General features: G+C 43.4%; 60 protein-coding genes and 2 riboswitches (2 of these 62 cut by a window edge). Of the genes, 21 read left to right on the plus strand and 39 right to left on the minus strand.

What is annotated here, in order from left to right:
• Both AC3WJJ_RS15290 and AC3WJJ_RS15295 read left to right on the plus strand, forming a co-directional pair.
• Positions 1 to 945 carry the 3' portion of an aminotransferase class I/II-fold pyridoxal phosphate-dependent enzyme gene (locus AC3WJJ_RS15290; RefSeq protein WP_492541864.1) on the plus strand. 354 nt of this gene lie to the left of the window's left edge, so the window shows 945 of its 1299 coding nt (coding positions 355–1299); its start codon lies beyond the left edge, outside the window; its stop codon occupies positions 943 to 945.
• 141 nt (positions 946 to 1086) lie between these two features.
• Complete coding sequence (locus AC3WJJ_RS15295) at positions 1087 to 1224, plus strand: YjcZ family sporulation protein (protein WP_492541866.1); 138 nt, start codon at positions 1087 to 1089, stop codon at positions 1222 to 1224.
• A gap of 117 nt (positions 1225 to 1341) precedes the next feature.
• Here AC3WJJ_RS15295 and AC3WJJ_RS15300 read toward each other — a convergent pair whose 3' ends face one another.
• The 5 genes from AC3WJJ_RS15300 to AC3WJJ_RS15320 form a co-directional block, all read right to left on the minus strand.
• A complete protein-coding gene (locus tag AC3WJJ_RS15300) occupies positions 1342 to 2568 on the minus strand; it encodes an ABC transporter permease (RefSeq protein ID WP_492541868.1) in 1227 nt (408 codons plus the stop codon).
• Positions 2565 to 3317: an ABC transporter ATP-binding protein gene (locus AC3WJJ_RS15305; RefSeq protein ID WP_492541870.1), complete on the minus strand. Its 753-nt coding sequence runs from the start codon at positions 3315 to 3317 to the stop codon at positions 2565 to 2567. Before AC3WJJ_RS15305 ends, AC3WJJ_RS15300 begins: the two co-directional genes overlap by 4 nt.
• A 128-nt stretch (positions 3318 to 3445) precedes the next feature.
• Positions 3446 to 4810, minus strand: coding sequence for a DEAD/DEAH box helicase (locus AC3WJJ_RS15310; protein ID WP_492541872.1), 1365 nt, complete (start codon positions 4808 to 4810; stop codon positions 3446 to 3448).
• Positions 4811 to 4982: 172 nt separating this feature from the next.
• Positions 4983 to 5756: an SDR family NAD(P)-dependent oxidoreductase gene (locus AC3WJJ_RS15315; RefSeq protein ID WP_492541874.1), complete on the minus strand. Its 774-nt coding sequence runs from the start codon at positions 5754 to 5756 to the stop codon at positions 4983 to 4985.
• An 81-nt stretch (positions 5757 to 5837) separates the two neighbouring features.
• Entirely contained in the window at positions 5838 to 6296 is a 459-nt protein-coding gene (locus AC3WJJ_RS15320; RefSeq protein WP_422658227.1) for a chemotaxis protein CheX, read from the minus strand.
• Positions 6297 to 6693: 397 nt separating this feature from the next.
• Between AC3WJJ_RS15320 and AC3WJJ_RS15325 the strand changes: the two genes are divergently transcribed.
• Complete coding sequence (locus tag AC3WJJ_RS15325; protein ID WP_492541876.1) at positions 6694 to 7596, plus strand: LysR family transcriptional regulator; 903 nt, start codon at positions 6694 to 6696, stop codon at positions 7594 to 7596.
• A 38-nt stretch (positions 7597 to 7634) separates the two neighbouring features.
• Positions 7635 to 8444: a histidinol-phosphatase gene (locus tag AC3WJJ_RS15330; protein ID WP_492541878.1), complete on the plus strand. Its 810-nt coding sequence runs from the start codon at positions 7635 to 7637 to the stop codon at positions 8442 to 8444.
• Positions 8445 to 8631: 187 nt separating this feature from the next.
• Here the strand turns inward: AC3WJJ_RS15330 and AC3WJJ_RS15335 are convergent, their stop codons facing one another.
• A complete protein-coding gene (locus AC3WJJ_RS15335; protein WP_492541880.1) occupies positions 8632 to 9534 on the minus strand; it encodes a metallophosphoesterase in 903 nt (300 codons plus the stop codon).
• Between the two features lie 79 nt (positions 9535 to 9613).
• On the opposite strand from AC3WJJ_RS15335, the gene AC3WJJ_RS15340 reads away from it, so the two are divergent.
• Positions 9614 to 10993: an aldehyde dehydrogenase gene (locus AC3WJJ_RS15340; protein WP_492541882.1), complete on the plus strand. Its 1380-nt coding sequence runs from the start codon at positions 9614 to 9616 to the stop codon at positions 10991 to 10993.
• A gap of 108 nt (positions 10994 to 11101) precedes the next feature.
• On the opposite strand, the gene AC3WJJ_RS15345 is transcribed toward AC3WJJ_RS15340, so the two are convergent.
• The 4 genes from AC3WJJ_RS15345 to AC3WJJ_RS15360 all read right to left on the minus strand — a co-directional run bounded on the left by AC3WJJ_RS15345 (position 11102) and on the right by AC3WJJ_RS15360 (position 15206).
• Positions 11102 to 11908 (minus strand): AAC(3) family N-acetyltransferase, encoded by an 807-nt coding sequence (locus AC3WJJ_RS15345; RefSeq protein WP_492541884.1) that lies wholly within the window; start codon positions 11906 to 11908, stop codon positions 11102 to 11104.
• 93 nt (positions 11909 to 12001) lie between these two features.
• Positions 12002 to 12766 (minus strand): succinate dehydrogenase iron-sulfur subunit, encoded by a 765-nt coding sequence (gene sdhB, locus AC3WJJ_RS15350; RefSeq protein ID WP_422658233.1) that lies wholly within the window; start codon positions 12764 to 12766, stop codon positions 12002 to 12004.
• 15 nt (positions 12767 to 12781) lie between these two features.
• The gene (gene sdhA / locus AC3WJJ_RS15355; RefSeq protein WP_422658234.1) at positions 12782 to 14524 is read right to left on the minus strand and encodes a succinate dehydrogenase flavoprotein subunit; all 1743 of its coding nucleotides are present in this window, start codon (positions 14522 to 14524) and stop codon (positions 12782 to 12784) included.
• Positions 14525 to 14540: 16 nt separating this feature from the next.
• The gene (locus tag AC3WJJ_RS15360; RefSeq protein WP_422661537.1) at positions 14541 to 15206 is read right to left on the minus strand and encodes a succinate dehydrogenase cytochrome b558 subunit; all 666 of its coding nucleotides are present in this window, start codon (positions 15204 to 15206) and stop codon (positions 14541 to 14543) included.
• Between the two features lie 241 nt (positions 15207 to 15447).
• Between AC3WJJ_RS15360 and AC3WJJ_RS15365 the strand changes: the two genes are divergently transcribed.
• The gene (locus tag AC3WJJ_RS15365; protein ID WP_492541887.1) at positions 15448 to 16365 is read left to right on the plus strand and encodes a LysR family transcriptional regulator; all 918 of its coding nucleotides are present in this window, start codon (positions 15448 to 15450) and stop codon (positions 16363 to 16365) included.
• A 66-nt stretch (positions 16366 to 16431) separates the two neighbouring features.
• Here AC3WJJ_RS15365 and AC3WJJ_RS15370 read toward each other — a convergent pair whose 3' ends face one another.
• Complete coding sequence (locus AC3WJJ_RS15370; RefSeq protein ID WP_422658236.1) at positions 16432 to 17097, minus strand: potassium channel family protein; 666 nt, start codon at positions 17095 to 17097, stop codon at positions 16432 to 16434.
• Positions 17098 to 17113: 16 nt separating this feature from the next.
• Positions 17114 to 18457 (minus strand): TrkH family potassium uptake protein, encoded by a 1344-nt coding sequence (locus tag AC3WJJ_RS15375; RefSeq protein ID WP_492541889.1) that lies wholly within the window; start codon positions 18455 to 18457, stop codon positions 17114 to 17116.
• A 62-nt stretch (positions 18458 to 18519) separates the two neighbouring features.
• Positions 18520 to 18662: riboswitch (cyclic di-AMP (ydaO/yuaA leader) on the minus strand.
• 320 nt (positions 18663 to 18982) lie between these two features.
• On the opposite strand from AC3WJJ_RS15375, the gene AC3WJJ_RS15380 reads away from it, so the two are divergent.
• On the plus strand, positions 18983 to 20644 hold the full coding sequence (locus tag AC3WJJ_RS15380; RefSeq protein WP_492541891.1) for a CPBP family intramembrane glutamic endopeptidase: 1662 nt from the start codon (positions 18983 to 18985) through the stop codon (positions 20642 to 20644).
• A gap of 111 nt (positions 20645 to 20755) precedes the next feature.
• Here AC3WJJ_RS15380 and uvrC read toward each other — a convergent pair whose 3' ends face one another.
• Entirely contained in the window at positions 20756 to 22750 is a 1995-nt protein-coding gene (uvrC, locus tag AC3WJJ_RS15385; RefSeq protein WP_492541893.1) for an excinuclease ABC subunit UvrC, read from the minus strand.
• A 111-nt stretch (positions 22751 to 22861) separates the two neighbouring features.
• Positions 22862 to 23179, minus strand: a complete 318-nt coding sequence (gene trxA, locus AC3WJJ_RS15390) for a thioredoxin (protein ID WP_208917865.1) — start codon at positions 23177 to 23179, stop codon at positions 22862 to 22864.
• 238 nt (positions 23180 to 23417) lie between these two features.
• Here trxA and AC3WJJ_RS15395 point away from each other — a divergent pair, with 238 nt between their 5' ends.
• On the plus strand, positions 23418 to 23573 hold the full coding sequence (locus AC3WJJ_RS15395; RefSeq protein ID WP_422658240.1) for a YqzM family protein: 156 nt from the start codon (positions 23418 to 23420) through the stop codon (positions 23571 to 23573).
• A gap of 101 nt (positions 23574 to 23674) precedes the next feature.
• Here AC3WJJ_RS15395 and dnaI read toward each other — a convergent pair whose 3' ends face one another.
• The 3 genes from dnaI to AC3WJJ_RS15410 all read right to left on the minus strand — a co-directional run bounded on the left by dnaI (position 23675) and on the right by AC3WJJ_RS15410 (position 26657).
• Entirely contained in the window at positions 23675 to 24628 is a 954-nt protein-coding gene (gene dnaI / locus AC3WJJ_RS15400) for a primosomal protein DnaI (protein WP_492541896.1), read from the minus strand.
• A 35-nt stretch (positions 24629 to 24663) separates the two neighbouring features.
• Positions 24664 to 26172, minus strand: coding sequence for a replication initiation and membrane attachment family protein (locus tag AC3WJJ_RS15405; protein WP_492541898.1), 1509 nt, complete (start codon positions 26170 to 26172; stop codon positions 24664 to 24666).
• Between the two features lie 185 nt (positions 26173 to 26357).
• Entirely contained in the window at positions 26358 to 26657 is a 300-nt protein-coding gene (locus tag AC3WJJ_RS15410; RefSeq protein ID WP_422658243.1) for a YuiB family protein, read from the minus strand.
• Between the two features lie 251 nt (positions 26658 to 26908).
• Between AC3WJJ_RS15410 and hemQ the strand changes: the two genes are divergently transcribed.
• Positions 26909 to 27658, plus strand: a complete 750-nt coding sequence (gene hemQ, locus AC3WJJ_RS15415) for a hydrogen peroxide-dependent heme synthase (RefSeq protein WP_492541900.1) — start codon at positions 26909 to 26911, stop codon at positions 27656 to 27658.
• 55 nt (positions 27659 to 27713) lie between these two features.
• Here hemQ and AC3WJJ_RS15420 read toward each other — a convergent pair whose 3' ends face one another.
• Both AC3WJJ_RS15420 and AC3WJJ_RS15425 read right to left on the minus strand, forming a co-directional pair.
• Complete coding sequence (locus AC3WJJ_RS15420) at positions 27714 to 27962, minus strand: hypothetical protein (RefSeq protein WP_422658245.1); 249 nt, start codon at positions 27960 to 27962, stop codon at positions 27714 to 27716.
• Positions 27963 to 29153, minus strand: coding sequence for an NAD(P)/FAD-dependent oxidoreductase (locus AC3WJJ_RS15425; RefSeq protein WP_492541902.1), 1191 nt, complete (start codon positions 29151 to 29153; stop codon positions 27963 to 27965).
• Positions 29154 to 29574: 421 nt separating this feature from the next.
• Between AC3WJJ_RS15425 and AC3WJJ_RS15430 the strand changes: the two genes are divergently transcribed.
• A complete protein-coding gene (locus AC3WJJ_RS15430) occupies positions 29575 to 30576 on the plus strand; it encodes an NAD(P)/FAD-dependent oxidoreductase (RefSeq protein WP_422658247.1) in 1002 nt (333 codons plus the stop codon).
• Positions 30577 to 30734: 158 nt separating this feature from the next.
• Here AC3WJJ_RS15430 and AC3WJJ_RS15435 read toward each other — a convergent pair whose 3' ends face one another.
• Entirely contained in the window at positions 30735 to 30878 is a 144-nt protein-coding gene (locus tag AC3WJJ_RS15435) for a sporulation histidine kinase inhibitor Sda (RefSeq protein ID WP_152669237.1), read from the minus strand.
• 294 nt (positions 30879 to 31172) lie between these two features.
• The gene (locus tag AC3WJJ_RS15440) at positions 31173 to 31835 is read right to left on the minus strand and encodes a YheC/YheD family protein (protein WP_492541905.1); all 663 of its coding nucleotides are present in this window, start codon (positions 31833 to 31835) and stop codon (positions 31173 to 31175) included.
• A 229-nt stretch (positions 31836 to 32064) separates the two neighbouring features.
• Here AC3WJJ_RS15440 and AC3WJJ_RS15445 point away from each other — a divergent pair, with 229 nt between their 5' ends.
• From AC3WJJ_RS15445 to AC3WJJ_RS15455, 3 genes are all read left to right on the plus strand, one after another.
• Positions 32065 to 32271, plus strand: a complete 207-nt coding sequence (locus AC3WJJ_RS15445; protein ID WP_492541907.1) for a hypothetical protein — start codon at positions 32065 to 32067, stop codon at positions 32269 to 32271.
• Positions 32272 to 32393: 122 nt separating this feature from the next.
• Positions 32394 to 32720, plus strand: a complete 327-nt coding sequence (locus AC3WJJ_RS15450; protein ID WP_492541908.1) for a hypothetical protein — start codon at positions 32394 to 32396, stop codon at positions 32718 to 32720.
• Positions 32721 to 32935: 215 nt separating this feature from the next.
• Positions 32936 to 33652, plus strand: coding sequence for a hypothetical protein (locus tag AC3WJJ_RS15455; protein ID WP_492541910.1), 717 nt, complete (start codon positions 32936 to 32938; stop codon positions 33650 to 33652).
• Positions 33653 to 33939: 287 nt separating this feature from the next.
• Here AC3WJJ_RS15455 and AC3WJJ_RS15460 read toward each other — a convergent pair whose 3' ends face one another.
• Positions 33940 to 34299, minus strand: coding sequence for a HesB/IscA family protein (locus AC3WJJ_RS15460; RefSeq protein ID WP_492541912.1), 360 nt, complete (start codon positions 34297 to 34299; stop codon positions 33940 to 33942).
• A 369-nt stretch (positions 34300 to 34668) separates the two neighbouring features.
• Here AC3WJJ_RS15460 and mqnE point away from each other — a divergent pair, with 369 nt between their 5' ends.
• The gene (mqnE, locus tag AC3WJJ_RS15465) at positions 34669 to 35775 is read left to right on the plus strand and encodes an aminofutalosine synthase MqnE (RefSeq protein ID WP_422658253.1); all 1107 of its coding nucleotides are present in this window, start codon (positions 34669 to 34671) and stop codon (positions 35773 to 35775) included.
• A gap of 84 nt (positions 35776 to 35859) precedes the next feature.
• The gene (locus tag AC3WJJ_RS15470; RefSeq protein WP_492541915.1) at positions 35860 to 36918 is read left to right on the plus strand and encodes an NAD(P)/FAD-dependent oxidoreductase; all 1059 of its coding nucleotides are present in this window, start codon (positions 35860 to 35862) and stop codon (positions 36916 to 36918) included.
• Positions 36919 to 36926: 8 nt separating this feature from the next.
• On the opposite strand, the gene AC3WJJ_RS15475 is transcribed toward AC3WJJ_RS15470, so the two are convergent.
• The gene (locus tag AC3WJJ_RS15475; protein ID WP_492541916.1) at positions 36927 to 37157 is read right to left on the minus strand and encodes a YuzB family protein; all 231 of its coding nucleotides are present in this window, start codon (positions 37155 to 37157) and stop codon (positions 36927 to 36929) included.
• 81 nt (positions 37158 to 37238) lie between these two features.
• Between AC3WJJ_RS15475 and AC3WJJ_RS15480 the strand changes: the two genes are divergently transcribed.
• A complete protein-coding gene (locus AC3WJJ_RS15480; RefSeq protein ID WP_208917847.1) occupies positions 37239 to 37484 on the plus strand; it encodes a NifU family protein in 246 nt (81 codons plus the stop codon).
• A gap of 88 nt (positions 37485 to 37572) precedes the next feature.
• Here AC3WJJ_RS15480 and AC3WJJ_RS15485 read toward each other — a convergent pair whose 3' ends face one another.
• The 7 genes from AC3WJJ_RS15485 to AC3WJJ_RS15515 form a co-directional block, all read right to left on the minus strand.
• Positions 37573 to 38346, minus strand: coding sequence for an SDR family oxidoreductase (locus AC3WJJ_RS15485; RefSeq protein ID WP_492541918.1), 774 nt, complete (start codon positions 38344 to 38346; stop codon positions 37573 to 37575).
• A gap of 144 nt (positions 38347 to 38490) precedes the next feature.
• Positions 38491 to 39303 (minus strand): MetQ/NlpA family ABC transporter substrate-binding protein, encoded by an 813-nt coding sequence (locus AC3WJJ_RS15490; RefSeq protein WP_492542075.1) that lies wholly within the window; start codon positions 39301 to 39303, stop codon positions 38491 to 38493.
• 53 nt (positions 39304 to 39356) lie between these two features.
• Complete coding sequence (locus AC3WJJ_RS15495; protein WP_492541920.1) at positions 39357 to 40025, minus strand: methionine ABC transporter permease; 669 nt, start codon at positions 40023 to 40025, stop codon at positions 39357 to 39359.
• Positions 40025 to 41041: a methionine ABC transporter ATP-binding protein gene (locus tag AC3WJJ_RS15500; RefSeq protein ID WP_492541922.1), complete on the minus strand. Its 1017-nt coding sequence runs from the start codon at positions 41039 to 41041 to the stop codon at positions 40025 to 40027. The genes AC3WJJ_RS15495 and AC3WJJ_RS15500 overlap by 1 nt, the downstream gene beginning before the upstream one ends.
• 102 nt (positions 41042 to 41143) lie before the next feature.
• A riboswitch (SAM riboswitch) is annotated at positions 41144 to 41291 on the minus strand.
• 118 nt (positions 41292 to 41409) lie between these two features.
• A complete protein-coding gene (locus AC3WJJ_RS15505; protein WP_492541924.1) occupies positions 41410 to 42129 on the minus strand; it encodes a Cthe_2314 family HEPN domain-containing protein in 720 nt (239 codons plus the stop codon).
• Positions 42130 to 42273: 144 nt separating this feature from the next.
• Positions 42274 to 43257, minus strand: coding sequence for a COX15/CtaA family protein (locus tag AC3WJJ_RS15510; protein ID WP_492541926.1), 984 nt, complete (start codon positions 43255 to 43257; stop codon positions 42274 to 42276).
• 180 nt (positions 43258 to 43437) lie between these two features.
• Positions 43438 to 43782 carry a thioredoxin family protein gene (locus AC3WJJ_RS15515; protein ID WP_422658261.1) on the minus strand — a complete coding sequence of 115 codons (345 nt, stop codon included), beginning with the start codon at positions 43780 to 43782 and terminating at the stop codon, positions 43438 to 43440.
• A gap of 120 nt (positions 43783 to 43902) precedes the next feature.
• On the opposite strand from AC3WJJ_RS15515, the gene AC3WJJ_RS15520 reads away from it, so the two are divergent.
• Positions 43903 to 45264: a DUF2515 family protein gene (locus tag AC3WJJ_RS15520; protein WP_492541929.1), complete on the plus strand. Its 1362-nt coding sequence runs from the start codon at positions 43903 to 43905 to the stop codon at positions 45262 to 45264.
• A 155-nt stretch (positions 45265 to 45419) separates the two neighbouring features.
• Here AC3WJJ_RS15520 and AC3WJJ_RS15525 read toward each other — a convergent pair whose 3' ends face one another.
• The 6 genes from AC3WJJ_RS15525 to AC3WJJ_RS15550 form a co-directional block, all read right to left on the minus strand.
• Positions 45420 to 47045 carry a putative polysaccharide biosynthesis protein gene (locus AC3WJJ_RS15525; RefSeq protein ID WP_492541931.1) on the minus strand — a complete coding sequence of 542 codons (1626 nt, stop codon included), beginning with the start codon at positions 47043 to 47045 and terminating at the stop codon, positions 45420 to 45422.
• 51 nt (positions 47046 to 47096) lie between these two features.
• On the minus strand, positions 47097 to 47576 hold the full coding sequence (locus tag AC3WJJ_RS15530; protein ID WP_492541933.1) for a DUF456 domain-containing protein: 480 nt from the start codon (positions 47574 to 47576) through the stop codon (positions 47097 to 47099).
• Positions 47577 to 47584: 8 nt separating this feature from the next.
• Positions 47585 to 48331, minus strand: a complete 747-nt coding sequence (locus tag AC3WJJ_RS15535; protein WP_492541935.1) for a Cof-type HAD-IIB family hydrolase — start codon at positions 48329 to 48331, stop codon at positions 47585 to 47587.
• A gap of 161 nt (positions 48332 to 48492) precedes the next feature.
• Positions 48493 to 50559: a peptidoglycan D,D-transpeptidase FtsI family protein gene (locus AC3WJJ_RS15540; protein ID WP_492541937.1), complete on the minus strand. Its 2067-nt coding sequence runs from the start codon at positions 50557 to 50559 to the stop codon at positions 48493 to 48495.
• A gap of 179 nt (positions 50560 to 50738) precedes the next feature.
• Positions 50739 to 51890, minus strand: a complete 1152-nt coding sequence (locus AC3WJJ_RS15545) for a transglutaminase domain-containing protein (protein WP_492541939.1) — start codon at positions 51888 to 51890, stop codon at positions 50739 to 50741.
• A 40-nt stretch (positions 51891 to 51930) separates the two neighbouring features.
• Positions 51931 to 52365, minus strand: a complete 435-nt coding sequence (locus tag AC3WJJ_RS15550) for a hypothetical protein (RefSeq protein WP_492541941.1) — start codon at positions 52363 to 52365, stop codon at positions 51931 to 51933.
• Between the two features lie 181 nt (positions 52366 to 52546).
• Here AC3WJJ_RS15550 and AC3WJJ_RS15555 point away from each other — a divergent pair, with 181 nt between their 5' ends.
• Together AC3WJJ_RS15555 and AC3WJJ_RS15560 are read left to right on the plus strand one after the other, a co-directional pair.
• Positions 52547 to 53698, plus strand: coding sequence for an MFS transporter (locus tag AC3WJJ_RS15555; protein ID WP_492541943.1), 1152 nt, complete (start codon positions 52547 to 52549; stop codon positions 53696 to 53698).
• 387 nt (positions 53699 to 54085) lie between these two features.
• Positions 54086 to 54433 carry a toprim domain-containing protein gene (locus AC3WJJ_RS15560; RefSeq protein ID WP_492541945.1) on the plus strand — a complete coding sequence of 116 codons (348 nt, stop codon included), beginning with the start codon at positions 54086 to 54088 and terminating at the stop codon, positions 54431 to 54433.
• Positions 54434 to 54498: 65 nt separating this feature from the next.
• Here the strand turns inward: AC3WJJ_RS15560 and AC3WJJ_RS15565 are convergent, their stop codons facing one another.
• The 3 genes from AC3WJJ_RS15565 to AC3WJJ_RS15575 all read right to left on the minus strand — a co-directional run bounded on the left by AC3WJJ_RS15565 (position 54499) and on the right by AC3WJJ_RS15575 (position 56612).
• Complete coding sequence (locus AC3WJJ_RS15565) at positions 54499 to 55116, minus strand: SCO family protein (RefSeq protein ID WP_492541947.1); 618 nt, start codon at positions 55114 to 55116, stop codon at positions 54499 to 54501.
• Positions 55117 to 55170: 54 nt separating this feature from the next.
• Entirely contained in the window at positions 55171 to 56109 is a 939-nt protein-coding gene (gene cyoE / locus AC3WJJ_RS15570; protein ID WP_422658272.1) for a heme o synthase, read from the minus strand.
• Positions 56110 to 56390: 281 nt separating this feature from the next.
• Complete coding sequence (locus AC3WJJ_RS15575; protein WP_422658273.1) at positions 56391 to 56612, minus strand: alpha/beta-type small acid-soluble spore protein; 222 nt, start codon at positions 56610 to 56612, stop codon at positions 56391 to 56393.
• Positions 56613 to 56730: 118 nt separating this feature from the next.
• Between AC3WJJ_RS15575 and AC3WJJ_RS15580 the strand changes: the two genes are divergently transcribed.
• On the plus strand, positions 56731 to 56898 hold the full coding sequence (locus AC3WJJ_RS15580) for a hypothetical protein (RefSeq protein ID WP_492541950.1): 168 nt from the start codon (positions 56731 to 56733) through the stop codon (positions 56896 to 56898).
• 87 nt (positions 56899 to 56985) lie between these two features.
• A protein-coding gene (locus AC3WJJ_RS15585; RefSeq protein ID WP_492541952.1) for an aldose 1-epimerase crosses the window boundary here: on the plus strand, positions 56986 to 57671 show its 5' portion. The gene runs 295 nt beyond the window's last position; only the first 686 of its 981 coding nucleotides appear in the window; the start codon lies at positions 56986 to 56988; its stop codon lies beyond the right edge, outside the window.

Below are 57671 nucleotides of genomic sequence, written 5' to 3' on the forward strand. Positions count from 1 at the left end.
GTTACCAATGCACTCACACATGGACTGAGCATTGTTGCCGATCTGTTTGTTGACGAAGGAGATGCGGTTGTCTATCCAGATAAGAACTGGGAGAACTATGAGCTCACTTTCGGTATCCGCCGTCATGGTGTTACCGTGAACTATCCACTATTTACAGATGATATGAAATTTAATGCCGCTGGCCTACGCGAAGCACTTCTAAGTCAGAAGGACAAGGGTAAAGCAGTCGTACTACTGAACTTCCCTAACAATCCGACGGGTTATACACCAGGTGTTGAGGAAGGCGAAGCCATCGTAGCTGCTATTCTGGAAGCTGCAGAAGCTGGCATTAATGTTGTTGCCGTAACGGATGATGCCTACTTCGGTCTGTTCTTCGAAAATTCACTTAAAGAATCCCTATTTGGACGCTTGGCGGATATCCATCCACGAGTATTAGCAGTCAAAATCGACGGAGCGACCAAAGAAGAATTCGTATGGGGCTTCCGTGTCGGATTCATTACTTATGCTTCGGAGAATAACGACGTACTTGCTGCACTCGAACAGAAGACTCTTGGTATTATTCGCGCTACGATTTCAAGTGGTTCTCATCCTTCTCAGACCTTTGTGCTGGATGCGCTGAAGTCTCCGGAATTCGAACAACAGAAGTTAGAGAAGTTCAACATCATGAAAGGCCGCGCGAACAAGGTTAAATCCCTTCTCGATAGCGGTAAGTATGGTGATGTATGGGAGTATTACCCGTTCAACTCCGGATACTTTATGTGCCTTAAGCTTAACGGTATCTCTGCCGAGGCGCTCCGTTCCCATCTCATTCATGAATACGGTGTTGGAACGATTGCCCTTGGGGAGTACGATCTCCGGATTGCCTTCTCCTGTATTGAAGAAGAACATCTAGAAGATCTATTTGATCTTATATATAAAGGAATTCAAGACTTACAACAGGCATAATTCCATACACAAACCACGAATAAGATCGGGCTAATCCCCGATCTTATTTCTTTATTCAGAATACACGCTCGCCCATACACTTGGCCATGTGGCTACATAGTATACTGTGTACTAACACAACGAACTGAAAGGGGAATGAACATGAGTGCAGTTGAAGAAAATAGATGTGGTGGATATGGTGGATATGGTGCATGCGGCGGAGGATACGGAAGCGGCGTAGGAGCCATTCTGGTACTTTTTATCCTTCTCGTTATCATCACTCGTGCTTTCTGGGTATAATGAAACAGCATTATAAATAATAATTTCTAATCCACGAATGCCTTTCATCTATTATAAAAAGGGTATCCTCACACGGTCCTTGACCCGTAGGGATACCCCTCTATTTGTTAACTATTTTTAGAAATCGTCCTCATCCTCATCTTCCTTGCGTCCCCGTTTCAGAGCAGCCATTCGGAATATAACGACAAGCGCCACACCACATGCCCCCGTACCGAGCACAAGTCCAGGCTCAGTACCTATGGAAGCAAGTAGTGGAAGCCACATGAGCACCGCCCATAACAATTGCACCTGAAACACAAGTTTTACTTCATTAACCCGCCGTGTTCCCTCAGGCAGAGGATAAACATGAAGCCAGAATGACTCATGGTGCAGCTTACGCAGCGATGTAAGCTGCAATCCAGCGATCATCAAGCTGACCAGATAAACTGCACTTGAGGCCATACCTCCGCGTGTCCACCAGACAAGCAGTGCACCAAGAATCCCAACTCGGATCAGAATGCCGAAGATATCACTTCGAACAAGACTTTTGATTAATAAATAACGATAAGCTGTATCTTTGCGCCAAGGGATTCCACTTCCCCAACGAGACAGCCATCTTCGTGCATACACCCTCTGTTCACGCTGTGGCACATTCACGAACCAGCTAAGGATCATCATCACCCGGCCGGCCTGCCTTTTCTCTACCTGAATCAACCGCTCCCAAGCAACAGGATGCTTAGCCGGAATGGATAAAGATGCAACATAAGTAGCCCCTACCAGCACGATAAACAACAGACTGCGAAGACTTGGATACCACAGCCATGAAGCGATAGCTAACGCAATAATCGTCCAGCGCAGTGCACGATACGCTGCTGCAGCCCCCCGTGAGGTCATACTAAGCTCTTTCCAGCTTCCGTAGCTGGACAGGAGTTTCAATCCAACCAAGACCACAATACTTGCTAATAAAGACTTTGGATCCTGATCGCTCCGTATGTATAACGGCCATAGGGTAAGTACCACCAGGATTAATCCCGCAATTTTGTAGACTGTACCGCCTACCCAGCCCTTGGCAAAGTATTGATTCATTCTTGATTCTTGAGGCATAAGAAACACCGTATCTGCCTGTTTAAGATAAGTGCGAACACCACTATTCACCGTTAGCGGTAATAATACGATTAGCATAATCCAGCGTATAGGCAAGTCGGGCGGGATATGCTGTACTAATGAGGTATACCAAGCCGAGAAAGCAATGAGCAGGAATAGAAATACAACCGCTACACCACTTTGAATAACATAACCAAGGTACGGTAGAACCTCACCCCAGAATTGACTCCGTCTTTTGGCATATAACTCCCGCAGATTCATTCGCCATTCCCGCCTTGAATAAGTGCATAGAACAGCTCCTCTAGCGGTAGACCTGGTTTCCCAGCCTGCTCTGCAACCTCTTGAAGGGTTCCCTGCGCAATGATCCTTCCTTGATGCAATACGATAAACCGATCACAGTAATTCTCAATCGTTGATAAAATATGTGAACTTAACAACACCGAGGAACCGGCAGCTTTAAGCTCAAGCATGAAATCAAGCAGTGAGCGAATGCCAAGTGGATCGAGCCCCAAAAAAGGTTCGTCTATAACATATAACGAGGGCCTTGCAACAAATGCACACATAATCATGACCTTCTGCCGCATTCCTTTTGAAAGATGTGCAGACAGGCTATCCATCTTATCCTCCATACGAAACATGCTGGATAATTGAGCTGAACGAGATTCATACTCTTCACGAGGCACGCCATAGGATCTTGCAGTGAATTCTAGATGCTCCCTTACCGTCATCTCCTCGTATAGAAGCGGGGATTCTGGGACAAATGCTAGTGCACCATGATACGCTTCCGAGTTCTCATCCCGAGTCTGGTTTTGAACACGAACTTCACCTTTCTGCGGCTTCATAAGCCCAAGAATATGCTTCATCGTGGTACTCTTACCTGCTCCATTAAGTCCGATCAGGCCCACCATTTCACCAGGCTGGACACTAAAGGTGACATCATGCAGAACAGGGCGGTTCAAGCTATACCCCCCGCTTAAGTTTTGTACGGATAATACTGGATTCTCCTTCATTCCTGTTCACCCCATTTTCAGCAGTGTCCTTTCACATACATAACGATACGCTAAAAAGGACACTGGATAATGACATTTCATTGTATTGCATTACACTTACATGAATCTAATGCTTGTTATTTCATTAATTACCCCTGTGGCGGCTTGTTCTTCAGCCACTTCGGAGCACCCTTGTTCTTCCGATCGCGTTCCCGTTCGCTCTGACGCTCCTGTGATACCTTGCCGGAAGTGCTGCGAGTACCCGTTTGTCCTGACACCTTAGCTGGCTTCCCTTGGTTCTGACGAGCTGGGGTGTTCTCTTTAGCTCGTGTGAATGAACCACTATGTGGAGTACGAGCAGTACCGGATGGAACTTCTCTTGGAGATCTTACCTTACCGCCGTATAACGCTTTTTCCTCAATCGTAATACCAAGCTCACGGTTGAATTTTCGCATAATAAAGGTTTGCCGATCCGTCACAATCGAGATAACCATCCCACTGCGTCCCATGCGTCCCGTTCTTCCTGCACGATGCGTATAAAATTCAGCATTCATCGGTGGATCGTAGTTAATAACCATCCCGAGTCCCTCAATATCCAGACCCCTTGCAGCGACATCACTCGCTACCAGAAGCTGTGTACGCCCTTCGCGGAACGCATTTAATACTTTACTGCGTGTCATTTTGTCCGCATCGCCATAAAGAGCTGCAGCACTTAAGCCTGCATAATTAAGTTTGGCCTCAACCTCAGCAAGATCCGCTGTCGCGTTGACAAATACAATCGCTCGATCTGTTTTATAGTGCCGGAAAATTCTCCGCACCATGTCTATCCGGTCCCGTTCCTCACTGACGAAATAGTAGTGCTCCAGAGCAGACGGTGTTCTTAACTCAGGATCAATGCCAATCTCTACAGGGCTGTCCATCTCCCGCTTAACCAATTCAGCTGTTTGCGGGCTCACCGTAGCTGATAAGAATACAAGCTGACGATCACGCATGGCGCTTCGCAGGATTCGTTCCACATCCCCTGCTGCCCCAAGATTAAACACTTGATCGACTTCATCCACAACGATTGTAGTAACCGCGTGCATCTTAAGTTTCTTAATTTCAATCAGCTCACGCACACGTCCTGGTGTACCCACAATCAATTGAGGATGTAATTTTAGCTTCTCTAGCTGCCGTTTGGCTGATGCGCCCCCGATCAATCCGAGCACACCGATTCCTCGAACTTCACCGTAACGCTCTCCCTCTCGCACAATCTGAATAGCGAGCTCCTGAGTAGGCGCTAGAATCACTTTCTGAACTGCTTTGCTCTCGGTATCTATGCTTTGAAGCACAGGCAGTAAATACGCTAAAGTTTTGCCGGTTCCTGTCTGGGAAGTTGCAAGCACATCCTTACCTTCCAGCACTTGTGGAATCGCTTCTGCCTGCACCGGAGAAGGCGTATGTATTCCAAACTCACCCAAGCGGGCTGCTAAATCCTCGGTAATGCCGAGTGTTGTAAATGTAGTAGAAGTCATAGGTTCGTCCATCCTTTATCTCTGAGTATTGTTCACTCATGTTTCATTATATGCTAAAACAGAAGATCTCACCAAATGAAGCTTATCTTATCGTAAAAAGTATGTCTCAGTAAACTTGAAAAAACCGGCTCCAAAAGAGCCGGCCCATTCGCTTTATACTAGAGCAATCTGTTTATTTCTTATTCATGAAGCGATAAGATAAACGATCCGCTAGACGGGGAAACAGGTTATAGAACCTTATTCCTGCACCTGCAAGTCGTGGCAAATCAATTTCTTCCTTGCGTTTTCGGATTAACTTAACAATTCGCCCCGCAACATATTCGGGTTTCATCATAAACCATCCAATATTCTTAACATATCCGCCTGTTGGATCTGCAAGTGAGAAGAAAGGCGTATCAATCGGCCCTGGATTCACCGCTGACACGGTAATTCCCGTTCCCCGCAGCTCTTGTCGAAGTGAATTTGTGAGACCCAGAACTGCATGCTTCGTGGCAGAGTACGCGGTAGACTTAGCAGAACCGATTTTCCCAGCCATCGATGCAACATTCACGATATGTCCAGACTTACGTTGAATCATTCCCGGAAGCACAGCCTGTGTGCAACGAACGATCCCCATATAATTGACATCCATCATGTCTTCAAATTGTTCCTGTGGCATATCGATAAACGTTTCAAATATTCCGTATCCAGCATTATTTACAAGCACATCAATTCTGCCATGTTTATGTTCGATCTGAGAGAACAATGCTTGCACTTGTGCTGTATCCCGTACATCGAGCAGTGCGAGCTCATATGAACCTTTCATCCGGCTTCCAACCTGCTTTAGACGCTCCTCTGAACGCCCTGCAAGTACTACATAAGCACCTTCATTCGATAGCATCTCAGCCGTTAATGCACCAATACCGCTAGACGCTCCTGTTACAACAATAACTTGGTTGTCAAGCATGATTTCTACTTCCTCTCTACAGTCTGGAGCCCTGTTAATAACAAATCTCCGTTTGTGAAGGACTGTTCTAATCTCTCTATTCTAAGAAATCATGACTTGAATATCCAGTTCTCCGATCCCATCCATTACGAGTGGAATGCTAAGTGCCTTCTTCTGAGTAAATTCAGTAATATTAACCGATCTAATTACTTTAGGAGGTGTGATATCAACACTAACTCCTTGATTGGACAATATCGTGCTTGCATTGCCACTAATCATATTTCCTAACTCAGAGATAGCACTTTGCCCCATCTCGTCCATCTCCGTCAGTACATAACCGCCCATCATAACAGACACCATGCGCAGTGCTACTTGTTCCTGCAAGCCGAATACAATATCACCACTCATTTGACCTGTCATACCAATCTGTATCCAAATATGGTTATCGATTAAAGAAATCTCCTTGACCCCAAGATTTCCCGTGGAAGGTGAGACCTGTATGACTTGCTCAATGACGAGTCTTGCGGATTCTAAAAAAGGATTGATAACTTCCGCTTTCATTACCGATTAATCCCCTTTCACTGGGTTTATGGTCAGGGTCCCAAAGTCCCGTTTATTAGTTAAAGTCATTATAATGTATACCCTGTAATAAATCATCATAAATTAACGCTCACGTATAGATTTACCGAATGAAAGGACAGACAAGCTACTTTAAAATCACTGTATCCTTTTAGGTCTTTCGTCGTAGTCCAAAAATAGCGACTTTATTATTATCGGTATTTCCTCTCCCGCAATGAATATAGAATTTCTGGAAAATGAAAATTAATCTCGATCACGTCACTTAAAGCTTTAAAATAGCTTCGCATTGCCCCGCTCAGTATAATAACCTATAATTTAATAAGAAAGTTACATCACTTGAAAGACACGGATCATATGAAATCATAATAGGAGGACGGCCATGAACATCAGCCAACTGGAGACGCTCATCACCATTTCCAAGACGATGAGCTTTCGTAAAGCGGGAGAATTACTGAATTTGACCCAGCCGGCCGTTTCGGCCCAAATCAAGAGCCTCGAAGATGAATTCAAAACCGTGCTTGTGGATCGAAGTCAGCCAGTCACATTGACTGACCGGGGTCAGGTGTTCGTTGAACATGCTGAGCATATCCTAAGAATTGTTGACGAACTGAAACAGAGATTGTCCGATTTGGACCAAACTCCTCAAGGACATATTCGGCTTGGGACTACCACATCCATTGCAATTCAGATCTTACCGCGTGTGCTATCTTACTTTCAGGATCAATTTCCACACATTAAAACAACGATCCAATCCATGGCCTCATCGCAAATTTATCACAGTGTTGAGAACAACCTCATCGATATCGGAATTGGATATCTGATTGAACGGAATCCTAATGTTAACTCCTCCATTCTGTTCTATGACTCTTTTGAACTCGTTGTGTCGCCACAGCATCCCTTAGCTAAAGCAAGTAAAGCCGACATTGAAGTACTTGGCCAAACCCCTCTGATCCTTCTGACACAGGATACAGTTGGACGAAGATTTGCCGATGAGGTCATGAGATCCCACGGTATTCAGCCTCAGGTTGTCATGGAACTGTCCAGTAGTGAGGAGATCAAACGTATGGTGGAGATCAATCTCGGGGCAGCCATTATATCCAAGCAATCTGTCTCTTCTGAACTTCGAAGCGGATCCATGAGGATCGTCCCTCTTACTGAATTAGAGGTAAGCCATCCTGTCGGAGTTATTTATAAAAGTGGACGATATGTCAGCTCAGCGATGCGCCAATTTATAAGTGACCTAAAGGGCATGCCAGAAACACAATTCATTAGCAGCGAATAAACAACACTCTGTAAATTCTTATTTTTAAGGAGGGCATCATGAAATTCGATCTGCACACACACCACTACCGCTGCGGACATGCAGACGGGAACATCAGAGAATATATTGAGGCAGGGATTAAAGCTGGTCTTAAAGTCATCGGCATTTCCGATCACACCCCTTACTTTGGGAGCCAAGAGGAGCAGCCATTTCCTTATATTGCGATGGGGAAGGCTGAACTAGCTAATTATGTAGAGGAAGTTCTTCAATTGAAACGTGAGTATGAAGGGAAAATAGATGTACTTCTCGGCATTGAATCTGATTTTTTTCCTGAACATACGGAGATCTATCGACAGACCCTATCCCTATACCCATTCGACTATATAATTGGTTCTGTCCATCAGGTGAGCGGAGTTAGTATTTTTAATAAGAACCGGTGGAGAGACTTAACCTTGGATCAGAAAATCACGGAGAAAGAGAATTACTTCGCCCTCATTCGTGACTCAGCTCGAAGTGGCATGTTCCAAATTCTCGGACATATCGATGCTATGAAGGGCAATTATCCTTCCTTCACTGACATCGTGACAGAGGAAGCACTCGATGAAACGCTTAAGGTGATCGCTGATTGTGGTGTTGCTATTGAGATTAATACTTCCGGAAAAACCAAATTGAGCGGGGGCTGGTACCCTTCCAATGCGATCTTAGAACGCGCTCGTTATCACGGGGTTGAGGTTACATTTGGCTCGGATGCTCATAAGCCCTCTCGAGTAGGTGATGAATTCGAAGAGGTAGCAGGAGTCCTTAAAGACATCGGCTTTACAGAATGGGTTTATTACAAACAGAAACGGAAGGTAACCGTGCCTCTTTAACCTGGGGGCAACGGTAACCTTCCGTTTTTCCTTGCATACACATAGACAAAAAAAAGAGGACCCAGAAATCTGGGTCCAAATAAAATATATATTCTCAAAAGGGGGTCATGAGATAAGTTTACCCTGCTGCTGTTAGAGTTTGATAACAGGTATATTTCATTTGTGTAACAAATTTAGAATATTCTTATTAAACACGATTACTCAGTGTCAAAATCGTCAATTCAGGTTTACATAGAAACCGAAACGGCAGTCGTGTGGTTCCTATCCCCCTGTTCACATATAGGCGCAAATCTCGGTCACCAATTTTGTATAAGCCTTTGATATACATTTTCGAACCCGGAGGTGTGATGACTTCCCCGACCCACGGCAAACGGATTTGTCCCCCATGACTGTGACCAGATAACTGCAGATCAAATGGATGCTCTGATGCGAGGCCCGCATAATCAGGCTCATGCATTAACAGCAAGGTATACATATTCTGCGGTATCCCTCTTCTCGCTCTATCCGGATTTGGTTTCCCCAGCAGCCAGTCATCTAGACCAACAACCGCCATACGCGATCCGTTTCGTTCCAATATGACATTCTCATTACGAAGAACGGTAAAGCCCGCCCTTTTTTGCAACGCAATCAGCCGCTTCATATTCTCAAAGTCATGATTACCCACAATCGATAACACACCTAGAGGCGCCTGCAGCTTTGAGAGTGGAGCAACGGCTTCAACCATATCTTCTGCTGGACCATCAACCATGTCTCCCGTAAAACAGATGAGGTCGGGGCGTTCCCGATTGATTACGCTGACCAGACGTTTGACATCTTCAGCATTCGTATGAAATCCAAGATGCAAATCACTGAAATGGGCAATCTTTATGCCATCAAAAGCATCAGGCAGCCTTTTCTGTTGAAGCGAAACTCTAGTCACCTCAAGCATCTTCGGCTCCAGTAACGAAGCATAGCCTCCCGCTGCAAGTCCCACTCCCACTAGAGCAGATGTACTAAGCTTTATAAACTGCCGCCGGGTCAAGGAAAATGGACGTTTCTCCCGAGCCTCCTTTTGTTCAGAGTTATGTATAAGGTCAGGATGATTTTTCATTTTGTAGCGGCCTCCTTTATAATCTATAGAAGAGCATCATTGTCCGTCATCTAGAAACGGGACAGGAAGGAGTTCACCTATGAGCATTAACGATTCCATTGAACAATTAGTTTTAGATCAGCGTCGATTTTTCAAATCTGGTGTGACAAGAGATATTCATTTCCGGATGGAGCAGCTGAATAAACTAAGGACTGCATTAATTGCAAAAGAAGATGAGATTATAAAGGCATTACAACAAGATTTAAACAAAAGTGAACAGGAATCCTTCTCAACTGAGATCGGAATTGTATATAAAGAGCTATCCTATGTAATGAAAAATCTTCATAAATGGGCTAAACCACGCCGTGTTAAAACTGCTCTGACACATATCGGAAGCCGTGGAGAGATTCATCCAGAACCCTATGGTACGGTTCTCATTATTTCCCCTTGGAATTATCCTTGGCAACTTGCCATCTCACCACTGATCGGTGCAATGGCAGCAGGAAATACAGTCATTATTAAACCATCCGAATTAACACCAAGCGTATCAGCTCTTATCACATCTATGATTAAAGATACATTTTCGGATCAATATGTAGCCGTTGTAGAAGGCGGACCGGACACAAGTACAAGTCTGCTTAAGCAACCTTTGGATTATATATTTTTCACAGGCAGTACGAATATCGGTAAAGTCGTTATGCAAGCAGCTGCCAAAAATCTTATTCCAGTCACCCTTGAACTTGGGGGAAAAAGCCCCTGCATCGTTCACAAGGATGCTCCACTGAAGTTGACCGCAAGGCGAATCGTTTTTGGTAAGTTCACCAATGCGGGTCAGACCTGTGTTGCACCGGACTATCTACTCGTCCACGAAAGTATAAAGGAGCCACTCCTTAAACACATGAAAGAAGCCATCACCGAGTTTTATGGTGATTCTCCTCTTATGAATTCGGAATATGGCAGAATCGTATCCGAGAAGCATTTTCTGCGATTATCCAATTTCTTAAGCAACGGTTCTCTGCGACATGGAGGGAAGTGTGATGCAAGCAAACTTCTCATTGAGCCTACTTTACTGGATGATATTACTTGGGAGATGCCTGTCATGGAGGACGAAATTTTCGGACCTATTTTTCCTATTCTGACATACGATCATTTGGATGAGGTCATCACCTCGGTCAATAACAGACCTAAGCCACTAGCGCTTTATCTATTTACTCAAGATTCTCAAGTTCAGCGCAAGGTCTTGTCCGAAATCTCCTTCGGTGGTGGATGTGTAAATGATACACTCATGCATCTCGCTACTCCTCACCTTCCATTTGGAGGCGTGGGCGAAAGCGGTATGGGTTCTTATCACGGTAAGCACAGCTTTGAAACCTTCTCTCATATGAAGAGTATTCTACGTCAGACGAATAAATTTGATTTTAGTTTCCGTTACCCCGGCAAAGAGGGACTCAAATTACTACGCAGATTGATGAAGCCTTAGTTAAGCAAAAAAAGAATTGCCCTTGATATTAGAATGGATGTTAATCAAGCAGCCATCTAGTCTAGGGCAATTTCTCTGTGTTCTCTATCTAATATTCATCATTCACTTTCACGCCTTACGATTCTTCTCCAACCACTGCACTGCATAATCAACCATCGCACGCTGCTCTGCTAGCACACATCTACTCTTCTGAACGAACCCTTCGGTATACATCCCCTTGCAGTCTTGTTCGAATTCAGATCCAATCTGAGCAAAATCATCGGATGAAAAATCGATATCTTCGAAAGACTCCCATATCGTACGCCCCTGTTCTCTTCGAATCGGCGCACTCGCAGTTACTTCCTTCTTCCCTTCCCAATCTGCTCGATATTCAGCTAAGTGAAAGGAGGTATTATTATCATAGCCTGATCCAAGCAACAAGACATAAGCTCCAAGCTCATAAAGCTTGGCTAGTGGCGAATCATCCCCCAAGCTGTAGGATAGTGGATGTTCATTCGTGATGAATTCCGCATATTTTCCTCTTGCCACAAAAGAGACATGAGGATGGTTACTCCGAAGAACCCCACTTTGACGCCGGAATGCTTCAGGCATTATGCCCATGTAGGATGTGATTGTGAAGTCTACATCAAAAGGTGGCATCGCATCGCGAATCAATTGCCACCATTTAGGATCAGCAGGTGGATTCTCCCATGTCGACGGATCTGTCAGATCGGCGGAGTGGGCAGGCATGACTAGTGTCCCTTCCTCTCCCAGCACGTCTTCCAGTGCCAAAATGACCGCTTCAGCACCGCCTACAATCCATCCTCCTACACTTTTCAATGAAGAGTGGACCAAAAGAGTCATTCCTGGTCTAACACCCAGTTGTCTTAAATCTGCACGAATATCCTCTATCGTAATCGGTTTCTCTGTAATCATAGTTTTGTAATCCCCTGTCTGATGACTATGTAAAAAGAGCACCTGTCCAATTAACACCTAGGACAAGTACTCTTCATAGTTGAATGAATGTTCTTACACGCTCAACCAGCGTTTGAATAGATGCTTCGTGGTATCTTTGTTCATCTCAGCAATGGATGTAGTCAGTGGAATACCTTTAGGACAGGAACGCACACAGTTTTGTGAGTTTCCGCATCCTTCAATACCTCCATCTTGCATCAATGCTTCTAAACGCTCTTCCTTATTCATTTCACCTGTTGGATGGGCATTAAAAAGACGAACTTGTGAAATGGCTGCGGGGCCAATGAAGTCAGTCTTCTCATTGACGTTCGGACATGCCTCAAGACACACACCGCAAGTCATACATTTAGATAGTTCATAAGCCCACTGGCGTTTCTTCTCAGGCATACGTGGACCAGGACCAAGATCATAAGTACCGTCAATTGGAATCCAGGCCTTAACCTTCTTCAAAGCGGTAAACATACGACTACGATCGATTACTAAGTCACGTACAACCGGGAAGGTCTTCATCGGCTGAATACGAATCGGTTGCTCGAGCTTATCGATTAGCGCTGCACAAGCCTGACGAGGTTTACCGTTAATCACCATGGAACAAGCACCGCAGACTTCCTCAAGGCAGTTAGAATCCCAGCAGACGGGAGTTGTAGACTGACCTTGAGCATTCTTCGGATTACGCTGAATTTCCATCAATGCACTAATTACGTTCATGCCAGGACGGTACGGAAGATTGAATTCCTCAGTGTAGGTTTTCGACTCCGGGCTGTCCTGACGGGTAATTATAAATTTGACGCTCTTCGAGGCTGCTGTGGTTTGAGCCATGTCAAATCCCCCTTCTTACTTATCTTTCGAATAGTCGCGAATACGCGGTGGGATCAAGGATACATCTACATCTTCATAAGAAATCTGTGGACCATCCGGTGTCCATGTCGCTTTTGTTGTCTTCAAGAACTCTTCGTCATTACGGTCTGGGAACTCAGGCTTGTAGTGAGCACCGCGGCTTTCGTTACGCATCAGTGCTCCAAGTGTCATTGCCTCAGCAAGCTCAAGCATGTTCCAGAGTTGACGTGTAAATGCTACGCCTTGGTTATTCCAACGGGAAGTATCCGTCATATTAATATTCTTATAGCGCTGTTTCAGCTCTTTAATCTTGCCAATGGTTGCTTCAAGCTTGTCGTTATAACGAACCACCGTCATGTTGTTGGTCATCCATTCACCAAGCTCTTTATGCAGAACATAAGCGTTCTCTGTGCCCTGCATATTTAGGAGACTATCGAATTTAGCTGTGTGTTCTTTAGCAGCCCGATCAAAGATCGAAGAGGATATATCTTGAGATGATTTCTTCAACCCTTTAACATATTCGATCGCCTTTGGACCAGCTACCATACCGCCATAAATAGCGGATACAAGTGAATTGGCACCCAAGCGATTCGCGCCATGGAATTGATAATCACATTCTCCAGCAGCGAACAATCCTGGAATGTTGGTCATCTGATTGTAGTCAACCCACATGCCGCCCATAGAATAGTGTACAGCCGGGAAAATCTTCATAGGGATTTTACGAGGATCATCACCCATGAACTTCTCGTAAATCTCGATGATTCCGCCTAGTTTAACATCAAGTTCCTTAGGATCTTTATGTGAAAGATCCAGATAAACCATGTTCTCACCATTAATTCCGAGTCCTTCATCTACGCAGACGTGGAATATTTCACGGGTAGCAATATCCCGCGGTACTAGGTTTCCATAAGCAGGATATTTCTCCTCTAGGAAGTACCATGGCTTTCCGTCTTTATAAGTCCAGATTCGGCCACCCTCACCACGAGCAGACTCAGACATCAGGCGAAGCTTGTCATCACCTGGAATGGCTGTTGGGTGAATCTGAATGAATTCACCGTTAGCATAATGTACACCTTGCTGATATACAGCACTTGCTGCAGTACCTGTATTAATAACCGAGTTCGTTGTCTTACCGAAGATGATACCAGGACCACCACTCGCAAGAATAACAGCATCACCTGGGAACGTGCGAATTTCCATTGAACGCAGATCTTGAGCTGCAATACCACGGCAGACACCTTCATCATCAATAACTGCGTTCAAGAATTCCCAGTTCTCATACTTCGTTACAAGACCCGCGGTCTCCCAACGACGAACTTGTTCATCCAGTGCATACAGAAGCTGCTGTCCTGTCGTAGCGCCGGCATATGCTGTACGGTGTCGTTTCGTCCCACCGAACCGGCGGAAATCGAGCAACCCTTCCGGTGTCCGGTTGAACATAACACCCATCCGGTCCATCAAGTGAATGATGCCAGGTGCTGCGTCACACATCGCCTTAACTGGTGGCTGATTCGCCAAGAAGTCACCACCGTAAACCGTATCATCAAAATGTTCCCAAGGAGAGTCACCCTCCCCTTTCGTATTAACCGCTCCATTAATACCGCCTTGCGCACACACAGAGTGGGAACGTTTAACAGGTACTAGTGAGAATAAATGTACGTGAGCTCCAGCTTCAGCAGCTTTAATGGTTGCCATCAACCCAGCCAGTCCGCCACCCACGATTATAATGTTAGATGCCATTTCTGTTCACTCCCCTTTAGCTCAAGACTGTCTTACACACATCAAGTAGTGCTGTAGCTGCAAATTCCGAATCACGGAAAGCAGTCAATGCCAATATAAACATTACACTAGTAATTACAAATAGACCCATGCAGATGTAAGAAGATATACGCTGCGCACGTGGACCAACTGTGATGCCCCAGCTTACTAGGAACGCCCACAAGCCATTCGTAAAGTGGAAAGTAGCACACACAATCCCGATGATATACAGAATAAACAGAATCGGATTGCTTACAATACCATGGATTGTGGCACCCAGCTCATCATGTGTAATCTTACCAATTGCAATCATAAAACGAGTATCGTACATGTGCCAGATAACAAATACAAACGTAATAACACCGGTGATCCGCTGTAAAGTAAAGCGAATATTACGTTCATAATTGTAGTTTCCGACGTTGTTATTTGCTTGGTAAGCAATATACAAGCCGTAAACGCCATGGTACAGAAGTGGCAGCCAAATCAGAAGTAGCTCAAGGAAAAATATGAGCGGCAGACCGTTAATAAACTCGACACCTTTAGCAAAGCCTTCCTTTCCACCATCGAAAGCCTTAAAGTTGGTGATCATATGAGTGAGCAAGAAGGCTCCGAGCGGTATGATACCAAGCAAAGAGTGCAGCTTTCTGGAATAATACCCTTTCATCAGTTGACGTTCCCCTTTCTGATTGTACAGCGTTTTCATTAAGACTCAACGTAATCTATTACACTAATACTATCTATGCGTCACACGCATACAACGACAAAATGTGCCACATTTCGGTTATTCTGTGAACATCCTGTGTCATGTTTCATGTTACTCCTTTTTTTCTTATAATGGAATTGCAATATAATTATTAATCGTTATAATCTATACGCATAAGTCATTATTATAGGAAGTGATCATATTGTTCGAAGAATTGGACGTGTTCTCCGTTGTTGTTGAGCAATCCAGCCTAAATAAAGCTTCCAAACTGCTGAATCTATCTCAGCCCGCCCTTTCACGCAAGATTGCCAAACTTGAAGATCAGCTTGGCGTTCAGTTGTTTAATCGACGTGGTAAACGTCTGGAGCTTACTTCTATTGGTCAGCTTGCGTATACATATGCCTTGGAGCAGCGACAACAGCAACTAAAATTTATGCAAACTCTTGCTCATTATCGTGGAGAAGAACAAATCACCATCACGCTCGGGGCCAGTCTAACCACACTCCAAACTACTCTGCCTCCCCTTGTGAATGCATTTATGGAGAAGCATCCATCTGCTGAGATCAAATTAGTAACAGGAAAAACACATGAAATTGTTTCTTATGTCCGTGATAAACGGGTGGATGTTGGAATTGTTGCTTCATCTATTAATCAGCCTGGCTTAAATTGCATCCCTCTCTTTGATGACCACCTTGAACTCGTCGTACCCACAACACATCCTTTAGCAGATAGTCTCGATGTCGGAATTGAACAGCTCCAAGGGATGCCTATGATCATCTTCTCAACTGGAACCTGGTACCGAAAGTTAACGGACGATCTATTTCATCGCTGTGGAATTATGCCTGATATTCGCATGGAAATCGATTCGTTCGAAGCGATCGTGCGGCTTATTCCTACTTGTAAAGCGGCTGCATTACTTCCGAAATCATATCTTCGCCCCCAATTGCTATCGGATAACGGCCTTGTTGATATCCACATTCCTGCTCTAGTCGAAACGAGACGGACAACAAGCCTCATCTATGGGGACGCATCCGAACTAAGCAATGCAGCCAATAGGTGGATTGCCGAAACAGAGGTCCTATTTAGAGAACTTCAAGAGAACCAACAACAAACAACCTGACGCGAAGCGCGCCAGGTTGTTTACATTCATATCTGGTATCACCAGAATCATATTTATAATTACATATTACATATTTACAACTTCACCTTCAAAACGATCAATGTTCTCCTTCGCTCCTATAACAACCATGATATCTCCAGCGCGCAGCACATCCATGGCAGTCGGAGCCACAATCACACCCGCACGTTGGTTCAGCGCAACTACGCTAATCCCATAACGAACACGCGTGTTTAACTCATTTAATGTTTTGCCGTCCATACATTCCGTTACCGTCATCTCTACAATTCGATATTCTTTAGAAAGCTCTATATAATCGAGAAGATTCGGTGTAACAAGTTGATGAGCGACACGAATCCCCATATCTCTTTCCGGGAAAATAACCCTGTCTACACCCAGCTTTTGTAGCGCCCGTCCGTGTAGCACAGAGATCGCCTTGGCTACAACCGTATTAACACCTAATTCCTTGAGAAGAATTGCTGCAAGAATACTCGTTTGAATTTCATCTCCTATAGCCACGATGCCACAGTCAAAATTACGAATACCAAGCGATTTAAGTACTTCTTCGTCTGTCGCATCAGCGACCACAGTATGGGTGAGGAGCTCACTCATATCTTCGACCACTTCTTCATCTTGGTCGATCCCGAGAACCTCATATCCTAATTCCATCAATTCAAGCGCAAGGCTTGAACCGAATCTCCCCAGCCCTATCACTGCAAACTGCTTTGGTTTCATTTCTTAGCCAATCTCCTTATCCAATAATCATTTTACCTTCGGGATGACGATACAACTCTTTACCTTTCTTGGGTCCTAATGCATAAGCAAGTGTTAATGGACCGAGACGACCAGCAAACATCGTTACACAGATAAGTAACTTACCGAAGAGCGACAACTCAGGAGTTAATCCCATGGACAGCCCTACCGTACCAAATGCTGACGTAGCTTCAAAGAGTATAGTGAGGAAGCTGCTATCCTCTGTCGTTGATAGAATCATCGACACTGTAATAACCAGCAGCAGTGCAAGCAGCGTAATCGTTAACGCTTTAAGAATTCGCTCCTGAACCAAACGGTATCTGAACAACACAATATCGTCTCGGCCTCGCATCATGGCAATAACAGCGGCAATCATCATTGTGAATGTTGTCGTTTTGATACCACCACCCGTAGAGCCTGGAGAAGCTCCGATAAACATCAGTATAACCATGAAAAATTGAGTAGCCTGACGTAGCTCAGTTATATCTAGTGTATTGGCTCCCGCTGTTCTCGGCGTAACTGACTGGAAGAAGGAGCCTAGAATTTTCCCGCCCCAATTCAGCGAGCCCAGTGTCTCTGGATTTGTAAATTCAAAGATAAAAATAACCACAGCACCTATGAGAATCAGCGCCCCTGTCATGGACAACACCACTTTAGAATGCAGTGAAAGCCTCCGACTCTTCCTATAATCAACCAGATCAGCCATGACGATGAATCCAATCCCTCCGGATACAATCAGGAACATCACCACAAAGTTAACAAGCGGATCATATACAAATCCAGTCAAGCTCTTAAAGTCGCCAAACAGATCAAACCCCGCATTATTAAACATGGTTACCGCATGGAAAACGCCGAAGTAAAGCGCCTTACCAAACGGCATATCAAAAGCCCAGCGGATGGTTAGCAGTATCGCTCCGCACGCTTCAATCACTAAGGAGTACAGTAGAACCCTGCGGATCAAACGCACGATTCCTTCCATTGAAGATTGATTCATCGCTTCCTGAAGAACTAGACGGTCTTTCAAGGAAATGCGTCGCTTCAATACAAGCGCGAACAGTGTGGCCATGGTCATGAAACCCAGACCACCGATCTGTATCATTATCATGATGACAACCTGTCCGAAGGAACTGAAGAATGTCCCTGTATCCACCACGACAAGACCTGTTACACAGGTAGCAGATGTCGCCGTGAACAAAGCATCCATAAAGTTCAGCGGTTCCCCTGTCGTATTGGAAATCGGGAGCATGAGAAGCATCGTCCCAATCAGGATAATGGCCCCAAATCCCATGACGAGAATTTGCGGCGGCGACAAGCGAAGCCATTTAATTTTGGAAGTCAACATGTTCACCTCTTTAAAAAAATCAAAGAAAAAAAGACACTGGAAATCCAATGCCTTACGCGTTTGGGTTCCTGTGCTACAGCCTACGAGGTTAGCTGACGGATTCGGGCATAACACAGGTCGCCCTATTCACTACCTTTCGGAAGCGAAATTCACCCCACTTAAATGGTTCCCCCATTTTCATTACGAAATTCGGCTGATCTATTCAATTAACGTTATCCAATATTATGATTCATGAACATGTTCAATAGCATGTAGTGATTATAACGCAATCCTTTAAGGATACCAAAGCCGTTTTAGACTTAAATTAACTTAAAAATGAACCGAATTGGGCATATTCTAGAGTAGTAGCACATGGTTATCTACGCTTTTCGAAATCTTTCCTTCATTTTCATCGAATTTTTCATAAATTTGAATGGGATAAGCCGTTTGTGTCTTTCATATCTATGTTATATTGACTTTATGTCTTCATGAGAACAGCTAGCTTAATCTAATTGATAACTCGCTAATGCCAAAAGGAGGAATGACATGAATAAAGCAGGACACCCTCTTCATCTTAAATCTGACAAACAACCATTGGTACTACTTGGAATTATCGGTCTCATTCTATTTCTCATCTTTCAGGTCTTTCCATCCACAGCCTCTATTACATCCGAGGTCAAAACACCCGAAATGATCACCAAGGAAGCAGCCATCAGTGCTGCTGAACGATTCGCACAAGAACATCTGCAGTATAGTAGGACTTCCACTGAGAAACCTCTCGTTACATATCAATCCAGATCTGATGTTTATGGATATCTATCTAAAGAGAATTTGCTCCGCGAGTACAATAAAAAGTTTGAGAGCAAATACCCCTATGATGTCTATCGAGTTCGGTTAGTGCAAGCTGATGGAGCAGCCCTAAACGTAGACGTCCATATGCAGAATGCTAGTGTAGCAGGGTTTTCTTATGATCTGCCTGACTCTAGTTATGAAGGTGCCCTCCTACAAAAAGGTGACGTCCGCAATCAGATGCTTCGTTTAATCGAAGGAGAGATGTCACTGGCTGAAAAGATGTCACTAGCCGAGCCTTGGCTAGAGAGAGAGGGATATAGTGTATCCAACCTGAAACAGATCACCAAAGAAGGCGATCCTGGACTGATATATCAAGACCCCGAAGCTAAGATTGGGAGTTCACAGCTTCAGCTGAAATTCTCCTTCGAGGATAATCAACTTCGTTCCTATGAACCTGTATTTTCGGTTCCGAAGGACCACACAGCCTATGTAGAGAAACAGACACTAAACGCAACGCTGCTCACTCTGCTGGGATATGGTTTATTCACGCTAATCTTGGGGATCTTAGCCATTGTATACAGTGTAAAAACGAAAGCTCACACATCATTTAAACGTGGTATCTTTCTTGCCGTGTTACTGTTTGTTATTCAGATGCTGAATACCTACAACCTAATTCCCGTCTTCCAAGCGGAAGGTATGTCAGATGCCGGTATCATGGGTATGATGATTTTTTATGCCGTATATTCTCTTGTATTCTCAGCACTCTTGTACTTCTCTCTTGTTGGAGGAAGCGGACTATGGCGTAAGGAAGATGGACTGAATCCTTGGCCACGTGCAGGCGAAGCCGGGTATGGTTCTTACGTGCTAGAGAGCATGAAACTAGGATATATATGGGCATGTATTTTGCTCGGAGCTCAGTCTTTGATCTTTATCGGATTGAATTTCACACTCCACACCTGGTCTACAACAGATGCCTCACAATCACCTTATAACATGCTCTATCCATGGCTCTTTCCATTGATGGCGTGGCTGGCGGGAATATCCGAAGAGGCAGTATACCGTCTGTTCGGGATCAAAATGGTAAAAAAAATCGTACGGAACACATTTGTGGCAAGTCTGATTACTTCCACCATTTGGGCTCTCGGACATACTTTGTATCCGATTTATCCGGTCATTTCAAGACCGATTGAGCTCATTATCATCGGACTCATGTTCAGTTACATCTTCTTACGATATGGATACTTAACTTCGGTATTTGCCCATGTTGTGTTCAACAGTATTCTGATGGGCTTCAGCCTCATGATGATGAATGATCCATTCAACCTAGGAATGGGCATCTTCTACATCATTCTGCCGGCCATCGTTGGTTATGTAATCTATAAATTCAATAAATCAAGAGTACCTAAAACAATCTAACCAATTCCCTTCATTACTTTGGCAACAAAAAAACGGCTTCTCGTCCATCTTCTGGATGAAAGCCGTTTTTCTTATGTCATTACAATTAAGTTATAAGAAGAAGTCCTTTATTTACGACTCCTCATCACGCAGTGCCTTCAATATTTCCTTAGCCAGTTTATCGCCTATGGACAGAGGACGGAAATCATCAATGCCAGCTTCTTTTATCTTTTTGATCGATCCAAAATGCTTCAGTAGCATCTTTCGGCGTTTCTCTCCTATGCCTGGGATGGAATCCAGCTTCGAAGTCACCATCGATTTCCCGCGTTGTTCCCGGTGGAACGAGATCGCGAATCGGTGAACTTCATCTTGTATACGCTGAAGCAAGTAGAACTCTTGGCTGTCACGTGGCAGTGCTACCGGCTCCGGTGGGTCCCCAACCATCAGCTGTGCTGTCTTATGCTTCGCATCCTTCACAAGCCCGCAGACAGGTATAAACAAGCCTAGCTCATTCTCCAGAACATCAACAGCTGCAGAAATCTGACCTTTGCCTCCATCCACTACAATCAGATCAGGCATCGTTAGATTTTCCTTAAGCACCCGTTCATATCTACGGCGAATAACTTCTCGCATCGTTCCATAATCATCCGGACCTTGTACAGAACGTATCTTATATTTACGGTATTCTTTTCGTTCCGGCTTCCCGTTGATAAATACGACCATAGCAGAGACAGGATTCGTTCCTTGAATGTTCGAGTTATCGAATGCCTCAATTCGGTGTAGCGTATCGAGACCGATAACCTCTCCTAGATTAGCAGCAGCAATCGTTGTCCGTTCTTCATCACGCTCTATAAGTCTAAACTTCTCATCAAGCGATACCTTCGCATTTTGTGCAGCCATCCCAACCATTTGCCGCTTCAGCCCTCTTTGCGGTACATGAACCTTCACACCAATCCATTCCTGCAGAGCAGCAGCTCCACCAGCAGCGTCCACCGTTCCTGCTCCCTCACCAAGAAAGTCTTCGGAATGTTTGGAAGATTCCGCTTTAGGATTACCGTCCGATTCAGATACAGCAGGTTCCTTAGTCTCCGCAGAGGTCACTTCCTCGTTCTCCATAACGGGCGAAGATATTTCATCTTGGTCCATATCGTCAGACGAAGGGCCTGGCAGAAGAATTTCCTGAGGGAGAGCTGGGTTCTCACTGTAATACTGCGCTACAAAGGACATAAAATCACTGTACGCTTCCCCATAATACGGAAACACAGATGCATTTCGCTGGACCATTTTCCCTTGACGCATATACAGAATTTGAACACACATCCAGCCTTTATCTACAGCAAAACCAAACACATCTCGATCCTTCGTATCTGTCGTTGTAATCTTCTGTTTCTCCATAATGGCATCAATATGCATAATCTGATCTCGAAGCTCTTTTGCCCGCTCAAAATACAACTCTTCCGCCGCCTCCTGCATTTTACGCTGGAGCTCTTTTTTTACTTCTTCGTGTCCACCACTTAGAAATGAACTGATCTCTCGAGTAATCTCCTCATAAGCAGATTGAGGAACTTCTTTTACACAGGGCGCCATACACTGACCCATATGGTAGTAAAGGCAGACTTCCTTCGGCATTACACCGCATTTACGCAAAGGATACATGCGATCAAGCAGCTTCTTCGTCTGTTGTGCTGCATAGGCATTCGGATAGGGTCCGAAATATTTAGCTTTATCTTTAAGCACCCGCCGGGTCACTTCAAGCCGCGGGTGCGCTTCATTCGTAATTTTCAAATAGGGGTATGTCTTATCATCTTTCAGGAGCACATTATAACGAGGCTGGTGTGTCTTAATCAGGTTACACTCCAGAATTAGAGCCTCCATATTGCTGCCTGTAACAATGTATTCAAAATCGCGGATTTCAGAAACAAGTCGCTGGGTCTTTCCATCATGACTGCCTGTAAAATAGGATCGAACCCGATTCTTGAGTACCTTGGCCTTACCTACATATATAATTGTTCCTTCACTATTCTTCATCAAGTAACAACCTGGCAGATCGGGTAATAGAGCAAGCTTATTTCGGATCTTCTCCATTGCCTTTTCCTGTTCCAGATGTTTCTTCGCGAAATCTTCCATCCTTCTACTCCTCTCCAAGGAGATATGATTCAAAACCACACAAAGCGCCTCCGGTATGAAACCGAAGGCGCTATATGGGTACAAGTTCATCCTATATAAATAGATGCTTGCTTATTGATGTTTGGCAATAATGCCTTTCAACGCTTCTTTGGAGTTCAGTCCAACAACTTTATCGACAGGTTGGCCGTCTTTAAAGAAGATCAGTGTTGGGATACTCATCACGCCGAAACGGGAAGCAGATTCAGGATTCTCATCTACATTCACCTTCGCGATTTTCACATCATCACCGAGTTCTTGGGACAGTTCGTCCAGAATCGGAGCAAGCATTTTACAAGGACCGCACCAAGGCGCCCAAAAATCAACTACAACCGTTCCTTGACCTTCCACTTCGTTAGTAAAGGTTTGGTCGGATACATTGACGATAGCCATGAGTTTCTCCTCCTTATAGGAAAGTCACATTATGTGCTTAGACTATTATGTCTAAGCTAACCACTATAGTATACCACATCCTTATCCGAGAAGTGAAACGGGTATTCCTTTCCAATTGGAATGTTAAGCCAATCTTTACAAATGAATTAACCTTTGGGTATACTACAAGTAACAAGCTGGGTGATGATGTCAATGATGTCAATCACACGGTAGTTGATCTTTTGAGGAGGCAGGCACCATGGATGTTAACGTGCGCGCAATGGATCCTCGGGAGCATATTAATGAAGAACCACGTAATGATTTTGGCGATTTAATGTTGGGCTTCACGGGCATGTTCGGCTTTATGTTCGTCCTATTCTTCGCTATGGTTATTATTAAGTTCATCGTTGGCTAATGCTCCTCTGAGCTCGCAGGAAACCAAAAAAGTCTGATCTCTCGCCAAACCGGCGCGTTGATCAGACTTTTTTCATAGATACATAATTTATTTCAACAGAGTTATACCTTTCCCCGATGGTTCTCTCCGTATAATTGAACAGCATCCACAAATGGAGATATTCGATTCATTAAACGCTGACCTTTATGCGCCTCTTCCCCATCCTTACTTGTAAAGCTAAGATGTCTTTCGAGTCCATCGAGTGGATAATTGGAAGTATAGAAGGTCGGCTTACGATTCATTCGGAAATTAAGAATAGCCCCCAGTACATGATCTCGAACCCAAGGGTTCAGGTTCTCTGCACCAATATCATCGAAGATAAGTAGGTCACAATTCTTCATCGTGTCCACCGTTTCTTTGAGCTTGCTATTGTCCGTCATCATTGACTTCAGATCTTCAACAAAATCCGGCATATACACGATAACACCAGTATATCCTTCCTTCGCCAGCTCATGGAGCATGTAACACATTAGAAAAGTCTTTCCTGTCCCAAATGATCCTGATAAATACAAGCCTCGTGGAGATAATCCGTTCTCTTTCGTATCCCGAATATATCGGAACACTTGATGTACCGCTGGAGCGCGAAGACGATCTTTCGCCATAATCTCAACTTCATTGTACCCTTCATTCAGTGCACGTTCATCCAGATAAAAGCTGCGAACCCGTTTACGGATCTGGTCCTCATTATCTTTGGCAATCTTTAAGGAACAAGGAGCTTTACGTTCATAGATCTCCATCGACCCATTCAAGCTCTGAACATCCAGCTTGCTAAAGTGACCTTGAAAATCATTTGGACAAAGGTCAAGTCCGGGACAATTCTTACAGTTCTCATGATCACCCACATATTGATATAAGCGGCTTAGATTCGTTCGCAATACCCGATCATCAAGCTCCGGGTGCTCAGCCCGAAGGCTAAGAATAAGTGGATGATGCAGCAAATTTTCAGCAATCTCCTCTGAACGACGACGAAACGCTGGACTTTTCATGCTATCCAGCAATTGACCAAGAGAATCCACGTAGTCACCTTCCTTTCACAAGAAGCGGGCAATGATTATCCGCCTCTCTTCTTACTCGCCTGCATCTCTTCCGCAAGCCTCAGCATTTCCTCATATTCTTCTTCTGTTACGACTTCACCCTGAGCAGATTCAAGCGCTACAGGAATATCTGGCTTCACCTTGCCACCCTTGGCGTATGAACGCGTGCGAGAAGCGGCGGCAGCTTGCTTGCCCTTCATCTTGGCTTGATCGCGAATATATTGCACAGCCTTCTCATAGCTGTTAACCTGCTTCAGCAGCATATTGGAAGCGATGGCCTCCACGAAATTTCGGTTGATTCGTTGGTCTCCACCAGCCGCAATTAACGACATTAAGTAATGAATTAGTACATTGATCACTTCGCCTGGAAGCTTATAACTGAGGTCGATCTTCTCAAACATCTCCATGAAATGCACAGGTACTGAACCCGGAAAAAAAGTCTGGAGCAATTTTGTATAAGGCTCATTGCGAAGCATCATATTATATTGGTGGATATCACATTTGGATTGGAATTGAACTGGGACCTCTACATAGTACTCCATCTGTACTGCGTGCTCCTCAGCAGGAATATCCGGATCCGTATTTAGTTCTTGATGCAGAGCCACAACCTTACCGGCTGTGATCTGTCTTTTCTCTTGCATCTTCATCCCTTGACGGAAATGAAGGCTTGCTCTGTGCTGGAGCTCATCCAGTAACACTTCACCTTGACTTGAGAAAATATCATCTTCATCCAGCAAGCGGCATAAATCCTGTACACTGAGGTCATATTTACGTACAACATAATTCACAATACCTAGCTGTTCATGATCGTACCTAAGACGTTCTACGAACACACGGTTCTTGGATTCACGTGGGAAACGCAAGATAATATCCGAATAATTAAGCCCTTCACCCTGTGGAACTACTTGCTGTATCACAGGATTTCGCGGTGGTTCGACCTCGGTTAAAGCTTGCTCGAGTTCATAATCGATCACATGGGTATTCAGTTCAAATATATCGTAAAACGGAACAGAAATATTTTCTTTATTAAGTGATATTCCAGACCATTCTTGCGGCTCTTTACTCCATAGTTGTTCACGTAACGACATCACGGCAAATTTGCCAACCTTGTCACGCAGCAGCAGTGTCAGATGCTGTGTATTGAAGAACTCGGAAGGAGACAACGGTGTCTGAAGTTCATATTCATAAATATAATCGTCTGTCTCCGGAACATACATGCGGCTAGTCTGGAGCAGGCCAACGGCCTCTAGCTTCGATGTCTGTTCTATCAAATATTTACGGCCTTTTTCGCTTGGCTCAAGACCTAACGTTAAAAATAAACGGCGCTGCTGTTCGATCGCTGAATATCCTACTTTCTCCATAGGAACATGCATAACCAGGAGACGGTAAAAACTTATCGCAAAAGCACCTACCATCGGCTGATAAATGGAAATAAGCATTTTGTCATCCAAACTACTTAGGCAGAAGTCGCGGTATACGCAGTAACGGTGATTTTCAGTAAAATGTAAAAAGTTAGTCATGCGCATCGTGATTGCTCCTCCCTGTCGTCTTAAAATAGACTTCCTCTATTCTATCATAAAAAAGACTTCCTTAAATCTGTTTCATAGAGCAAAATTTCTGGAATAAACGGTCAGGATTGAGAGGAGCAACAAAAACGACCCACCCGTGTTTGGGAGAGCCGCCGATGCCGATATAAGTGCGAAGTAAATATTTAAAACATTTTAAACCCTCTAACACGTAAGGTATGAATGGCCCAGCCGCTCAAAAATGCACCTGCCAGACCAGCTACTCCTGTCAGATAATCTACCAGTTGGAAGGAGCTGATATGCGCCCAAAGTGTCGCCTCATCTCGGTTCCACAAGCTATAAACTACAGCTGGCAAAATGACGATCACGAACAAGTAGCAGGGAAACCAGGTGGTTTTCATCAACATATTGAGGATAAAACCGATACCAAACATCATGACAAAAAATAAAATCATCAATACTAGCACGGGAATAAACTGCAGCATTGTCGCCAATTCACCTCTTCTTCGTCACCATCACAATTCGCGGCTTCCTCTGACTATGAAAAAAAGCACACGATAGGCGGGCTAGTAGATAGTGTACTAAAAAAAATGTCACATATCAACGAACATTCGGTGAATAGATTGTGTCAGCGTTTGCCCTTATCGCAGTCGTTAGATACAATGAAGGAAGATGAAGCAAGCGGTTTCTCCGTTTGTGTGCTAGATATGCAAGAATACATTTTAGGGGTGATCCTATGAACGAAGCCGCTATGACGCTTGAGGGCTGGTATGCACTACATGATTTTCGTTCTATCAATTGGCCTGCCTGGAAGGCTGCGGATGACGAGGAACGTGCTGTAGCATTGGACGAGCTGCATGATTTCCTTAATGAATGGAATCAAGTTGAAGAATCTAAACAAGGTAGCACTGCGATCTACACCATCATTGGGCAAAAGGCAGACATTGTATTCATGCATTTGCGTGAAACACTGGAAGAACTGAATGCAATCGAAAATGCATTTAATAAAACAACATTCGCTCAATATACAACGAAAGCATATTCCTATGTCAGCGTTGTCGAACTCAGTAACTATTTAGCAGGTTCCTCAGAAGGTGATCCTATGGAGAATCCACATGTGATTGCTCGTCTGAAACCCGTGCTTCCTAAATCGAAACACATCTGCTTCTATCCAATGAATAAGAAACGTGATTTGAGTGACAACTGGTATATGCTTAGTATGGAAGAAAGACGCTCTATGATGAAAAGCCACGGGATGATTGGCCGAGGCTATGCGGGTAAAGTGAAGCAGATTATTACAGGGTCCGTTGGTTTTGACGATTGGGAATGGGGAGTTACTCTCTTCGCTGATGATGCACTCCAATTCAAAAAACTCGTTTACGAAATGCGCTTTGATGAAGTCAGCGCCCGCTTTGGTGAGTTCGGTCCATTCTATGTCGGAAATCTGCTTGACCAAGAGGCCTTTGTACAACTAATGAAAGTTTAATAATATAGCGAAAAAAATGGACAGCCCTGATGGACTGTCCATTTTTATATACTATTTAGTCTTCATCTGATTCCTTATCCAAGGATTCCAAATATTCTGCAGTCGCACGATCTCGGGCTCTGCTCTTATCCTTCAACCGCTCAATCGCTGGCAAAATTAAAATATCCACTTCTTGCTGAATTGTATATGCCAAATCATATTGTTCCTGAGACTCCAAATAGGAACCGACTTCCATAAGTGCGTTATAACGATCTAGCTCATCACGTGTCAACAGACCCCGAACCTGAACACTGCAGTGTCTCATTTACAAAAACCTTCCCTTTTTCAGGACGAGCGGTATGCCTCCAATAATAAAGAGATACCGCAGGTCAACCAGTTTTTTTAGCTGAGCTGCCTTAAAGCCTTGATATTTCTTATCGCCGACAACGGCAATCCCCTCACCACGGCCGAGAGAAGCCACTGTGCCCTTGTTATGGAACTCGAATTTCTTAAGCTCCTTGCCACGAATGGCGGCTACAATGTTTTGTGCACAACAAACGCCCTGCTGCATTGCCATTTGTGCAGTTGGTGGATATGGACGTTCGCCATTGAATATTAGTGAGTTATCTCCGATAATATAGATATTCTCATATCCCGGAGCGCGTAAATACTCATCCACCTTCACACGTCCACGCATCGTTTCGAAACCTGCTGACTCCACCAAACGATTTCCGCGAATCCCACCCGTCCAGACAACTGTTGCAGATTTAATCTCTTCACCTGTACTAAGGATAACACCGTTTGGCGTACACTCCTTAATCGCAACACCAAATTTAAACGTTACACCCTTCTTCTGCAGCAATTCAATCGCATAATCCACTAACTCAGGTGCAAAGCCCGGTAAAGCCGATGGTGCAGCCTCAACATTATAAATGTTCACAAGCGCAGGGTCGACATCATACTCTTTACACAATCTAGGGATACGATCAGCTAGCTCAGCCACAAATTCAATACCGCTAAAGCCCGCTCCCCCAACAACAAAGTTAATTCGCTCTTGTGGTCTGCGTTCATTCTTATACAGCGCAAATTGATACTCAATATGCTCACGGATTAATCGGACCGAGTTAATACTCCGAATTGACATCGCATACTCCGCTAAGCCCGTAATTCCAAAGGTTTCCGGCTCGCCGCCAAGTCCGATAATTAGATAATCATAGGACAACGTACCATCTTCCAGAATGACCTTTTTGTCATGAAGACGAATTTCTTGTACAGAAGATTTCACTAAATCAATTTTAAATTCATCGATTAGCTTCGATATAGCAACACGAGTATTCTCAATGCTATCTGTACCTGCTGCCGGCATATGCAAGTGCGTTGTTATGTAGTGATAGTCATGTCTGTTCACCAACGTCACATCAGCTTCATTGTAATTGAGCTCTTTCTGCAGCCGCTGCGCTGTTAATATGCCACCGTAACCCGCTCCAAGGATTACGATTTTCGGTATGCTGCTCATTCTCCTGCTCCTCCCACCGTACTTCTATATATAGTATGGTTTTAAACTATTGTTTTTTGTATAAAACTCTCAAAAAAAAGAGAAGAGCCCTATTTCAGGCCCATAAAATATTACAACATAATCAACCTTCACCTTAACGATCCAGCCACTTCATTTCATGCTCAAAAAATGTCGAATATCCGCTTTAAAACACAGGTTATCACGTTAATCATATGCATAAACAGATTAAAGATCAAGGATTAATTTTGGCCTAAAAAAAGTTAAGTTCTTTCGTATTATGAGCCGTACAAATAAGAAAGCGCAAACATGTTTATCCTAGGTATTTTGATGGAAATCACGACTTTCTTTGCTGGTTCCAGAAGCTTATAATAGTAAGGAAATGAAATCAGTTGAATCAATACATTACGGAGGTGCTCCCCCCATGACAACAACATCACAAGAACAACCTATGACTGACCTGCTTATTATCGGTGGCGGCCCTGCCGGTATGTTTGCTGCTTTTTACGGCGGCATGCGTCAAGCTTCGGTCAAACTCATTGAGAGTATGCCCCAACTCGGAGGTCAACTGGCTGCTCTTTATCCAGAAAAATATATTTACGACGTAGCTGGCTTCCCCAAGGTTACCGCTCAAGAGCTTGTGAACAACCTCTCCAAGCAGATGGAGTTATTCGACACGGATATTCGGCTTGAGGAAAAAGTCCAATCTGTCGAGAAGCTTGATGAACGGCATTTTGTCGTAAAAACGGATAAAGATGTGCACCACGCCAAGGCGATTATCATTACAGCAGGTGTTGGTGCGTTCGAACCACGCCGTCTTGAAGTCGATAAGGCTGATAAGTTTGAAGAGACTAATCTTCACTACTTTGTAAGCGATCTTAGCCGTTTCCAAGGCAAAAAAGTACTCATCAGCGGCGGCGGAGATTCCGCTGTAGACTGGGCTCTTATGCTTGAACCAATCGCTGAGCAAGTGACGCTCGTTCACCGCCGTGATAAGTTCCGTGCCCATGAGCACAGTGTGGAAAGACTGCTTGCTTCTAAAGTGAACATCGTCACACCAACGGAGATCGGTGAGCTTCATGGCGATACACACATCACTAAAGTCACACTCTCCCATATCAAAACCAAAGAAACTCAGGAGATTGAAGTGGATGATGTTATCGTCAATTTCGGGTTTGTCTCTTCTCTTGGTCCGATTTCCGAATGGGGAATTGCCATTGAGAATAACTCGATTGTCGTTGATTCCAGAATGGAAACAAGCATCCCAGGTATTTTCGCAGCGGGCGATATCACGACTTACCCGGGTAAAGTGAAACTCATTGCTGTCGGGTTTGGTGAAGCACCTACCGCGATCAACAATGCCAAGGTTTACTTTGACCCTGAAGCACGTCTTGCTCCAGGACACAGTAGCAATATGAAAATATAATGAATTAAAGCGCAACAAAAAAGGTATCTTCTATCCACAACTAAATTCATTAGTGGATACGAGATACCTTTTCTATTAGTGTACGACATTTATATGTAGATGTGCGACTTGATGAGATGTCGACGTATCAGTATTTCTTTTATCTATACATGTAAATACTAGTGCAGGATGCTGATGGAATCGGTGTCTAAGTTCCGTTTATGAATTTCGGCCAACAGTAAAGTAATAAACTCCCGTTCTAGTTTTAGTTCAACAGCCATATGATAGGAATCTAATAACATCTCGTCCGTCAACATAGCCATCACCCTCACACCCTTTCCTCTTTTTCCTAAATCTATCATATCAAACATCATAAAACGGAACAACTGTTCGCTTATCCACAGCTTATTGTGGAGATCCTGTGTATAATTTGTTGGTAAGTGTTGGAAACTAAGCTACATCAAGGTGGATTGTGGGGATAAATGTTATACACAGGAATTGGTTTAATATAAACCTAAAAAAAATATTTAATATATTTATCGGAAGATTGCTACTATTTTTTAATTACCCTGCTTTTATTTAATATAAACCTTTACAATGGATATTTTTGGATTATTTTAACTAGGCCGAGTATTGACTTCCAGAATCCATATGGTACCTGTATTGTCTAATCCATAATCAAAACCGAGTTCACCAATGCCGGGAAACCGCTTTTCTAATACAGCGATACAGTTTCGAGTTAACTGCCTCATTTCATTCCGCTTTTGAAAAGAATTAATGTGAGGTAATGATCTTCTAATTGCAGGTCTGCAACGAAGCAGCGTACCTCCTTTACAAAGATTCGTGACGAATAGACCTGGTCTAGCAAGTCGAGCAACCATAGCTCTAAACTCCCAAGAACGCTTTACTTTAACCACTTTCACACGATAATCCAAAGGACGGCCGTTTATCCGAGCTAAATGAATCCCCTGCTGGATCAAGTATCTTCGCTTCATCCTTAAACCGGATAACACCCGAACGAGTTGAGGGAATGAATTGACAAACCTCGTACGTCCCTTATGGCTGACGTTATAGCCTTCATCGTGGTTTTGAATACGTATAACACCGTTCCCACCTGTTCCCACAACTGGTTTAATGACAACCATATCGTATTGTGAGAGCATCGACATCAGATTATCCTTATCGTATGCTATCGTCTCTGGAATGTACGGGATAATCTGAGGATCGGTCAGCAGCGCTTCCGTTTTTAGCCACTTACTCGCCAACTGTCTTCCCGCCATGCTGCCTACGCCTCCTTTTAATCTAGACATACGTTATACTACTCTAGATCATGGATGCATTCTTGGATGATTGTCCGTGTTAAACCGCCTATTCCTTCCAACATTCCGTTAAACGCCTGTTTCACGAAGGTTATCCCTTTCCAAAGCTATCAATCTATCGTATAGTAAAAAGCAGATATTTAAACCGTCGATATGATTGAATTCATGTGTGAAAAAGGAGGATTTAACCTTGGCAGCTCTGTTTGAGGTGTTGTACTGGATTGCTATGGTCGGCATGTCCATCTCTCTTGTAGCCATAACGTTATTAATTTTTGTTATCGGTTTCAAGTTTATTAAAGACAAACGAAGAGGCCTGGGTGCAGGCTGTATCGCTTTTTCACTTATCGCCGCAGGTATGATTGTGTTTATGCTCAATAAACAATTCTTCTACGCTTGATCTTCGTTATAAGAGACTAAAGAACCCTATTCTATGTAGAATAGGGTTCTTTAGTATAAAATAATTCCTATTTTTGGTATGATCTATAAATATAATTAGATGCGTATATGGAGGCGATCATGATGAACATTGAATTCGGTGAATTGGATCAACTTGAGAATAAGCTCAAGCATATTCAAGAAAAGGCAGAGAAGCTCTCTGATATGAAGCAAGAAGTTCATACAGATGAACTGTTCCCAGATTCATTCGTACAAATGTACACATCTGCATCATCATTTGAGGAATTGTTAAAAGGTGCGGGGTATCAAGGCAATAGCCAAGAAGAGTTCGAGCAATTTATAAATAACGACCTTAATGCTTATCTGGCAGAACACTCTAAAATTACGACATGGAAAGACTTCCAGGATAAAGCGGTTGCGGCTTATGTTGCAAGACAATTGGGACTTTAATGTAATTAAAAGAAAAAGACCTCTATAGAAACAATCGCATCGGGCGATTATTTATAGAGGTCTTTAATCCATTTTTGGTCTTTAAAGATAAGCAACCCCTTAGGGCCCTTTTCGAAAGTGATTCCTTCAGCATCCTCTCGCCTCAACCAGACGACATTAAAGGGGTAAACACATACGTTTATAAATAAATAATAAGGAGAATGGAGGGACAATCCATGAGAAAAATTTTTATGATATTAAGTGTTTTTTTAGGGATTATTACACTATCAGCATGTTCAGAGCAAGAAAATGTACATGAAGCAAGTGATATTTCTTCAGTATCCGATGTACGCCGCATACAAAATTTAGAAGAAGCAGTAAGTTACTCGGATCTTGTTGTTATAGGAACGGTAGATAAAGTACATCCGGCGACTAAAAGGAATATGAATATGAACGCAGATAAGTCTGATCCAATTTATGCTGTATACACCAACCTAGACATTAAAGTAGATAATATAATTTTGGGAAATATTACTCAGGGTCCTCAGGACATGTTTACAATGAAACAAGCAGGTGGGGTGTACGATGGAAAAGAATATGCAACTTACGAACCTATATTAGAAGAAGGAAAAACATATTTATTCTTCTTGGCTACTTACGATAAATATGGCTTACCAGAAGAACCTTACACATTGGTAGGCACTGATGAAATTGTAGTACCCGTGGAAGAGGGGATCGTAAAATTTAACCCTTCTCTCTATCTTACGAATCTACTTGAAACAAAACAAATTAAGGATAAAAAATCCACTGACCATAATGTTGCTATAAATCTAGATGACGTCATCCCCGAGATTATTAAAATTAATGAATACCTTCCTGAACCAAAATATGATATAGATAATTATCTTCCGGATCCAGTTGATACTGATGTAGATTTAAATAGTCTGAAATAAGTTACACTTTTCCAAAATATAAAAACTCCTCAAGCGTAGATAGCTCCTATCTATACTAATGCGCTTCGTGTGCTGTTCTAAAGACATAAAAAACGACCTCCATAACGGTTATTTACCGTCATAAAGGTCGTTATTCACAATCCCAAAACGTTAATTTTGGGTTGTTATTATTCCTAATCGCGATTGAGGACTGTGTTTTTATCGATTCAATCTGCAATCATGGCACCTATGCTTCCGCAAGGTTTCCTTTCGTCACATCCGAAACCATTAACGCCAAAACTCCTCTATTAACAAGGCTCCGCGCTCGGATTGCCCGCATCGGTCTTCGTCCGGAAGGAGCTTCCGCAGCCGCAAGTTACGGTAGCATTCGGGTTATGGATGGTGAAACCACCGGTCATGCCGGATTCCTCGAAATCGATCTCAAGACCATTCAAATATTTCATGCTATCCTTGTCGACAACGATCTTCATGTCGGCAACATTCATATATACATCATTTTCCGTCTCGTCGTCATCAAAGCCCATGGCATAGGAAAATCCGCTGCATCCACCGGAAGTGACGCCCAAACGTAGGAACATATTCGGTGTTTCCTGTTCAGCAAGCATTTCTTTCAAGCGCTCTGCTGCAGTATCGCTAATTGAAATCATAGGTCACCCTCCTTTTCGTTCACTTTTCAGTATACTCCACATCGTTCTATCCCTCAAGCGGCTTGCATCCAAAGTCATGCTATATTTACAGTATTCCCTTTTCCTCCTGTTTGTATTGCCCGACCGTTATGTGAGGTTTATAATAGGGAAGGATCGTGCTCAAGTGTTCGATTTCTGTCACATCCGGCAGCCTAAGCTGCCTTTTTGATGTGTTCGGGTTCATAGTTGTATACATTTCACAAAATCCTTTCATTATAATGGATTGCTTCAAATATCGTAGCGATCTGTTAGCGAATCATTCACCAGGACTGATAATTTTATGCATCTTGTATCATGCAGGTACCACATGCATAAAGAGGAGGAAAATTTATGAACACCCACTTAAATCCACTAATGGATAAAAGAATGGCCGAGATTGTAGAGAAAGTCCAAAACGGGATCCGTTTAGATCTTGAAGACGGTGTCTACTTATACCAAACCGATGACCTTCTAACCCTAGGACAGCTTGCGAATGCAGCAAACCTACGAAAAAATGGGAAAAAGGTCTATTTTATTGAAAATATGAGTTTATATTTCACGAACGTATGTGAATCCCGCTGTGCTTTCTGTAATTTCCGTAAAGATCAGGGCGAGGAAGGTTCCTATACCCTCTCTGGACCAGAGATGATCGAATATGTAGAAGAGCATTTCCATCCAGGTATTCGAGAATTCCACATTGTTGGTGGTCATAATCAGCATGTTCCTTTCCAGTACTATGTAGATTCACTCAAAGCCCTGAATGAGCGTTTCCCAGAGGTAACTTTAAAAGCTTATACAGCTGCTGAAATCGATTTTTTCACTCGCATCAGTGGTCTTAGTATTAAAGAAGTCCTTCAAGAGTTACAAAAAGCCGGCCTCAAGTCCTTGACTGGTGGCGGCGCAGAAATCTTGTCAGATCATTATCGTCAAAAGATGAAGGTCGATAAAGCGAATGTGGATGAGTATCTTGAAGTGCATCGTACCGCGCATAAGCTTGGCATGAAGACACATACCACAATGCTCTATGGTTCCATCGAGACTCATGAAGACCGTATCCGTCATATGCTTCAAATTCGTGATCTGCAAGACGAGACGAATGGATTTATGGTTTTTATTCCGCTCTCCATGCAGCCGAAGAACAAGAACGCTGGCATCATGCGTCGTAACTCAGCTTACGAGGACTTGAAGACCATTGCGATTAGCCGACTCATGCTGGATAACATCGACCATGTGAAAGCTTATTTCATTAATATTGGCGCTCAATTAACCCAAGTGGCACTTAGCTTCGGGGCATCTGATGTTCACGGTACGATTCTTAAAGAACGTATTAGTCATGCCGCAGGTGCATTAACACCAGAAGGCTTAACTCGCAAAGAGCTAATCTGGCTTATTCAAGGCGCTGGAAGAATTCCGGTTGAACGTGATACATTCTATAACGAAATTAAGGTATATGAATAACTAGGGTTCCAAATTACGGAAAAAAGGTTAATGGGATGATATAAAGCTCTGCTTTCCGATCTCTCTAGAAAGGAAGACACTTATATGAAAAAACTCGTCATACTCGGCGGAGGCTATGGTGGTCTTGCCTTAATTCAAGAATTATTCAGCAGTTATCTTCCTCCTGACCTGGAAGTCGTACTTGTCGATCGTATGCCTTATCAAGGTCTAAAAACGGAATACTATGCTCTAGCTGCAGGCACTGTTGCAGATACAGCCCTTCGGGTAAAATTCCCGCAGTACGATAAGCTCAGTATCCATTACGGAGAAGTTACTTCGATTGACTTAGAGTCAAGACAGGTGCATTTACTCAATGATGATCCCATTGAATATGATCAACTGGCTATCGCACTGGGCTGTACAGACCGCTATCACGGAGTCCCAGGTGCAGAAGAATTCACCTGCAGTCTTCAATCCTTTTCTGGAGCAAGAGAAACCTACTTACGATTAAATAACCTCAAACCATATGGTCAAGTCCATATCGTTGGTGGTGGATTAAGCGGCATCGAGCTTGCATCGGACTTAAGAGAAAGTCGGCCAGATCTCAATATCGCGATTCTTGACCGAGGAGCTCGTGTTCTCTCCTCATTCCCGAATCGCTTATCTTCATACATTCAGCGCTGGTTCGAGGAACATAATGTAGAAATTTTAAGTGGGGTTTCTGTGTCGAGAGTAGAACAAGATGTGGTCTACAACATGGATCAGCCCATCCCAACCGATATAACCGTCTGGACAGCAGGGATACAACCTGTTTCTGTAGTCCAGCAGATGGATCTGCCGAAAGACCGCAGTGGACGAATTTTATTGAATGAATTTTATCAAGTGCCTTCCTATCCGGAAGTATATGTCATCGGAGACTGTGCCAGCCTCCCGTTTGTGCCTAGTGCCCAAGCAGCAGGTGCCCAAGCCGAACAGATTGGTCATGTATTGAAAGCGCTATGGAGAGATGATACCCCGAGAGTACATCCCCTGAAATTAAAGGGCACACTCGGTTCGCTTGGAAAACATGCAGGCTTTGGTTTGATGGGAAATACCTCTGTAATGGGCCGTGTTCCAAGACTCCTCAAGAGCGGGGTACTGTGGAAGTCCAAACGCCATTTTTGATCCGTAAATTATTCTTCTTTTATTTCCTTAATTTTCTGAAGAATTGCAATATACAATTCTTCTGCAGTTGCTGCTTCCACGATTTCATCGTTTACCAAGGCAAAAGGTGCTAAGTAGCATTGTCCGCAATTGGTGAGGCAGCCATACTCGACGATTTCGTAAGCCTCCTCAAGTGGCTTTAGAGCTTTATCTGTACCAAAATGAGCGTTACCTGCACAGAATTCAATAATGGGTCGCATAATGAAGTACCTACCTTTAGATTGGCATTTTAATTTACCGGTTTATGTACTATAATATAGGGAGGAAAGGAGTTGAACAAGATGAGCGAAAACGCACAAAGCACCACTTATGATGAAGTGGCTGAAGTGCTCGATAAGCTTCGTCCGTTCCTGCAGCGCGACGGCGGTGACGTGGAGTTGGTCGACGTTGAAGACGGCATCGTAAAGCTGAAATTGGTAGGTGCCTGCGGCAGCTGCCCAAGCTCCACCATTACTTTGAAAGCCGGGATTGAACGTGCCCTGGTTGAAGAGGTAGAAGGCATTCAAGAAGTAGTACAAGTGTTCTAAAAACCATATACAATGTAGAAATAACTCCGCCCTCCCTTCTTTCGTGAAGGGAAGGCGGAGTTTCTGCAATATAAGGGGAATTATAGACCTATTCAGGAATAATTCGTGGACGAATAGGATCTAAACCTCCGGATATATCCATAATGTTGCCTGTTATAAAATCCGACTTCTCCATACATAAATACTCAATAACCCTCGCGATGTCCTCACCACTCCCCGATCTTCCGCGGGGGGTAAGATCATCCGTTATTCCGGATACCTCATCAATCGTCTTTTCCTTATTCGCTCCGCGAATGTCTCCAGGACATACCATGTTTACCGTGATGCCAAACGGAGCTTCTTCTACAGCTAATGTCTTGGTAAACGAGACAAGTCCCACCTTAGCAGCAGCGTATACCGATCGATGGGGCCATGACCTTGCTTCACCCGCATGACCGAAACCAAAGTGGATGATTCTTCCCCATTTTTTCTCTCGCATGGAGGGAAGAACGAGGTGGTCAAGTAACATAACTCCGGTTAGGTTGCCATTAATCAGGTGTACAATTTCATTGGGATCATACTGTGAGAATAAACGTCGCTCCCGAATAAATGGTCCAGCATTATTAACTAGAATATCCACAGGGCCAAGCTGCTCTTCTGTCTGCTTCACAAGACTGTACAGCTCTTTTTCCTCAGCAATATCTGCCTTAACTGCAATCACTCGAACACCCATTCTTTCAATCTCTTCCTTAAGCGTATTCGCTTCATCCTTACTGTTTACATAATTTAATGCGATATCACATCCCTGAGCAGCCAGCGTCAAGGCAGTCATTTTACCAAGTCCTGTTGCACTTCCTGTAATCAACGCCACTTTCCCCTCCAAAGCCTTCCCTCCCCGTACATATACATCTTCCTTCAGTATAAAAGATTTAACCTCCCCTCACAACTTGACCAAATCCGTATTTTTCAATAATGAACTACGAAAAAACCCTTGGACTAAACGTCCAAGGGCGAGTGCATAACTCCATTAAAATGCTGGAATTACCGCACCTTTATATTCTTCTTCAATAAACTTCTTCACGTCATCTGAGGTTAAGGCTTTAGCTAACTTCTGAATGGCTTCAGAATCTTTATTATCTGGACGTGCTACAAGGAGATTGGCATAAGGATTATCTTTATTTTCGATGAAAATAGCATCCTTTGTTGGATCAAGGCCAGCTTCAAGCGCATAGTTCGTATTGATGATTGCCATGTCCATCTCATCCAGCATACGAGGCAGCATTGCAGCTTCCACCTCTTTAATATTAAGGTTCTTTGGATTTTCCGTAATATCTTTAACGGTAGCCTCCAGTTTACTCTCATCCTGCAATTTAATTAGACCATTCTGCGCCATCAAAGCAAGCGCACGTCCTGCGTTTGATGGATCATTCGGTATAGCAACTACAGCACCGTCTTGCAGCTCATCCACCGATTTGATTTTCTTAGAGTATGCACCGAGAGGCTCAACATGAACAGCCACAACCGACTCCAGATCCATTCCCCGCTTCTCTATTTCACTATCCAAGTATGGCTTGTGTTGAAAAAAGTTAGCGTCTAGCTGCTTCTGAGCTACCTGCTGATTCGGAAGCACATAATCTGTAAACTCCACAATTTCAAGCTTTACCCCTTCTTTTTCAAGTGCCGGCTTGATATGCTCCAACATTTGAGAATGGGGCTCAGGTGAAGCACCTACACGTAAAGTCACACTTCCATCGCTTGATTCTGTTGCAGGCTTTTCTCCACAAGCTCCTAACACGGCTACCAATGACAAACTCAGAACTGCTAATGCCCATTTTTTCATCATATGACGCTCCCTTCGAGTCTTGAATTGATTTATATCAAACGTATTTTTCGTTACTTCCTTGTAAAATGTCGTACCATTCGATCTCCTGCCATCTGTAACAGTTGAACCAGCACAATCATCAAGACGACAGCCACAATCATCACTTCAGTTTCATAGCGGTAATACCCATACTTAATGGCTAAATCACCAAGTCCGCCTCCACCTACCATACCTGACATTGCGGTATAGGAAACAAGGGTAACAATTGTGATTGTCATAGCAGCGAGTAGACCTGGTCTTGCTTCAGGAAGAAGTACTCGCCATATCACCTGGCCTGTAGATGATCCCATCGAATGAGCTGCCTCAATCACACCCTTGTCCACCTCATTGAGTGATGTTTCAACTAATCTTGCAAAGAACGGAGCTGCACCAACCACGAGGGGAGGAATCGTCCCAAGCACGCCATAAGACACACCCACAATCGAATTCGTAATCGGAATCATAGCTACAATCAGAATGATAAACGGTACGGAACGAAGGATATTTACCACAAATGACAGAACCCCATATCCAACACGAACCCATCTTGATGAGGATCGGGCTGCCATGTATAACAACACACCAATTGGGAGTCCAATTAGGAATGTAAACAAGGCGGATGATGCCAGCATTTTAAGTGTGTCCAGTATCGCGGTAACAATCTCATCCCAGTTCACTTCAGAAAAATTAAGACCAAACATCAATCCATCACCTCCACATCAAGTCCCTGTTCGAGCAATTTCTGAATGGTTAGGTCAATCGCTTGCATATCGCCTTCAAATCGAACAATCAACTGACCGTACGGTGTGTGTTTAATCGTTGAAATGGTACCTTGTAAGATTGCGAACGCAACTCCGGTTTCACGAACGGTTTGAGAAAGCGTTGATTCATACGTTTTGGAACCGAGAAATGTAATCTTAGCCGCACGGGATGATTCAGCATGAGGAGCATGAATAGCCAATCTTAACGCATCCCCACTATCTGTTTCCTTACGAACAAATTCCTGTGTTACTTCATGTTGAGGTTTTAAGAATACTTTAGTAACGGGACCTTCCTCCACTATTCCACCTTGATGAATAACCGCAACACGGTCACAGATTGTCTGGATGACATGCATTTCGTGAGTAATGAGCACAATCGTTAGATTGAAGCGCTGATTGATGTCGAGAAGCAATCTAAGAATGGAATCGGTTGTCTGTGGATCTAGTGCAGAGGTCGCTTCATCACAGAGCAACACTTCTGGATCGCTCGCAAGCGCCCTTGCAATACCAACCCGTTGTTTCTGTCCACCAGACAACTGCGAAGGGTATTTGTTACGATGTGCCTCCAGTCCAACAAGTTCTAGAAGCTCGTTTACTTTGCGTTCAACCTCAGCCTTCGGTGTCTTAATTAAGCGAAGTGGAAATGCGATATTCTCAAATACCGTTGCAGAAGATAGCAAGTTAAAATGTTGAAAAATCATGCTGATCTTTCGGCGTTCCGCTTGAAGTTGCTTATTGTTAAGCGACGTTAAATTAACTCCATTAACCCAGACCTCACCGGAGGTTGGGCGTTCGAGCAAGTTGATACAACGGATCAATGTACTTTTACCTGCTCCGGAGTGTCCGATAACGCCGAATATTTCACCTTTTTCAATCGACAGATTCAATTCTGACAATGCAGTTGTTAACGTTCCGGCTTTTCCATACTGCTTCGTCAAAGATTTAAGTTCGATCAATCCCAGTTCCTCCTCATACAATTTATCGAATAATACAAAAATAAAAGAGCCCTCTCTTTGCAGAATCAAAAAGGGCCCTCTTTACGTAAAGACGAATGCCTTTTCTCATCTGTCAAAACTGCATGATTATCCGCAGTTTTGAAGGAATTAGCACCATGTCATTCCAAGCGCTTCAGTCACGATTGACTGTACACTAGGAATCGGTTGCCGGGCTTCATCGGGCCTGTCCCTCCGCCTCTCTCGATAAGAAAACATCGATATGAAATTATAATTAATTAGCTTTCAATAACATTTCAATTTCAAGAATGCAATTGTTAGTATAGATTCTTTTTGCATGTTTGTCAAAAGGAATTTATAGGCTTAAAGCCTCAAGAACTTACACCTTTATCCGCCCATAGATCATTAGTATAGCGATAAGAAGCTGACAATGTCTTGCATACCATATCAAGTCCTTGCTTCAAATCATCCAAATGCTGATCCAGATCCTCTAGCTCTATTTTGTCATGGAGCCCTTGGTGCCGCTGCCACAGATCATCTTGCATCTCGGAATTCATATAATGAATCTCTGCATTTCTTCGTTTACGCAGTGCATCGATAGCCGGATCATAATGGTCATTAATCGCTTCCAGTTTACTCGCTAAATCTTCATGTGTTTTGGTATATCTAAATTGACGAACTACTGTAAAGTAGGAAAAATGAGCTTTATACTTTGCAGTATTCAGATTATATATCTCATTCAGTACGGTTCCAAGCTTATCAAGTATGGAGAATACCCGAATGAACCCATCCTTATAAAAATATACATATCGTGCATAGTCGCCTTGTTCCAGTGGAGACATGTCATCAACATATCCCGCTATTACGGATTTACGGAAGTGACTTGCAGCAAACCAACTCTGCTCCAATTCATCCAATGATCCAATGAGACCACGAGTCCAGATCTCCAGCTTGCGGAAGTCATGTGTCGGGTCTTGGCTCTTCTCAATTTCCTTTTGCAGCAACTGCGTTGTCTTTACCATGGTCTCCACTGCATCTTTAAGTAATCCTTCATTTATGCGGGGTGGTTCCCCAAGTAATATTCGAAGCATGGCGTTCCCCCCTAAAAGTTAAGTTCTGGCTTATCGGGACCGATCTCATTCCTATCTTTAAAATGTCCTTAACTAGCCTATATTCATTCCTATATACAACAAAAACCCCGAACAATTGTCCTGGGATTTTGTTGATGAATGCATCTATATACTTCTTTTGTGCGCGTTTGACGAAGTGGACTGATCAAGAAGGGTTCCTTCCGCTAAGGGTCTGCTTAGCTGCCATGCTCTTACGCTTAAATAACATAAAACACCGAACAATCCGGATATGAGTAATGTATGGCCCAAAGCTGCAAAAATATACAATTCTTCATTGTGTAGTGTTGCCATCAAGAGCGGACCACTTAGTACTTGCATTAAACAAAGAATGACTGCTGATACACCCAGCATTTGAATTTCACGATTATTCCGGTTTCGCCAAAAGGCAAAGTGCCCCATCACCGCTACCACCAGTAACAGAATTGCTGCCGCAACCCTATGCATAAAGGCAATACCTACTCCGCCTGAAAGTTCGGGGATAATCTCACCATTACATAACGGCCAGCCTGAGCAGCCTTCTCGCGAATCTGTATGACTCACAAATGCCCCTATGTATACGACGATATAAGAATATATCGTTGTTCCCCATACCAGATTGCGAAACGATTTACTTACCCTAGGAAGCTGTTCAAGCTGCCTTTGATCTTTAGCTTGTTCAATTCTACGCATCGCTAATGCCAACATAACTGAACTCGCAAACGCAATGAGAGAGAATCCGAAATGAAGTGCCATGACAGCTGCCGATTGCGGCACCATAACAGCCATAGCTCCCATAATAGCCTGTAGAATGACAAATATCGCGGTCAAAACCGCGTAAGTAACAATGTCACGTCGCTCTCTTTTGAACATAAAAAAAGCAATTAATGAGGCAAGAGCTGATAAACCTGCCAACCCACTCACTGCCCGGTGAGAGTATTCTATCATCGATGATAAAGTGTAAGCCGGAACAAATTTCCCATTACATAGCGGCCACTCCTGTCCACAACCCATGCCTGAATCTGTCTTCGTCACGACCATCCCACCAAATGTTGCGAAGAACATGACAAGACACGTAAAGTAGCTAAGCCATTTTAATTGTTTATTATTCATGATTTTCACCTGCTGCCATATTCAGAATATATGAAACCTTGACATGCATTTTTTCCAAATTTTTATACACTCCAATATGTATTATACCTGATAAGTACCTTCGGATCATAGATGAATATGACAAAATGTTCAAAAACAAAACACCGCCGACTCATAATACAGTTCAGCGGTGTGATGTATTTACTTGTGTATCGAATCATATACCTCAAGGGCGCGATCTAGGAATGCTTCAATCTCTTCCCGTGACTTACGAAGCTTATTTACAAAACGAACCAATTCACGGCCATCCGTATAAGCTACAAAGCTTGGAATGCCCATAATGTTCTGCTCCTGGCTTACATCACCCACTTGCTCTACATCGACTTCTACCAGTGTTAACCGGTCAGAATATTTCGTTTCCACTTCAGGCATAAATGGATCGATAAATCTGCAATCCACGCACCAATCTGCTTTAAATACAGCTATCGTCAATCTTGGGGACTGAATCGATACCTGAAATTCAGCTTCTGATGTAATCTTTTCCAAGGGAATCTCCCCTTCCGTCTGAATTTGTTCACTTTAAGTGAAGCAAAATGTTGAGTGGAAGTCAAATTTTAAAGCCATACTGACAATAGGTTCACTGACATATGGGAAAGAAGGTGCCTCATGAGCCATTCCGAAGGTTTCAAGAACAAGCACAGCTCCATCTGGTCATTGCTACTTTCCGTGCCTCGAGCAGCCGCTGAAGCAATACATGGCTTCACAGCTTCGTGGACTGCATCCAGTGAGCTAAGACAGGCTCGGAAGGATTTGCAATGGAATGAAGGTGCTGCTAGAAGTATATCTTGCCTACTGGATAAAACAGCCGAAGGCTGCTTACGAGAACGTGCCGGTCAAACGATGAAGTTAGACCCTGAACGCAAAGAATCAGCAGATCATTCACCCTTAGATCACTTGACAGCATCTGATGTTCAGCTTGTTCAGCACATTCAGGAAGCTGTGGCAAAAGACAATCGAAGCAACATCACTCGGACACGTGCTTATCTCGAGCTTTATGACGATTTCCCTGAGATTCACTGGGCACTGCTGGCTCACATGGTTTCAAGAAATGGCGGCTGGAATATGTCTGATATTAAAAGTGGACTTATGACAGACTTAACGGACAGCATGTTTAAGAATTACTTGTATCGGTTTCTAGAACGCTGTAATGCTCTGATCTTTCAGGATGCCTATCCACAGCTACTGCTGTATAAATACAGTAAACAAATGGAACGCAGCTGTTTTCATCTGCTTCCTTATTTTCACGTATCTGCATTTATGGCTCCGTTTTGGGAGCGATTCTGGATTGATCGAAACAGCAGCTTACTGACCGTTGCCCTAATCATCAATGAGCAAAATTATATAGAGGGCCGAGTCGTACAGCATCCTTTTTTTCGTAAACATGTTTTAAACAATTCCTCATTTCGATTACATGAATTGGCACGCTTAAACCAGATTATATTTCCCCTAGGTGAAGCTCACTGTAAACCTAATGTTGATCGGGAATCCATCATGGCTCTCCGGCCTTTAGCTGGATTGACCCTGAATCATTTTGGCAATCCGTCATCTCGAATAAAGGTAGGCAAGTCACTTTATGCCATGCTGTTTGGTTATGAAAATATTTATGAAGGTGTTCTTCAATTTGCACGCAGTACGACTCACTTGGGTTCACGTTCCGAATATTGGCCAGCCTTATTCACACCCTATCCCGATAAGACTATGAACTCACTTGAGGAAAGCAAAGAGCTGCTGCAATCGGAATGGTTGTCCGCTCAACATCAATTATATAGTCCCTTGCTGGAAGATGTGTGGCATGATACCGAATATGAACCGATTCCTCGCTTCGATTGGTTTCAGGAACCAACCATGTTGCGGCATATTAGTAAGCCCATCCGACCTTTCCTTGTGGACATGACTCATGCTCACCGAGCAGCGCTTGAAAGAACCGCGTTTGTCCATGATATAAACGGTCACTTAAGTAAATCATAACCAAAGCGGAGAATGTACTTGCTTATATGGGTTGTCCGCTTAACTATATTCTTGTCTAACAGAAACAGAGCTGTCCCTTAAGATTGGAGGATCTTGCGGGACAGCTCTGTTCTACTATACCCCTCATTGGGGTACAAGTCATTAAGTTAGTACCTCTAGCCGCGTTCACGAAGCCGTGCTGGCTGAAGGCGCATTAATGGACGGAATAATTTTTGCAGTAGTCGAGGGTAACTTGATAGCTCGGATTGACGCAGTACACCTAGCATGATCAGCATAACCAGATAGATGACTACAACAACAGCCCCAACCAATAGACAAGTGATGAAGAATGCAATGCGTGCAGGCATAACATCAACCATCTGGTTACCTAGCTGGTTCACTCCAAAGCCAGCTCCAACTGCAACCAGAACCGTAATCAAAAAGCCTGTCCAGCGACTTCCCAAAATCGAGAATGGAACGATCGCTTTAATGGCACGCAAGTTGAGCACTGTTATGACAAGGAAACAGATAGCCGTTGCACCAATGATCCCATAAATCCCAAATAACGGGGCAAGAATGATACTTGCAACAATCTTAATGATAATACCAATCATAACGTGAATCATGGATACCTTCGCTTTCCCCATCCCAAGGAGGATCGAGCCAGATGTCATCATCGTGATTTGGAATATCGTTCCGAAAGTCAGCATCGCGATAATGCTACTACCGTTAAGGGAACTGAACAGCAGTCCGTTAACGGAATAAGAAGCAGCAACTAGAGCCAGAACGATAGGCATTCCTGTTAAAATAGAAATTTTAAGTGCAAGCGTAACCTGGCGCTGCAGATGGTCCTGATCTTTTCTAGCGTAAGCTGCAGAAATAATCGGGATCAAGGATTGACTGAGCGCTATGGCAAGGATTGGAGGAATACCTGCTATGCTTTGCGCACGTGTACCCAATACGGCAAGAGCAGCTGTTGCTTCCTCTGCTCCGATTTCACCAGTCAATAGCGGCTTGACGATAGATCCATCAATGAAATTGATTGCCGGGACAGCAAGTGATGATAATACAATCGGAATGGATAACGTGAATATCGCTTTATATATTCCACCAAGCGGGATGGATGTATCTGGACCAGGCAATTGAAGTTTATGATCTTGGCGACGAAGCTTCATCGCGAAGAAGATCATCACACCAAAGGCGGCAACACTTCCAAGTACTCCACCGAAGGAAGCCCCTGCGGCTACCCACGTATCATCATAGCCCATCCGAACGAGAATATAAGCTAGACCAATACCAGTAATCACTCTAGCGATCTGCTCAACTATCTGTGATATACCACCGGCCGTCATGAAATTTCTACCTTGAAAATAGCCACGCATCATTGCGATGGTTGGGAATAATAAAAGAGCGGGTGCAAGTGCCTGAATAGCTGCGGCTGATTCTGGTACCTCTGCTACATATGTTGCATAGTACGGTGCAATAAAATACAGCATCAGTGTCATCACAATTCCGGCACCAGCCGAGAAGAACAGCGCTGCCTGATAGATCCGTTTCGCTTCAGACGGTCTGTTTAGCGCATATCGTTCAGATACCATTTTACTCAGTGTGCTTGGTATGCCAGCCGTGGCCAAAGCCAATAACATTAAATACACATTGTTTGCAATTGTAAAGGATGCATCCCCTACGTTATCGAGTAAGTGTTCCAGCGGGATCCGCTGGGCAAGACCCAATACTCTGGCCACTAATGCAGCAGCGGCCAATATGATTGTACCTCTGAGGAAAGTCTCTTTCTTTGACAAGTAAGTACCCTTCTTTCTTCCGATAGGCAACAACTATTGCAGTCATATGCCCTAAAAAATCCAAATCAAGAAAATGATAATCATAGCAAGCTGCAATACAATTTTAACGACAATACTGCTAAAGAGTCCAAGCACGGACCCTAATCCTACTTTCACAGACTTGCCAGGGTTAGAGCCAGCCAATAACTCGCCGATAAAGGCTCCAATGAATGGTCCAATAATTAAACCAAATGCCGGAATAACGAACGGACCAATGATTAAACCAATGGTACTTCCCCAGATGGATGCTTTTGAGCCACCAAGTTTCTTAACTCCCCATGCATTAACCGCATAATCGGCGATAAACAGAACAATCAAGATTAATGTCTGTATAATCCAAAAGAGTGCATTATAATGCTCAAACGTAAAGAACCACCCGTAGACGAACAACGCCAGATAAATGGCCACCACGCCAGGTAGTATCGGATAAATAGCCCCGGCCATACCGACCACAAATAGGGCTATAACAATAATCCAACCTAGTACATCCACTTATTGTATCACTCCCCGCATAAAATATAATCACGAATTACTTCAACAATGCCATCATCATTGTTACTAGCCACGACTACGTCCGCCTCATCTTTGACGGTCTGTTGTGCGTTCCCCATAGCAACACCCAAGCCGGCCTGCTGAATAGCCGCTAAATCATTCAAACTATCTCCTACCGCAACCGCCTGTGATATATCAAGTCCAAGGAGTTCACATACCTGTCTAATGCCTTCGGCCTTGTTGATCCCCTTCGGATTAATCTCAAAATTATAAGGAGAAGAGTTGGTGATCTCCAGACCATCCATCTCTTGAAGTTTCATAAGAATATGATGGCGCACATCGTCATCATCATTATGATAACCGAATTTCAACCATTCTTGATTCTCAATGTCTCCACTCCAAGTCTCCCGATTATATAACTTATCCACCGTATAAGCCCAGAACCATGAGCCTGTTTCTTCTGCCAAATCATGCATCTTCCGAACAAGCTCTACATCAAGTAAAGCACGACGATACAAATCATAAGGTGCACGCCACACTTCACTTCCATTTACTGTAATCATCGGGGTTGTGAGCTCTAGTTGTTGTGCATAAGGATATGCATTCTTAAAAGCACGCCCTGTAGACAAGCACACATGAACTCCTTGTCGAACCGCCTCTTTAATCCATTTCACCGTTTCCGGAGATACCTCGTTGTCATCCTGAAGCAGTGTTCCGTCCATATCCAATGCCAGCAGCTTATACTTATGATTCATGGTCTAGTCCCCCTTCATATCTGCTCTCATGTTTAAACATAACGCCATTTTACCACAAACAATTTCACCGTACACTCGCAAGCCATGAGCTAACCTATTTCAAACAAAACAGGCCGGGGTTATATTACCCCAGGCCTGCCTTTTTGTAATACCCCGGACTATTAATTGTTTCCGGCCTCAGCATCTTCCGTGCTCCCATCCTCAGTCTTAACATTCTTCGGATGTGGTGTGCCATCTAAGCCGTATACTTCATCATAAGCATCAAAAATTTTACGAGCCACAGGTGCAGCACTATAAGCACCGAATCCACCTTCTGGGATGATAACGGCTACTGCAAGTTTCGGGTTTTCCCTTGGAGCAAACCCAATGAACACCCCGTTATCCGTTAAGGTTCTAGTCCCGTTGCTATAAACTTCCTGCTGAGATGTACCTGTCTTACGAGCAATATCATATGGGAAATCTGCAAAGGCAGCAACTTGTGTATTCATACCTTTAATTACTTCATCCCAATACTCATCTTTGAAATTAACTTCATTCAGAACTTCACGCCCAAATTTCTTAACAACATTGCCATCTTGATCTTTAATTTCACTCACTAACTGAGGTTTAAGACGAGCTCCTCGATTAGCAAGGGTTGTAACGTACTGTGCTAATTGCATCGTGGAGTATTTACCGGACTGACCAAATGAAGCATATACCAATGCAGCAAGTGGACTACCTGCCTGCTCGATATTTGTATACTCGATAGTACCTTTAAACTCACCTCGAAGCCCGATCTCTGTTGACTCGCCTAGTCCGAACTCCTTCATATACTTATCCCAGATCTCTATGCCTTTGATACCATATTTATTGAACAGCTGCTTCCCAACCATGTCAATCATAAAGGCATTCGAGGAATTTTGAAGTGCTAACGCGGGATCAATAGATCCGAAAGCTTTGGACTGTGAGTTCCGGACTCTCGACTTGTCTCCACCGAATTCTGCATATCCTTTGTCGTAGTAATAAGTATTTACACCGAAGAATCCTTCGTTTAGTCCGATCAACACACTTAATGGCTTAACCGTGGAACCAAGGAGCAATACGGACTCCAGATTGTTAGCCGAGCGACCGGAGCTAAATGGACTAATTGTACCATTCCCCATGAAAGGAGTTACTTTATCCCAATTATCTGTTTTATCTTTCCACACATTGGGGTCATAATCAGGGATACTCGCCATGGCTACAATATTACCGGTTTCTACTTCCATAGCAACCGCGTACCCTGTCTGTGCATTTCGGTGGGTTTGACCGGAGAAAGGAACCTTATGTAACCAATCTAACTGGTCTACAATGGCCTGTTCCGTTTTCAGTTGAATGTCTTTGTGAATAGTTGTGTATACATTGTTGCCTTTCTCAGGCGGAACCATTGTTGGCACACCATCAATCATATTTTGCGGATTGATTGGAATACTCATATAACCATTCTTGCCACGAAGTTCATCTTGGAACATCATTTCTAGTCCATCGAACCCAACCCATTCGGTTTCCGTATATTTCAGTCCGGGGTCCTTCTGGTCCTTGTTCGCTTCATCAATTTCCTTATACTTTTCTAAAGATTTAACACCTTTAAATTCTTTCAAATACCCTATGGTTTGTACCGCCACGGTATCCTTATCATAGAATCTCACATTTTCCTCAACGATTTCTACGCCAGGAAATTCATCTTTATTCTCAATGAAATACGCAACTTCCTTATCCGTAAGATCTCCTTTGATTCGGCGTGGCTCATATCCACCCTGTTTCTTCGAATCGAGATCTAATTTATCCAGAATGTCCTCCACCGTCATCTTCTCTGCATCAGCCGAACCATGTTCTTCAAACACCTTGAACATCTTCTCTGCAAAGGCTTCGATTTCAGGACGATTTTCTTTTCCTTTATCTGTCTGACTATTATAATTCTTCAGCAATGTAACATATAGTGCATTCGAAGGCTTAGAGTAAGCAATCGGTGTTCCCGATGCATCAATAATACTTCCTCGGATCGGCTGGAGTGGAAAGTTTTTAGTTCGACCACCGGTTTCTTGCTCCGTCAGCTCAGGACCCTCCACGAATTGCAAAATCGCAAGTCGGACAATAATGATGCAAAATATAATAAACGTACTGAAAAAGAACAAATTAATCCTCAGATTAAATTGTTTTCCGGCATCTCCTTCATCCTGCTTTCGTTTGTCCGATTTGAAACCCTTCACCTTAAACTTCTCCCCTTTGTTCACTTTCACATAAGATCATCTTAACATAAACCATATAGACGATTCACCTTTCCGGAATTTTACATAAAATACGTTTAAAATCAAATACAAGATGGCCTTGTCCAAAAGGGCCACCTTGTTTAGAAAATTTCAAAATTTAAATTCATGCTAATCTGATTTCAGAATACTTGTTCTTTAATATGCGTCTCATTAAACCGCGGTGGATTAAACCAGTTGCCACTCTTTGCCCATGTGGGATCTAGTGGTATCCACTCCTGCTTCTCCTGCAAGTAAACCTCATTCCATGCGTGTGGTCCATAGCTTCCTTGACCATCATACCCTCTTCCTGTAACGACTCTGACCTTTAGATCCTGCGAACGAGCCATCATGGCGTACAAACGTGCATAATCGATGCATACACCCGAACGGGTATCATAAGTATCCTGAGGTGTTTGTTCCCGCCAAATTCGCTGCTCCTCATATACTTTTACTTTTTCATAATCATACGAGACCCTGGAACCTACCCAATCATAAAGTTTACGCGCCTTTTCCTCATCTGTTGACGCACCCTTCACAATATGAGCTGCAGTCTCTTCAATTCCTTCTGGAATGGCGTGATCCACAACCTCATACTTCTGCTGCATAATTCCATTCAGTTCCTCTTGAACCGACTGGGTGAACACAGGTAATTTATCCCGAACTAAAGAACCAGATAAAGGTTCAATCACTGCCTGTGCTCCTTGACGATACACCGGTGAAGATTCGACATAACGACTAAATGAATGATCTGGATAAAGACTCACCCATATGAAAAGAATTGCGATAACGATAATCCCTCGAGCAGCCCCCATAATTACACCGATCCCTGCCCCAGCCATACGACTCCCTATAGTTGCTGGCCTATTCTCTCTTGACCCAAACAATCCCAGATGGCCACCTATGGTCAAGGATACCAACAAGCGAAGGACAAAGAGTATCAAGCTGTAACTGATCATGAATAGAACTGCAAACCGAAGCAATGGAAAATCAGCCATGGAATTAACGAATGTATAATACATCTGCTCCCATAATTTAAGCTCCCGGTCCGGAATTTTACTTCCTAGTGATTCAAGCCACACCGAAGCTAATGGGGACAGCCAAAGAGTGAAAGGAACGGAGATAGCGAGGCCGATTATACGCAGAATAGCTTCACCCAGAAAAAAAGCGAGCCTCCCAGCCGATCGGGAAGCCCCTCGATTCCACCCTTGTATCAAAGAAAAGGCTAAGATAAACAGCAGAAGGATCGTAATACCATTCCCCTCCCGCAGACTATCGCTCCATGATGATAACATGTTCAGCCCTCCTTTTCGTATGACATACTTCTAAGCTGTCTTAATTTGTTTTTGCTTGTGATATAAATTCTTTGATCGATTCGTTTACATCCCATTTACCGACCGATACCCCTTTAAAGTTCACTTCCACTTCAGTCGACCCCGACTTACCTTTAAGTTCTAAATTCGGCGACTTTACCGTAAATGTTCCATCACCGTGCGATGTATATTTTGCTTCTTTTGCTTCTTTCATCATGATGTTCATGGCCTCAGACTTTACGGTGTCCACAGCTTCATTCTTCACAGTGGTCACAACCTCACCAATTTGTTCTAAGGATATTCCGCTATAGATGAGCAATCCAGCGATTATAAGAATAACTAAAGCCCATTTGATGAACGTCTTAACTAGATTGACCACAATAAACAACACAACCAAAGCAATGACAATCACCAGCCAGTTTTGCTTTAGAAATTCTAACCATACCTGTGCATCCATTTAACTCTCACCCCTATCACTTCGCGACCTCCGGCAACTTATACCGTACTTTCCGATTATACATTATTCCCCGTCTCAGTGTCAGTAAGACCCCATACTAATCAAAATTAGGTATAAGCTTGGCAACTTCAACGTACAAGTATAACATAACCTGTCTTAAGTGCGGGTAGGAGGTGCTTATATGAAAACAGCGATTTGGTTGTACATGTTTTTGTTCTTGGCATTCTTTGATCTGCATGCCCAGTATCCCGTCCTCACACCGTTCGCCATATCGCTCGGTGCCGCCCCAACTTTCATCGGGTGGATGATGGGCATTTATGCCTTAACGCATCTTCCTGGCAACCTAATTGCCGGGAGATTAATTGACAAGCAAGGGAGCCGGCGTTATATCATCTTCAGCTTAACCGCTGCTGGGGTAATTCTGCTGCTTCAAGCTCATGTGCAGATGCCCTGGCAGTTACTAGTACTCCGTTCGATCAGCGGATTCGTACTCGCCTTCTTATCTCCGGCATGTCTTGCTCTTCTAGCTTCGCTATCTAAGGATTCCGTAACACAGGGTAAGTACATGTCAGGACACGGTGTAGTCCATACACTAGCCTCCGTGCTTTCTCCTGCAGCCGGCGCTTTCATTGTAGCAAAAGCTGGATTTTCAGGGACATTCCAAAGCTTGGGATGGGTGCTGATCTTCACAGGAATCATGGCATTTCTCACGCTTCCAAAGCAATCTGTACAGTCAGCCTCTCAAAGTAAAAATGAGGTTTTACCGATTGAAAATGATCCTCTTCCTTTCAATCTACGGCTGTATCTTATTCCGTTTGCCATTGCATGCTCACAAGGCATTCTCTTCTTTGAAATTCCACTTCGAGCAAACGGCCAAGCCAGCATTATGTCAACTGGGCTTTTATTTTCCTGTGTCAGTCTAGGTGCCTTGGTCACCCTCAGTATGCTATTCCTAAATAACTATTCACCTGGTAAAAGAGTAACTATTGGTGTATTTATGTTTGCACTATGCTTCTATGCGCTAGCCGCCATAGAGCAGATTCCAATTATTGTAATCCTGTTTGTGCTTGGTACAGCGAAGGGAATTTTGTTCCCTGCACTCTCTTCTTTATTCATTGAACTAAGCGGTGGTGGAAGACTCGGAAGAGTATTCTCCTACCAATCTATTGCCATGTCCATCGGTTCGTTTGTCGGTCCGATCGCTGCAGGTCAATTACGAGGAACACTCTCACCATATTTCATCGCTTTTATGATGTTAATGATCATTCTAATGCTACTGCCACACCCTAAGAATCCGAAATCTGTTGATATTCCAGCAGGGATAAACGTTTAAGAAGCATAAATGACCCTCAGCTCAGCCCAAATAGATCTAATTAGGCCAACACACAGACCATCTAGGTATTTTGACATAATATACATTGTGGCAGATGACCACTTAGATTATTTGAGGGGTGAAATTTAATGAGTCATGTTCATAAAAATTGTCATCAAGTACCTGTGTCTGGTTGTTCTTCAGTAGGTATGATTTTAGTTCTCTACATTTTGTTAGTAATCATCCTGAGCTGCTTCTAAATACATGTTTTCTCATAAGACGGCCTTCTTTTGAAGGTCGTTTTCTTTATTTTTGCATGAAGTCTCATTTACAAGTTAAACTATAGCCATCAACATTTCCCGGGGAATTTCGATTGGGGCATGCCGTAATATGACAGGGGTGATACAAATGTCGATTTTCATTATCGTAGAGGGTAAGAATGATCGGAGTAGGCTTCGTCGATTGGTGACTCCTGACATTACAATTCTTTGTACATTCGGGACACTGAATACACTCAAACTGGAATCACTCCATAAACAGGTTAATGATCAAGAAGTGTATCTATTTATGGATAATGATAGTTCAGGCAAAAAAATTAGAAATATGTTGCGTGATGTTTTTCCAGATGCAACACATATGTACACACGTCGAGGTTATGCTGGAGTTGAAGGTACTCCGGATGAATATCTAATTGCTCAACTTGAAAAGGCTGGACTTGAAGAGTTTATTATCTACCCACCTACCATGACTTACTAACTGTATATTGGATATAAAAAAGCGTTTGAACCAAGTTAATGGTTCAAACGCTTTTACATATCGAATTATTCTTTAGCCAAAGCTTTGACGTCTTTTACAACTTCTTCGATCTGTACACTGGATGGATCTGCAGCATTGTACATTTTCCGAATATTGTTATCACGATCAACTAAAGCAATGTAGTTACCATGAGTATAATTCGTCGAATCTTTGCCGAGGAGCGGAATCTTAAATGAACCTTGCATCAGATCACGGGTCTTTTCTTGATCCCCACGGAGAAAATACCAACCGCTGTAATCAGCGAAGAATCGATCACCGAATTCTTTGATTTTCTCACGCGTATCCGTAACAGGATCAAATGAAATGGAGACAAAACTAGCATCTTTCCCGAACGTACCATCTTTCTTCAGTTCATTCTGAACCTGTGATAGCAAAAATGTCGTTACAGGACATACATCCGGACAGCTTGTGAAATAAAAATACATCAACCTCACTTGTCCTTTAGTATCGTCTCTGGATACCGTTTTGCCATCCACATTCTCCATCGTAAAGTCCGCAACCTGTCCAACCACTGGGAACTTGCTCTTGCCTATACCTAATGAATTGTACACAAGAACTACTGCCGCGATTACGCATACTGAGAGCAGCAACCACGTCCATTTATACCGTTTCAGCGATGACATCTATACTCGTTCTCCCTTCATCCACCTCATTATTTATGGGATAAAACAGTCAATTTAATGAACTGTATCGAGAACGAGTACAATCAGGCTCAAAGTCAGATAGTTAATAGAGAATAAGAATACCTTTTTTGACCAAGCCTCGTCATCTTTTGCACGGAAGCCTTTAAGAGAAAGATACAACCAAGTAATAGATAACAACAGTGAAATAATAAGAAAAAAGATTCCAGCGTATCCGTACGCATACATGAGAATAGGCAACGGAACGAGCAATGCAACATAAGGGATCATCTGAATCTTAGTACGTTTAATCCCTTTAACAACTGGGAGCAGAGGATATCCTGCTGCACGGTAATCTTCGACACGACGAATACCGAGTGCCCAGAAGTGAGGAGGTTGCCATAAGAACAACAAAGCAAATAGCAGCCAAGCGCCCATATCAACCGTTTGCGTAACCGCAACATAACCGATAACAGGCGGCATAGCTCCTGAAATCGCACCTACAGACGTACTCCAAGTTGAACTACGCTTAAGCCAAAGGGTGTATATGACTACGTACACAAACATACCTACAATGCCAAATACTCCTGCAAGTACGCCCGAAAAGATAAACAGCATGGCAAGTCCAACAACACCTAAGGTAATTGCGTACCATAACACCACTTTCGGAGTTAGTCGTCCTGTAGGAAGCGAACGTTTACGCGTACGTTCCATCTTCAAGTCTAGATCACGGTCAAAATAATTGTTAAATACACAAGACGAAGCCATAACTAATACGGTTCCGAGAAGTGTCATGATCATCAACCCAAATTGAATGTCCCATTGGGACGCAAGCCAAAATCCGGCAAAAGCCGCTATTAGATTAGACCGGATAATCCCGGGTTTTGTCACTGCTATGAAATCTCTCCATGTCCCCGTTTGTTCGGGAGGCTTGGATTTTGCGGAAGCCAATGTAGCGGAATCCGAAGGAGCCTGGTAACTCATATGATTTTCCACGTCTCAAACGTTCCTCCTTGTTCTATCGTTATGGAGGAAGATGCCTCCGCTATAAAGTTTATCATATCGGCATGAAAAAGTGTTGCGTAATCCTTCGGATTTCATTCTATCAATATGACAATTCAGTGACATTTGATGTCGCTTTTCCATCTTGACGTTACCCCTTCCATTAAGGCACAATTTGTCTAAGATTTACTGTTAGACGACGAGGTTTTTCGCATAAAATAAAAAGCCCGAAGCATTCCTGCTTCGGGCTTGATCACACAAGTATGAAACCTTTATTACGAGTTGCGTCCAGAAAGGGACTGTTCTGCGATTTGTACTAGACGTTTTGTAATATAACCACCTAGCGACCCAGTTTCACGGGAAGTATAATGGCCCATGTAACCATCCTCTGGAATGCTTACACCCAATTCTTGAGCAGCCTCCATTTTAAGCTGTTGCAGAGCTGCATTCGCTTGTGGTACTACCAGATTATTACTGCGGGAACCTCTTTGTGCCATGTTAATCAAATCTCCCTTCACTGAATAGGTCTGTAGTGCAAGCTTGCAAACTTATTATGTCTTCTTCTCGCAACCTTATACCGAAATATTAAATACCAAAATATTGGAGGTTTTTCTCATGAGCAAAGGACTTTCCCTATGGTTCGCTATCTCGTCCATCATTCTGTTAAGTGCAGCGGCGATCTCGATCAGTTATAATGCATTCATAGCCATAGGACTTGGTATTCTGGCTGTGTGTAATATAGGCTGGGGCTTTATAATTAAAGCTAAACGTAGACACTCCTAACACTATAATTTTTCACGTCTGTTCGTAAAATCTGTTATGATGAGGTTAATCATCTACTATTGATTATTGTGGTAAAGGAGCATCGATATGAATCAAGTGACCAAAGGACAATGGAATGGTTACGACACCTATATCTTAAACACTGGACGGTTAGAAGTGACCCTCCTTCCTCGTCTCGGTAACAACGTCATCGAAATAAAGGACCTACAAGAACAGCGCCAAGTGCTCCGGAAGCCTGAAGAAAGTGAACTGGCATTCTATTTACAGAAACCTTACCATTTCGGTATTCCGATGCTTATTCCGCCCGGAAGGATCGCTAAAGGGCGCTTTGAATATGATGGTGCCAGCTATCAGTTTGAACAAAACACAGCAAATGATAATCATATCCATGGATTGCATCGCACACAAGCTTGGTGCGTTAGCGACATTGAAGAAGATGAAGAAGGTTGTGCTGTTACTACGGAATTTTCAACGGCAGATGACTCACGCTGGACTGCACAAATGCCCGAACCTCTAAAATTACAAATGACTTTCCGCTTACAAGGATCTGATTTAAAACAAGAACTGCGGATTACGAACAACGGAACCCGAGCTGTTCCTTTTGGAATGGGCTATCATACTTGGTTTCTCTTAGATGGTCAGCCTGATCAATGGACGCTTAAACTGCCTGTTGAAGGTATTTATACACTTGATGAGCAGCTTCTCCCAACTGGTGAGTTCGCTCCTCTTAAGGATCTGGAAGCTTTGAATACGGGATTCAATCTGAAGGGGGC

The organism is Paenibacillus sp. FW507-14B1B, from assembly GCF_058781425.1.

Excerpts from the sequence above, each read along its gene's own strand:
- AC3WJJ_RS15575 (WP_422658273.1), bottom strand. The coding sequence starts at position 56,612 with ATGGCACAAAGAGGTTCCCGCAGTAATAATCTGGTAGTACCACAAGCG.
- AC3WJJ_RS15580 (WP_492541950.1), top strand. The coding sequence starts at position 56,731 with ATGAGCAAAGGACTTTCCCTATGGTTCGCTATCTCGTCCATCATTCTG.
- AC3WJJ_RS15495 (WP_492541920.1), bottom strand. The coding sequence starts at position 40,025 with ATGTTTGGTCTTAATTTTTCTGAAGTGAACTGGGATGAGATTGTTACC.
- mqnE (WP_422658253.1), top strand. The coding sequence starts at position 34,669 with ATGAACACCCACTTAAATCCACTAATGGATAAAAGAATGGCCGAGATT.
- AC3WJJ_RS15340 (WP_492541882.1), top strand. The coding sequence starts at position 9,614 with ATGAGCATTAACGATTCCATTGAACAATTAGTTTTAGATCAGCGTCGA.
- AC3WJJ_RS15360 (WP_422661537.1), bottom strand. The coding sequence starts at position 15,206 with ATGAAAGGGTATTATTCCAGAAAGCTGCACTCTTTGCTTGGTATCATA.
- AC3WJJ_RS15490 (WP_492542075.1), bottom strand. The coding sequence starts at position 39,303 with ATGAAAAAATGGGCATTAGCAGTTCTGAGTTTGTCATTGGTAGCCGTG.
- AC3WJJ_RS15305 (WP_492541870.1), bottom strand. The coding sequence starts at position 3,317 with ATGAAGGAGAATCCAGTATTATCCGTACAAAACTTAAGCGGGGGGTAT.
- AC3WJJ_RS15505 (WP_492541924.1), bottom strand. The coding sequence starts at position 42,129 with ATGCTTCGAATATTACTTGGGGAACCACCCCGCATAAATGAAGGATTA.
- AC3WJJ_RS15435 (WP_152669237.1), bottom strand. The coding sequence starts at position 30,878 with ATGGCTATGTTGACGGACGAGATGTTATTAGATTCCTATCATATGGCT.
- AC3WJJ_RS15460 (WP_492541912.1), bottom strand. The coding sequence starts at position 34,299 with ATGATTTCAATTAGCGATACTGCAGCAGAGCGCTTGAAAGAAATGCTT.
- uvrC (WP_492541893.1), bottom strand. The coding sequence starts at position 22,750 with ATGGAAGATTTCGCGAAGAAACATCTGGAACAGGAAAAGGCAATGGAG.
- sdhB (WP_422658233.1), bottom strand. The coding sequence starts at position 12,766 with ATGGCTCAAACCACAGCAGCCTCGAAGAGCGTCAAATTTATAATTACC.
- AC3WJJ_RS15330 (WP_492541878.1), top strand. The coding sequence starts at position 7,635 with ATGAAATTCGATCTGCACACACACCACTACCGCTGCGGACATGCAGAC.
- AC3WJJ_RS15535 (WP_492541935.1), bottom strand. The coding sequence starts at position 48,331 with ATGAATCATAAGTATAAGCTGCTGGCATTGGATATGGACGGAACACTG.
- AC3WJJ_RS15430 (WP_422658247.1), top strand. The coding sequence starts at position 29,575 with ATGACAACAACATCACAAGAACAACCTATGACTGACCTGCTTATTATC.
- hemQ (WP_492541900.1), top strand. The coding sequence starts at position 26,909 with ATGAACGAAGCCGCTATGACGCTTGAGGGCTGGTATGCACTACATGAT.
- AC3WJJ_RS15555 (WP_492541943.1), top strand. The coding sequence starts at position 52,547 with ATGAAAACAGCGATTTGGTTGTACATGTTTTTGTTCTTGGCATTCTTT.
- AC3WJJ_RS15410 (WP_422658243.1), bottom strand. The coding sequence starts at position 26,657 with ATGCTGCAGTTTATTCCCGTGCTAGTATTGATGATTTTATTTTTTGTC.
- AC3WJJ_RS15370 (WP_422658236.1), bottom strand. The coding sequence starts at position 17,097 with ATGAAACCAAAGCAGTTTGCAGTGATAGGGCTGGGGAGATTCGGTTCA.
- AC3WJJ_RS15405 (WP_492541898.1), bottom strand. The coding sequence starts at position 26,172 with ATGCGCATGACTAACTTTTTACATTTTACTGAAAATCACCGTTACTGC.
- AC3WJJ_RS15520 (WP_492541929.1), top strand. The coding sequence starts at position 43,903 with ATGAGCCATTCCGAAGGTTTCAAGAACAAGCACAGCTCCATCTGGTCA.
- trxA (WP_208917865.1), bottom strand. The coding sequence starts at position 23,179 with ATGGCTATCGTCAATGTATCCGACCAAACCTTTACTAACGAAGTGGAA.
- sdhA (WP_422658234.1), bottom strand. The coding sequence starts at position 14,524 with ATGGCATCTAACATTATAATCGTGGGTGGCGGACTGGCTGGGTTGATG.
- AC3WJJ_RS15325 (WP_492541876.1), top strand. The coding sequence starts at position 6,694 with ATGAACATCAGCCAACTGGAGACGCTCATCACCATTTCCAAGACGATG.
- AC3WJJ_RS15475 (WP_492541916.1), bottom strand. The coding sequence starts at position 37,157 with ATGCGACCCATTATTGAATTCTGTGCAGGTAACGCTCATTTTGGTACA.
- AC3WJJ_RS15375 (WP_492541889.1), bottom strand. The coding sequence starts at position 18,457 with ATGTTGACTTCCAAAATTAAATGGCTTCGCTTGTCGCCGCCGCAAATT.
- AC3WJJ_RS15550 (WP_492541941.1), bottom strand. The coding sequence starts at position 52,365 with ATGGATGCACAGGTATGGTTAGAATTTCTAAAGCAAAACTGGCTGGTG.
- AC3WJJ_RS15455 (WP_492541910.1), top strand. The coding sequence starts at position 32,936 with ATGAGAAAAATTTTTATGATATTAAGTGTTTTTTTAGGGATTATTACA.
- AC3WJJ_RS15440 (WP_492541905.1), bottom strand. The coding sequence starts at position 31,835 with ATGGCGGGAAGACAGTTGGCGAGTAAGTGGCTAAAAACGGAAGCGCTG.
- AC3WJJ_RS15425 (WP_492541902.1), bottom strand. The coding sequence starts at position 29,153 with ATGAGCAGCATACCGAAAATCGTAATCCTTGGAGCGGGTTACGGTGGC.
- AC3WJJ_RS15565 (WP_492541947.1), bottom strand. The coding sequence starts at position 55,116 with ATGTCATCGCTGAAACGGTATAAATGGACGTGGTTGCTGCTCTCAGTA.
- AC3WJJ_RS15450 (WP_492541908.1), top strand. The coding sequence starts at position 32,394 with ATGAACATTGAATTCGGTGAATTGGATCAACTTGAGAATAAGCTCAAG.
- AC3WJJ_RS15480 (WP_208917847.1), top strand. The coding sequence starts at position 37,239 with ATGAGCGAAAACGCACAAAGCACCACTTATGATGAAGTGGCTGAAGTG.
- AC3WJJ_RS15315 (WP_492541874.1), bottom strand. The coding sequence starts at position 5,756 with ATGCTTGACAACCAAGTTATTGTTGTAACAGGAGCGTCTAGCGGTATT.
- AC3WJJ_RS15545 (WP_492541939.1), bottom strand. The coding sequence starts at position 51,890 with ATGTTATCATCATGGAGCGATAGTCTGCGGGAGGGGAATGGTATTACG.
- AC3WJJ_RS15320 (WP_422658227.1), bottom strand. The coding sequence starts at position 6,296 with ATGAAAGCGGAAGTTATCAATCCTTTTTTAGAATCCGCAAGACTCGTC.
- AC3WJJ_RS15395 (WP_422658240.1), top strand. The coding sequence starts at position 23,418 with ATGGATGTTAACGTGCGCGCAATGGATCCTCGGGAGCATATTAATGAA.
- AC3WJJ_RS15560 (WP_492541945.1), top strand. The coding sequence starts at position 54,086 with ATGTCGATTTTCATTATCGTAGAGGGTAAGAATGATCGGAGTAGGCTT.
- AC3WJJ_RS15510 (WP_492541926.1), bottom strand. The coding sequence starts at position 43,257 with ATGAATAATAAACAATTAAAATGGCTTAGCTACTTTACGTGTCTTGTC.
- AC3WJJ_RS15420 (WP_422658245.1), bottom strand. The coding sequence starts at position 27,962 with ATGAGACACTGCAGTGTTCAGGTTCGGGGTCTGTTGACACGTGATGAG.
- AC3WJJ_RS15345 (WP_492541884.1), bottom strand. The coding sequence starts at position 11,908 with ATGATTACAGAGAAACCGATTACGATAGAGGATATTCGTGCAGATTTA.
- AC3WJJ_RS15380 (WP_492541891.1), top strand. The coding sequence starts at position 18,983 with ATGAATAAAGCAGGACACCCTCTTCATCTTAAATCTGACAAACAACCA.
- AC3WJJ_RS15300 (WP_492541868.1), bottom strand. The coding sequence starts at position 2,568 with ATGAATCTGCGGGAGTTATATGCCAAAAGACGGAGTCAATTCTGGGGT.
- AC3WJJ_RS15310 (WP_492541872.1), bottom strand. The coding sequence starts at position 4,810 with ATGACTTCTACTACATTTACAACACTCGGCATTACCGAGGATTTAGCA.
- AC3WJJ_RS15470 (WP_492541915.1), top strand. The coding sequence starts at position 35,860 with ATGAAAAAACTCGTCATACTCGGCGGAGGCTATGGTGGTCTTGCCTTA.
- AC3WJJ_RS15295 (WP_492541866.1), top strand. The coding sequence starts at position 1,087 with ATGAGTGCAGTTGAAGAAAATAGATGTGGTGGATATGGTGGATATGGT.
- AC3WJJ_RS15335 (WP_492541880.1), bottom strand. The coding sequence starts at position 9,534 with ATGAAAAATCATCCTGACCTTATACATAACTCTGAACAAAAGGAGGCT.